Raw genomic sequence first — 56926 nt, forward strand, 5'->3', positions numbered from 1 at the left:
TGGCAAAGCTCGCCGAACCGGTGGCCGATGGCCTGGTTGAGCTGCACGACGATGCGCTGGTCCTCTTACCGCAAGGGCAGCTGATGATGCGCAACGTCGCCATGGCCTTCGACGCCTATCTCGGCGGCGAGCAGCGCGGTCGTTTTTCGCGCACGGTCTGACCTCGCCAACGACGTCACAGCAGGCGGCGTCTAGCCGCCTGCTGTAGCTGGTGAGGCTTCCGCTGATCACCGGGCAATTGCCAAACGCCGCTCAAACTGTATAAATAGCCAGTCTTTGAGCGGGCCGCGCGCGCCCCAGCTGCAGCGGATGTGCAATGCGTCAGGCCCTGGAAAATCCCTTCTACTACCTCGAAAACTTCCGACAGGTTCTGGCCTGGGTGAGCCGTCACCACAGTGACCTGCTGGATGAAACCGAGCTGGCATTTATCGAGCGTTTCGCCCTGTTGCCGCAGCCTTCCCAGGCGCTGCTGGTGCGCATGGTGATGCGCAAGGGCATGCTGTTTCGAGCAAGCAAGCTGCACTATCCGGAGATTGGCTGCTCGCGTCGCGCGGTAGAGCCATTGATCGATCAGGGGTGGGTCGATGCGTCTTCGGCGCTGACGCTCGAGCAGCTGTTCGCTTTGCTGACCAAAGGCGAGCTGCTGCAGGTGTTCGGGTCGTCTGCATCAGCCAGCCTGCGCAAGGCCGAGCTGCTGGATAAGCTGCGCGCCGACCACCAGATGGCCAAGCCGTTTCAGGCGTGGTGCGGCCAGATCGAAGACGCGGTATTTGCGTTATGCATCGACGAGCTCTGTGAGCGCCTGCGTTTGCTGTTCTTCGGCAACATCCATCAGGACTGGTCCGAGTTCGTTCTGGCCGACCTCGGCATCTACCGTTACGAGCAGGTCGTCTTCTCGCCCAGCTCCCGCGCCTTCAACTGCCGCACCGAGCTGGATGCCTATCTGCATCTGCATCGTTGCCGCGAGCGTTTCGATACCGGCGAGCCATTGAGCGACGTGCTGGCCGACGTGCCCGATGAGCCCTATGCCAACGCCTGGCTGGAAAGCCGCCGCGGCAAGCTGCTGCTGAGCATCGGCCAGCAGTTCGAACGCATCGGTGACCTGCCGGAAGCCCTGCGCCTGCATGCCTCCAATAGCTATCCCGGTGCCCGCGAGCGCGCGATTCGCGTGCTCGAACGCTGTGGCCAGCCTGCAGCAGCGCTGGAGCTGCTGGATCAGGCGCAGGCTGCGCCGCAGAGTGAGCACGAACTGCAGCAACTGCAGCGAATCAAGCCGCGCCTGCAGCGCAGCCTGGGTATCCCTACGCTGCGCTCACTCAACCGCAAGCCGGAGCAGCTCGACCTGATCCTGCCCCGGGCCGGCTGTAGCGTCGAGCATGCGGTGCGCGAGCACCTGTCGATACCAGACGCGCCGGTCTACTACGTCGAGAATGCCCTGGTCGGCTCGTTGTTCGGCTTGCTTTGCTGGGACGCGATCTTCGCACCGTTGCCCGGTGCGTTCTTCCACCCTTTCCACTGGGCGCCGGCCGATCTGAATCGTGCGGATTTTCATCAACGGCGTGCCGACCTGTTTGCCGCATGCCTGGCCTGTCTCGACAGTGACGACTACCGCGACTGCATCTGGCGCACCTTCCAGGCAAAGCTCGGCATTCATAACGCGTTCGTTGCCTGGGGGCTGCTCGACGAGGAGCTGTTGACCCATGCCCTGACGTGCATTCCCGCCGCGCATCTGAAGCTGATGTTCCAGCGCATCCTCGCCGATGTTTGCGGCAATCGCACTGGCCTACCGGACCTCATCCAGCTGTGGCCCGAAGAACGCCGCTACCGGATGATCGAGGTGAAAGGCCCGGGCGACCGCCTGCAGGACAACCAGAAGCGCTGGATCGATTACGCCCATCAGCACGGTCTGCCGATTGCGGTCTGCCATGTGCAATGGGCTGAGGTCATGGCGTGAGCTATCGGGTCGCGGTGCGCGCGCTCTGCGAATTCACCGCCAAGGTCGGCGATCTGGACCTGCGCTTCACACCATCGCCCACCGCGCTGGAAGGCATCGCCGGCCACGCCCAGGTCAGCGCCAGGCGCGGCGAGGGCTACGAACGTGAAGTGGCTCTGGAGGGCCAATACGGAAAACTCATGGTGCGCGGCCGCGCCGATGGCTACGACCCGGCGCGGAACCGCCTGGAAGAAATCAAAACCTTCCGCGGGGATCTGGAACGTCAGCCGGCCAACCATCAGCAATTGCACTGGGCGCAGGCGAAGATCTACGGCTGGCTGATGTGTCAGACGCGCCAGCTCGACGAGGTCGAGCTGGCACTGGTCTATTTCGACGTCGCCAGCCACAAGGAAACCCTCTTCGTCGAACGCCACGGAGCACGGAGCCTGCGCCTTTTTTTCGAAACCCAGTGTCAGGCGTTTCTCGACTGGGCCGAACAGGAACTGGCCCATCGCGACGCGCGCAATCAGGCGCTCACCGCGCTGGGTTTTCCTCATGCCGATTTCCGCACCGGCCAGCGGCAACTCGCCGAGGCGGTGTACAAGGCAGCCTGTACCGGCACCACGCTCATGGCGCAAGCGCCGACCGGTATCGGCAAGACCCTGGGCACGCTGTTTCCGCAGCTCAAGGCGTTTCCCGGCCAGCAGCTCGACAAGCTGTTCTTTCTCGCTGCCAAGACCTCCGGCCGCCGCCTGGCGCTGGATGCACTGCAAACGCTACAGCGCAACGGCGCGGGTGAATTGCGTGTGCTCGAGTTGATCGCACGTGACAAGGCCTGCGAGCACCCGGACAAGGCCTGTCACGGCGAATCCTGCCCGTTGGCGAAGGGTTTCTATGATCGTTTGCCCGCGGCCCGAGCAGCGGCATTGCAGCACAGCATGCTCGACCAAGCGGCCCTGCGAGAGGTCGCCCTCGCCCATCAGGTCTGCCCCTATTACCTCAGCCAGGAGCTGGCGCGCTGGGCGGACGCCGTGGTCGGCGACTACAACTACTATTTCGACATCAGCGCCCAGCTCTACGGCCTGACGCTCAACAATGACTGGCGTATCAGCGTGCTGGTGGACGAAGCGCACAACCTGCTCGAACGCGCGCGCGGCATGTACAGCGCCGAGCTCGATCAGCGGGTCTTTGCCGGTCTCGGCGGCAAGGCGCCGGCGCCCTTGAAACGCCCGCTGGGTCGGGTACAGCGCTGCTGGAACGACCTGCATCGCGAGCAGCTGGCGAATTATCAGGTGCAGCCCGAGCTGCCGCTCAAGCTGCTCGGCGCGCTGCAACAGGCCGTCAGCGCCGTCACCGATTACCTTGGCGAACAGCCCGGCGGGCTGGATGCAGAGCTGCAACGGGCCTATTTCGATGCCATGCATTTCTGCCGGATCGCCGAACTGTTCGGCGAGCATTCGTTGTTCGATATCAGCCTGTTACCCGCAACTGGCCGCGGCAAGACCAAGCGTTCGATGCTGTGCCTGCGCAATGTGGTTCCAGCGCCCTTCCTCGCGCCACGGTTAGAACAGGCTCGTTCGACGGTGCTGTTCTCGGCCACGCTGAACCCGCGCCGGTTCCATGCCGATATGTTGGGCCTGCCCACGGGTAGCGCCTGGATCGAGGTCGAATCGCCATTCCAGGCCGATCAGCTGCGGGTATGCCTGGCCGAGCATGTCTCGACCCGCTATCAGCACCGCCAGGCCTCGCTGGGTGCCGTGGTTGCGCTCATCGCCCAGCAATATCGCGAGCGCGCCGGCAACTACCTGGCGTTCTTCAGCAGCTTTGATTACCTGCAACAGGTGACCGCCCTGCTGCGCGAGCAGTATCCGGACGTGCCCTTCTGGGAGCAGACTCGCGGCATGCAGGAAGCGGCCCGCAGTGCATTTCTCGACCGATTCACCGAACACAGCAAGGGCGTCGGTTTTGCGGTGCTCGGCGGCGCATTCGCCGAAGGCATCGACCTGCCAGGCAACCGCTTGATTGGCGCTTTTATCGCCACCCTCGGCCTGCCACAGGTCAATCCGGTCAACGAGCAGTTCAAGGCACGCCTTGAGCAGCTATTCGGCCGCGGCCTGGGTTACGACTACACCTACCTCTACCCCGGGCTGCAGAAAGTCGTGCAGGCTGCGGGGCGGGTTATCCGCACACAGAGCGATGAAGGCGTCGTGCACCTGATCGACGACCGTTTCGGCCGGTCGCAGATACGCCGCCTGCTGCCGAGCTGGTGGCAGCTTTCGCCAGTTTCCAGCGACTGAGGCCACGCAACGGCGCCGTTCGGGTTGCGTGGTGTCCGGAGGCTCGCTATAGTCCTGCGCCGCCGACTCCCCATCGGCGCACTGCTACGCAGCCTCCGCCCGGATGGCGAAATTGGTATACGCAAGGGACTTAAAATCCCTCATCCGAAAGGGTATGCGGGTTCGACCCCCGCTCCGGGCACCAGTCTTTACGCGGCTTTCAGCCTTCCAGCTTCGCAGTGTCATTTGCGCATTGCTGATCTTTTGCAATTGACGCGAGCACTCCCGTCACCACCGTAACGCTTGGCAAACTCCTTACCCACCGAACGCAATGACCAGCCTGGTTGTTGGCTGAGTTCATATCGAACTTGCCGGCACTCGCACTGTTGCCGTTATCAGTATCCAGAAAGATAGCGTGTGCATAATTGTGTCTACAGACACATAAGATGCTATGCTGAGTCCATGGAATTAACCGAGCAATTGCCATGACTGCGACTCTTCAGGCACCCGCGTTTACCAAAGACCAGTGCGCCGCCGGCCTTCGAACTGCGGTGAACGTTCTCGAAAAATGGCAGGCGTCTACCGAACAGGCCTGTCGGATACTGCGTATCTCCCGCAGTACTCACGCACGGGCCAAACTCCGCAATGCAGATTGGTCGGTCAGTCTGGACCCCGACCAGATGCAGCGCGTCAGTTTCATTCTCAACATCCACGCAGCACTTCGGCTGATCTTCGATAACCCGGAAAACACTTACGGCTTTCCGGCAATGCCCAATCACAACGAATTCTTCAACGGGCGATCGCCACTGGAGGTAATGGCTCAGGGGGACATGATTTCCCTGTACGAGTCGTTCCGTCGTATCGACAGCCTGCGAGGCGCGCAGTGGTAGTGCCAAAAGGGCTTCCCGTGCGGGCCGATGCCCGTTGTCAGGCCTATCGGCTGGTGAACTCCAAGTATCCCCCCATCGATTTGTTCGATGACGTAGCCGACGCCGAGGAATTTGAAATCCTCTATCAGTTGCAGGCGCTGACAAACCCGAGATTGCACAACGAAACTGGCCGCCTCGAGCTGATTCCTCGGTCAGAAATACCATTCGGCATTCCGGGCTGCTCCTACGCTACGGCGCCGTTCACCCACGTGAATCCAGCCGGCTCTCGTTTCAGCGATGGCAGCTACGGCGTGTTGTATCTGGCCGACAGCATGGAAACGGCACTGGCCGAGGTGCGGTATCACCAGGAGCACTACTGGTCGAATGTCGTAGGCTTGAACTTCGAGCGGTTCGTTTTCCGCGGGTTGTCATGTCAATTCAACGAGGCCGGGCTGCTGGATGCCACGAGCGTGTCGATGTCGGATCCGATCTACGACGCGGATGATTACTTCCAGTCCCGCCAGTTCGGTCGCCTCGCCAGGCAAGAGGGATTCCCCGGGTTGCGGTATCACTCGGTACGTAGCCCAGGCCGGCACTGCTGGGCACTCATGACGCCGCGGCGCGTACTGTCCATCGTTCAGACCGCACACTACGAGATGATCTGGAACGCTGGCATCACCAGCGTCAGCGCGATCACCGAAGTCTGATGCTGGCGCGTTAGCCGTCTTCTCCTCCCTGCACCGGCCATCCGATTGCGCCGTGCTGCCAAACCGCTGTAACAATCATCGCGCATCGTCTGCTCATGGACTCCCCATGGCGCAAGGACGCTCCACCGAACTCACGACGTGAGGACGCGAACATGAGCAAGCGATCACTCGAAGAACTGGTTACCCGATCGGATATCAGTGCACTCCAGCCCATGGTGCATTGGCGCCGCGGGCGTCGTAACGGTCATGACAAGGCCGGGCCGAACGCTGCCGCACTGATTCAGCGCGCCGCACATGATATCGGCATGCTGAGAACCGCCGTACACAGCTAGCTAAGCTCGACTCCTGTCAGGCCTCGCGAACGGGTCGCAAGGCCTGTTCCAGAGCTTTTCTGTGGCCTTGACGGCTGTCAATGGCAAAAATAGTAAGCAGCCTATCTTTCGCTCCGATGTCAACCAAGGAGCGACACATGAAGAACCTGCATCCCCATCATCTGACCCCCTACCTGCTGAGCGCTGGCCTGTTATGCAGTCCGGCGGTTTTCGCTCAGGAAACCTTCAGCAGCTTGTTCACCGACGCGAAACCGATTCTGGATGTGCGCTATCGCTACGAGCACGTCGATCAGGACAACGCACTTGAGCACGCCAACGCCCAGACGCTGCGCACCCGCGTCGGCTTTCAGACCGGCAAGTGGTACGGCCTGTCGGCTCTGGTCGAGGCAGACAACGTAAGCCGCCTGGGTGATGCCGCCTACAACAGCACACGCAACGGCCAGACCGATTACTCCGTGGTAGCCGACCCCGACGGCAGCGAGATCAACCAGGCGCTGTTGCGCTACGACCACGCGTTCGGCAACGCCATTGCCGGCCGTCAGCGCATCAATCTGGACAACCAGCGCTTCGTCGGTGGCGTCGATTGGCGGCAGAGCGAACAAACCTACGACGGTGTGCTGGGCCAGCTGCAACCGCTCGACAAGCTGACCCTGACTTACGCCTACATCAACAACATCAACACGACCTTCGGCCCGGGCGACAACCGTTTCGACAATCGCGCCAACCCGGCCAATATCGAAGGCCACAGCCATCTGTTCAACGCCCGCTACGCTCACTCACCGGCGCTGACGGCCACCGCCTACAGCTATCTGCTGGGACTGGACAACATCGCCACTGCACCCGCCGCTGCGCTCGGCACCCTGTCCAGCAAGACCACAGGTCTGCGTCTGAACGGTGCCCTCCACGGCATCAGCTATGCGCTTGAATATGCACGCCAGCAGGACTACGCCGACAATCCACAGGAGCTGAGCAGCGAGTACTACCTGGCCGAACTTGGCTACGCCCTCAAGGGTGCGACTCTTAAAGCGGGCGTGGAAGTACTGGGCGGCGACTCGGGGCCGGGCAATCGCGCCTTCCAGACGCCGTTGGCCACCAAGCACGCCTTTCAGGGCTGGGCCGACACCTTCCTGCTGACGCCCGCGGACGGTGTGCAGGACGTTTACCTGGGGGGCACACTACCGCTCTTGGGCGGCACGCTGCAGGCCTGGTACCACGACTTCCGCGCCGAGCGTGGTAGCGAGCAGTACGGGGAAGAGATCAACATCGCTTACAGCCGCGCCATCCCGCTGGTCAAAGGGCTGGTCGCAACGGTCAAGTACGCCGGCTACGACGCGGACGACTATTCGGTGGATACCGAGAAACTTTGGGCACAGCTGCAGTACAGCTACTAAGCGATACGGGTCGGGCGTTCGCGCCCGACCTTCCCTACTCAGCTATCGCGTGTGACGAGGCAGGCGCAGGGAGATAATCGCGGCGAGCAGCACGAAAAGTGACGATACCCACAGGCAAGCCTGCAACCCATAGGCCTGGAACACCCAACCGGAGAGCAGGGTTCCGATCAACCGACCCATGGCGTTGGACATGTAATAGAACCCCACGTCCAGCGAAACGCCGTCTTCCTTGGCGTAGCTGACGATCAGATAGCTGTGCAGCGAGGAATTCACTGCGAACAGCGCACCGAACAGCAGCAGCCCGCCGATCAGCACCCATTGCGGCGATGCATCAGTTGTCAGGCCCACAGCGATTGCCGCCGGTAGCGCCGCCAGCAGCGCGGCCCAGATGAAGGCCGCACGTCCATCCGGTACCTTGCCGCTGCGCTTGCCGGTAATGGCCGGCGCTATCGACTGGACGATGCCATAGCCGATGATCCAGCAGGCCAGAAAGCCGCCGACCATCCAGAAATTCCAGCCGAAGACGGTGCTCAGGTACACCGGTAGCGCGATGACGAACCAGACATCGCGAGCCCCGAAGAGAAACAGCCGCGCGGCCGACAGTACGTTGATTGCCTGGCTTTTGGAGAGGATGTCCTTGAACTTCGGTTTGGCCTTCGCCTTGCCAAGATCCTTTTTCAACAGCACCAGGCTGCCGATCCAGATCACGGCTAGCACCGCAGCCATCGCCAGGACCGCGCCGCCGAATCCCAGCAGCGTCAGCAGTGCGCCACCAAGGAAAAATCCCACGCCCTTGAGGGCATTCTTCGAGCCGGTGAGGATGGCCACCCACTTGTACAGCGTGCCCTGCTGGCTGTCGGGTACCAGGAGCTTGATCGAGCTCTTGGCCGACATCTTGTTCAGATCCTTGGCGATACCGGACAACGCCTGCGCACCCATCACCCAAGGCACCGTCAGCCACGCCGCTGGCACGGTGAGCATCAGCAGCGCCACCACCTGCATCGCCAGGCCAAGGTTCATCGTCCGGTTCAGGCCGAGTCGAGCGCCGAGATAGCCGCCAACCAGATTGGTGACAACACCAAACACCTCGTAGAACAGGAACAGCGCCGCGATCTGCAGTGGCGTGTAGCCCAACGAATGGAAATGCAGCACCACCAGCATGCGCAGCGCGCCGTCGGTGAGCGTGAACGCCCAGTAGTTACCGGTGACGATCAGGTACTGGCGCACCTCGGGGGACAGTCTGGCAAAGGCTTGCATGGTCGGTTCCGGATTGATTGAGCAGGTGTACTGCGCAGCTAGATTGGCGATGGCGTGGCATGCCGAGAAACAAGGTCGGGGATTCGAGTCACGGATTTGCCGTAGGGTGGGCTCCAGCCCACCCTACCTGCCCTTCTTCCATAGCCCGCACCGCTCTCAGCGAACGCCTCTCAGCGGCATCTCACCCTGCCAGCCCCACCATGCGCGCCAGTTCCACGGTGCGGTTGGCGTAGCCCCATTCGTTGTCGTACCAGGCGTAGATCTTCACCTGAGTGCCGTTGACCACCATGGTCGACAGCGCATCGATGATCGACGAGCGCGGGTCGGTGCGGTAGTCGATGGAAACCAGCGGCCGCTCCTCATACCCGAGGATGCCCTTCAGCTCGCCCTCTGCCGCGGCTTTGAGCAGCTGGTTCACCTCAGCGGCATCGGTAGCGCGCTCCACTTCGAACACGCAATCGGTCAGCGAGGCATTGGCCAGCGGCACGCGCACGGCATGGCCGTTCAGCTTGCCGCGCAGCTCCGGGAAGATTTCAGCGATCGCCGTGGCCGAGCCGGTAGTCGTGGGAATCAGGCTCATGCCCGAGGCCCGAGCGCGGCGCAGGTCCTTGTGCGGCTGATCGAGAATGCTCTGGGTATTGGTCAGGTCATGGATGGTGGTGATCGAACCGTGGCGGATGTCGAGCTGCTCATGGATCACCTTGACCACCGGCGCCAGGCAGTTGGTGGTGCAGGATGCCGCGGTGACGATGCGATGCTGCGCCGGATCGAACAGACTATCGTTGACGCCCATGACGATGTTCAGTGCACCCGGCTCCTTCACCGGCGCGCTGACCACGACGCGTTTGACGCCCTGCTCCAGATATTGCTGCAGCACGGCAACGGTCTTCATCTTGCCGCTGGCCTCGATGACCAGATCGCAGCCCGACCAGTCGGTTTCGCTGATCGCCTTGTTGGCGCTGACCTTTACCCGCTGACCGTCGATCACCAGACAGTCGCCATCGGATCCCGCTTCGTGTTGCCAGCGACCGTGAATGGAGTCGAAGTTCAGCAGGTGCGCATGGGTGGCCGCGTCCCCTGCCGGATCGTTGATCTGCACGAAGTCCAGCTCCGGCCAATCCCATGCCGCGCGCAGTGCCAGACGTCCGCTGCGGCCGAAGCCGTTGATGCCAACTTTGATGCTCATGGATGACTCGCTTTTAAAAGGTGAATCAGGAAGTTCGTGGCGCAAACATGATGATCGCCATGCCCAGCATCGCCACGGCGCAGCCAAGCAGGTCCCACCAGGTCGGGCGAACGCCATCGACCAGCCACAGCCAGACCAGCGCCACGCCGACATACACGCCGCCGTACGCCGCATACACGCGCCCGGCGGCGGTGGGATGCAGCGACAGCAGCCAGGCGAACAGCGCGAGGGAAAGCGCAGCTGGCAGCAGCAACCAGATACTCTTGCCCTGTTTCAGCCAGAGGTATGGCAGATAGCAGCCGACGATCTCCGCTATCGCGGTAATGACGAACAGGCCAAGGGTTTTCAGCATGCGAAGCCCGTCATGCGCCGAAGCGTTCGATCCAGCCGACATGGGCCGGATGCTGGATAGCCTTGGGGCGCAACGCCTGGACGCTGGCGACGGCAGTCGCGCGCGGCACGTCGCGGTCTATCAGGATGCGCGCTGCGATCAGGCCCGTACGACCGGAGCCGCCCTTGCAGTGAATGGCGATGCGCTTGCCGGCATCCAGCAGCTCATTGATCCGATCCGCCGACTGTTCCCAAGCCTGGTCGAAGTCCGCCAGCGGCACCTGTTCGTCAGCCACCGGCAGGTGAAACCACTCGAGGCCGCGCTCGACGCAGAGCTGCGCCAGCTGCGTCGCTTCGTTGCGCGCCAGCTCTTCAGCAGGCATCAGGGTGATCAGCGCGTCAGCGCCGGCCGCTTGCAGGGTAGCCAGCGCCTCGTCGACGCTGGTGCCCTTGCTGCCGGGGCACGGTGTGAAGATCAGCTGACCGGCGCTGCCGGGTACATCGAGGATGTCGTAGGGATGGGACACGCGGGCGATTCCTGAAAGTCAGATGGAGCGTTGATTGACGCGACGGGACAGCGCTTCGGCCGACTCCTTGCGTTCCGAATAGCGATCGACCAGGTAGTCGGCCCGACCGCGCACCAGCAGGGTGAACTTGATCAGCTCCTCCATCACATCCACCACGCGGTCGTAGTAGGCCGAGGGCTTCATCCGGCCGGCGTCGTCGAATTCGAGAAAGGCCTTGGCCACCGAGGACTGGTTCGGGATGGTGATCATGCGCATCCAGCGGCCCAGCACGCGCATCTGGTTCAGCGCGTTGAACGACTGAGAGCCTCCACTGACCTGCATGATCGCCAGCGTCTTGCCCTGGGTCGGCCGCACCGCGCCCATGGCCAGCGGCACCCAGTCGATCTGCGCCTTGAACACCGCGCTCATCGAGCCGTGACGCTCCGGCGAACACCACACCTGACCTTCCGACCACTGCATCAGCTCGCGCAGCTCCTGCACCTTCGGATGGCTGTCCGGTGCATCGTCCGGCAGCGGCAATCCGGACGGATTGAAGATGCGCGTCTCGGCACCGAAACGCTCGAGCAGGCGCGCAGCTTCCTGTACCAGCAGACGACTGTAGGAACGCTCCCGGTTAGAGCCATAGAGCAGCAGGACGCGTGGCCTGTGTTCTGGACCTGCCGGCAGAGCAAGCTTGTCAAGGTCAGGCATATCCAGCAGATCTGGGTCGATATTGGGCAGATCGTCGTTCATTAGGCATGTCCTGCTAAGTTCAAAGTGTGCCGATGCGCGCCAGCTCGGTTCTCAGCGTAGCGGCATCCAGTTGAGCGAGCGGTAGCGCGAGAAACGCGGTGAAACGTAGCTTGAGCCTGACCAGCGTGGCATCGAACGCCGCTTTTATTTCCTCGGGGCTACCGACGCTCTCGGAAGGATCGACAAGCCCCCAGTGCGCTTTGGTGGCCGGCCCGAAATACACCGGACACGCTTCGCCAGCGGCCTTGTCGCAGACGGTAATGACGAAGTCGGGATTCAGCGCCTGATGCGCGTCGCTGCTCTTGCTATACAAGCCATCAGCCGCAATGCCGGCCCGCGCCAGCGCCTCAAGCGTCAGTGGATTGATCTCGCCTCTTGGCTCGCTGCCGGCGCTGAACGCGCGCATGCCGGCCGGCGCGAGATGGTTAAACAGCGCCTCGGCCAGAATGCTGCGGCAGCTGTTGGCGGTGCAGAGAAAGAGAATCTTCATGGTCGTTCTTGATTCAGGCGCATGAGCTGGCGCGCTCTGGGCGGTTGCGCATACTTTCGAGGCGCTGCACGTTATCGCCCAGCCAATTCTTGTTAGCGGCCAGGATCGGCTGCAGCATGTCGGTCACCCAGTCAGGCAGGTGCGGGTGGAGTCGGTAGTAGACCCATTGGCCCTGACGGCGGTCTTCCAGAATTCCGCATCCGCGCAGCAGCGCCAGATGCCGCGAGATCTTTGGCTGGCTCTCATCCAGCGCACAGGTCAGCTCGCAGACACACAATTCGCCTTCGCGGGCGACGAGCAACGCGATCCGCACGCGAGTCTCGTCTGCCAGGCATTTGAATACAGTGGTAGGTGTCAGGTGCTCGACCATTGATATCTTCTCAGCGCTTGTTCTTGACCAACACGAACATCTTGATCCGCTCATGTATCTCGTGAAGCGTGTGCCGGTAGGCATCCGGTTGGTCGCTGGTGGCAGGGTCTTCGAAGTTCCAGGCGATGTACTCGCCCGCACCAGGCAGTGCAAGGCATTCCAACGATGACTTATCACACAGCGTGATCACGAAATCGAACGGTTGCCCTTCCACTTCCTCCAGCGATTTGCTGTGCAAACCCACTGTCGCAACGCCAAGCTGCTCGAGCGCTGCCAACGCTCGTAGATCGACCTGGGTGGGAGCGGTGCCTGCACTGAACGCCTCGAAGTGCTCCGAATCGGTATGCCGCAGCAACGCCTCGGCGAGCTGGGAGCGTGCCGAGTTGGCGACGCAGACGAACAGGACACGCGATTTGTAGGCCATGAAGCCGTTCCCCATAAGATATGCTTGGGCGAATATATTGCTTAGCGCATAAGCAAGTAAAGCGCTCTCTCGAGCTAGGCTGGCTATTTACTGGGCGCTGTCGAAGGCGAGTTTGTTGCGCCGGAACAAGAGGCGTATATTCCGCATCGCATATATTTATTCGAACGAATATCCGCCTTCACGGGAGCCGCTTGATGACAGCACCCAATGTTCTCGATGTCATCATCATTGGCGCAGGACAGTCCGCCCTGACGACTGCGTACTTTCTGCGCCGCGCGTCGCTGTCCTATCTGCTGTTGGATGAACAGCCCAGTCCCGGCGGCGCATGGCTGCACGCCTGGGAGTCGCTGAGACTGTTCTCACCCGCCGCCTGGAGCTCGATTGCCGGCTGGCCGATGCCTGCTCCGGTCGAGCCGGGCAATCCCACGCGCAGCGATGTTATCGATTATTTGCGACGCTACGAAGATCGCTACCGGTTTCCCATTCAGCGATCGGTTCGAGTCGATACGATCAGCCGCCTCGACGATCTCTGGCGTGTGCAAGCAGGCGATCAGCATTGGCTGGCTCGCGCAGTCATCAGTGCGACGGGCACCTGGAGCAAGCCTTTCGTTCCGCCTTATGAAGGGCGCGAGCTTTTTCAGGGTGCGCAGATTCACTCAGCTCACTACCGTGACCCTGGTCCCTTCGCAGGTAAACGGGTGATGGTGGTAGGTGGTGGCAACTCCGGCGCGCAGGTCCTCGCCGAGTTATCCAGAGTCAGCGAGACACGCTGGGTCACTCAGGAGCCACCTGCGTTTCTGCCCGACGATGTCGACGGCCGCGTGCTGTTCGAGCGCGCCACCGCGCGCTGGAAGGCGCAGCAGGATGGACGCAGCATCGACGAGCCGGCCGGCGGCTTCGGTGACATCGTCATGGTGCCGCCGGTGCGCGAAGCTCGCGAGCGCGGCGTTCTGGTGGCCGAGCGCCCCTTCGCGCGCTTCACCGAAACGGGAGTCGAGTGGGCGGATGGGCGTCGTGAGGACCTGGACGCGGTGATCTGGTGCACAGGTTTCCGCCCGGCACTGGATCATCTTCGTGAACTCGGCATCATCGAGGCCGATGGCAAAGTACAGGTAGAAGGAACCCGTGTCGTGAAGCAACCCAATCTCTGGCTGGTGGGCTACGGCGACTGGACCGGCATGGCATCTGCCACGCTGATCGGCGTCACTCGCACGGCGCGAAGTACCGTCGATGAGGTCGTTCAGGCACTTGCCGCAACGTCCCCGCAGCGCCCCTAGCAACCACCGATGCAATCCCGATCATCATGCGAAAAGGTGTAATTAGCGATGTCCAGTCAATGTGAAGTGGCCGGGAAGAAAGCGGCCGGCGTCCCGCTCGGATTCTTCGAGCGTTATCTGACGCTCTGGGTCTTTCTCTGCATCGTTGCCGGCACCCTCCTCGGTCTGGGACTGCCCGCTGCCGCACAAGCGGTCGGCGCGCTGGAAATCGCCCATGTGAACATTCCGGTCGGCCTGCTGATCTGGGTGATGATCATCCCGATGCTAATGAAAATCGATTTCTCGGCGCTGCGGGAGGTTTATGCACAACGGGCGAGCATGGGCATCACGCTGTTCGTCAACTGGGCGGTCAAGCCATTCACCATGGCCCTGCTCGGCTGGGTATTCATAAAACATGTCTTCGCGCCGTGGCTCCCGGCTTCCGAGCTCGATAGCTACATGGCTGGCCTGATCCTCCTGGGCGCCGCACCCTGCACGGCGATGGTTTTCGTCTGGAGCAATCTCTGCAACGGCAACGCCAATTTCACCCTGACCCAGGTGGCGCTGAACGACGTGGTAATGGTGTTTGCCTTTGCGCCAATCGTCGCCCTGCTGCTCGGCGTGTCGTCGATTCCAGTGCCCTGGGATACCCTGTTGCTCTCGGTAGTGATGTACATCGTCATTCCGCTGGCCATCGCCCAGTTCATTCGCGGCCGGCTGATGAAGCGCGGTGAGCCGGCCTTTCAGGCGGCACTGGCGAAGGTGCAGCCATTTTCCATCGTGGCGTTGCTGGCGACCCTCGTCCTGCTGTTCTCCTTCCAGGGCGAAGCGATCGTGGCCCAGCCGTTGATCATCGCCATGCTCGCGGTACCGATCCTGCTGCAAACACTATTCATCGCCGGGCTCGGCTACTGGCTCAACCGTCGCTTCCTGGTTCGCCATGATGTTGCCGGCCCATCTGCAATGATCGGTGCTTCGAATTTCTTCGAACTAGCGGTTGCCGTTGCAATCGTGCTCTATGGTTTCAATTCCGGTGCGGCCCTTGCGACTGTTGTGGGCGTGTTGATCGAGGTGCCGGTTATGCTCTGGCTGGTGCGCAGCATCAACCGCAGCCGTGACTGGTACAACCGGGCGTTGCCGGCTGATTGAGCTGGAACCACTCACCTTCGCTTGACCCTGATCAGCAGGGCGGCGCGCAGGCTGACTACCATCGATGCAGACGCCTGAGAGGACCACAGACATGGACAGCCCCGCACAAGAGCAGCCTGCCTCGACCAGTGACACACCAATTTCGCTGAGAGCGCACTTGGGTAATTTCTGGCGGCGCCATCCCACCGAAGCCAAAGTGCTGCTCGGAATGTGCGCGGCGTTCCTGCTGATCTTCTTCCTGCCGATGGGCCAGCCCCGTTTCGAAAACGCAGTACTGGAAGGCCTGCGCCTGACGCAGTGGTACGCCCGTGAACATGTGATCCTCTGCCTGCTGCCAGCCTTCGTCATCGCGGGCGCAATGGCCGTCTACATCAGCCAGGGCGCAGTGATGAAGCACCTGGGCCCGGCTTCGCCGAAGCCCGTGGCGTTCGGTGTGGCATCCATCGCCGGCACGCTGCTGGCGGTGTGCTCCTGCACCGTATTGCCGCTGTTTGGCGGCATCTACAGGCGCGGTGCCGGCTTGGGTGCAGCAATCGCCTTTCTCTATTCGGGGCCGGCGATCAACGTCATGGCCATCGTGGTCACCGCCAAGGTGCTTGGCGCCGAGCTCGGGATCGCTCGAGCCGTTGGTGCCATCGTGTTCGCCTTGGTAATCGGCGCCATCATGCACCTGCTCTACCGCCGCGAGGAGGCTGCACGTGCGGCCAAAAGTGCCCGCGGTTTCGCCGGTGACGACGACGGGCACCCGCTCGGCGACATCGTCGCCTTGTTCAGCTTGATGATCGGCATTCTGGTATTCGCCAACTGGGCCAGCGCGGAGAACTCGGCCTGGATGGCCGTGCATGCCTGGAAGTGGCCGATCACCGCAACCCTCGCCATCTTGCTGGCGTCATTGCTGGTGCGTCGCTGGAACTGGTCGGTACGACCGTTGTTCATGATTGGCGCGCTGGTCGCTGCGAGCGCTCTGCTTGCGCCTCAATGGCCAGAGCTTGCCATGGTCATAGGCATCGCGGGGTTGATGCTACAGGCCAGTCGCCAGAACGCAGCAAGCCAGGAATGGGTCGGTCAGAGCTGGGACTTCACCAAACAGATCATGCCGTTACTGCTTGGCGGGGTGCTGATCGCCGGCATGCTGCTCGGCCGCCCCGGCCACGAAGGGCTGATTCCCAGCGAGTGGGTCGTCTGGGCTGTGGGCGACAACAGCTTCACGTCCACCCTCCTCGCCTCGGTCCTCGGCGCCTTCATGTATTTTTCTACCCTGACCGAAGTACCCATCGTGGAAGGTCTGTTGGGCGCAGGAATGGGCAAGGGCCCGGCACTGGCAATCCTTCTGGCGGGGCCTGCGTTGTCGCTACCGAACATGCTGGTGATTCGTACCGTGCTCGGCACGCAGAAAACGATCGTGTACTGCTCGCTGGTAGTGGTCATGGCCACGCTCAGCGGCTATCTCTATGGCCAACTGATGTGAGGACGACAATGAAACTGACTGTTTATGGGTCTGGCTGCGCCAAGTGCCAACAGCTTTCCGCCAACGCCGAAGCTGCCGCGCGGCGACTCGGCCTGGAGTTCGAGGTCGAGAAAGTCACCGACGTAAACGCCATCATCGACGCGGGCGTCATGCGCACCCCTGCGCTCGCAGTTGATGAGGATATTGTCGTGGAGGGCAAGGTGCCAAGCAGCGATGAGCTTGAGCAGCTGCTGGGCTGAGTGATCTCGTCGCAATGCTGCAATGCGGCACGACTGTCGATCGGAACCGTTCTGTGCAGTTCACGGCCTGATAGTTGAACTGTCAGGAGGAGCGAGAAGTGTCCGATTCGATGACGTACCTGGCCATAGCGGTCGCGGTAGCGCTGATAGCCGCGAATCTGCTTGCGATCATCAGCGTCTTCAAAAGTGAGCGAACCGTAGGCGCAAAGGCGCTTTGGGCAATCGGTATTGCCGTCTTCCCGATACTGGGACTGCTGTTCTGGCTGTTGGTCGGCTTGCGCCGGGCGCGCTGATCAGGGCTTCAGCCCCAACAGATACAGCGCTTTGCCCAGCACCCTTACCGAATCGGCATGTTTGCCAGCCTGATGCAGCTGCTCGCCCTCAGCACGCAACTCACGAACTTGCTGCAGCGTAGCGGCATCCTTGGGCGGATTGGTTTCGAGCTGCTCATCAATCTTGGCCATGTCCATGGGACAGTGCATCGCCAGCAGCGGCGTGCTGAACAGGACGGCAAGGGTAAAAGCTGTGAGGCGTCGCATGGCTGTTCTCCTCGCGCGAAAGGCGCTCTCGAAGTATAGATAGCCTTTACGGAGTCGCTCGTTGCCAAACTAATTGGCGTATCAAGATGCTTGGCTTTTAGCCGCGCAAAAGAAAAAGCCCCAAGCAACTAGTTGCTTGGGGCTTTTCAATATGGAGGCCGATGTCGGAATCGAACCGGCGTACACGGATTTGCAATCCGCTGCATAACCACTCTGCCAACCGGCCTCAAAACGAAGGCGCCGCATTATTACTGCGGCGCGATCTTAAAAACTGGAGCGGGAAACGAGACTCGAACTCGCGACCCCGACCTTGGCAAGGTCGTGCTCTACCAACTGAGCTATTCCCGCGTTGTCTTGGTGACGGGCGCCATTCTATACGATCGAATGCTGCCGTCAACCCCTTGATTAAAAAAGTTTTTATTTCTTTTCTGAGGTGCTCAGGTGCGGCCAGGCAGCCATCAGGTAATTGATCATCGACCAAAGCGTCAGCCCCGCCGCCACGATCAACAGCGCATAACCCAGCCCGACCCAGATTGTTGGCTGCGGCGGATTGGCCAGCAGGATCACCAGCGCGACCATCTGCGCAGCGGTCTTCCACTTGCCCAGGTTCGACACCGCCACCTGCGCGCGAGCGCCCAGCTCGGCCATCCATTCGCGCAATGCCGAGACGACGATCTCCCGACCGATGATGATTGCTGCCGGCAATGTCAGCCAGAGGTTCGAATGCTCTTCGACCAGTAACACCAGCGCTACAGCGACCATCAGCTTGTCGGCCACCGGATCGAGAAAGGCACCGAACGGCGTGCTTTGCTCGAGACGGCGCGCCAGGTAGCCATCGAGCCAGTCGGTCAGCGCGGCCACGGTGAATACTGCACTCGCGGCCATATAGCTCCAGTAGAACGGGAGGTAGAACAGCAGAATGAAGATGGGTATCAGCAGTACGCGTAGAACGGTGAGCAGGTTCGGGATATTCATCGGTACCACTGATCGGCGGAATTCAGGGACAGTTTACTCACTGTGCAGGGCGGCATAAATCGACTCGGCAAGCTTTTTACTGATGCCGGGTGCCTTGGCGATCTCGTCGAGGCTGGCTCTGCACAGTTCCTGAAGACCGCCGAAATGCGTAAGCAGTTCGCGACGGCGCTTCGGTCCGATGCCAGGGACACCTTCGAGCGTCGATGTTCGCCGCGCTTTTCCGCGTCTGGCACGGTGGCCGGTAATGGCGAAACGGTGCGCCTCGTCGCGCACCTGCTGGATCAGGTGCAGCGCCGCCGAGTCTGCGGGAAGCGTGAACTCGTGAGCCGCATCGTTGAGGTAAAGGGTTTCCAGCCCCGGCTTGCGCGTCACACCCTTGGCCACGCCGAGCAGGATCAGATCCGGCACGGCCAGTTCTTCGAGCACTTCACGCGCCATGTTCAGCTGGCCCTTGCCGCCATCGACCAGCAGGATGTCCGGTAGCTTGCCCTCGCCCTCCGCTGCCTTGCGGAAACGCCGGGACAGCGCCTGGTGCATCGCCGCATAGTCATCGCCCGCGGTAACACCCTCGATGTTGTAGCGTCGATAGTCCGACTTCAGCGGTCCCTCCGGCCCGAAGACCACGCAGGACGCCACCGTCGCCTCGCCGCTGGAATGGCTGATGTCGAAGCATTCCAGGCGCATCGGCGGTTCGTCGAGTTCCAGCGCTTCGGCCAGCGCGTCGAACCGTGCGGACAGATGCTGACGATTGGCCAGGCGTGCAGCCATCGCCTGTTCCGCGTTGGTCAGCGCCAGCTGCTGCCAGCGCGCACGCGTGCCACGTACGCGATGGGTAATGGTCAGATCGAAGCTGCGCAGCTCGGCGATGGCACTGATCAGCGTCGGAAAGTCCTCGTGCACGGCGTTGACGATCAGCTCTCCCGGCAGATCGCGTTCGGCGGCGCCCAGGTAGTACTGCTCGAGAAACGCCTGCAGCACCTCGGCGACACTTTCCTCGATAGCCACCTGCGGGAAGAAATTCTTGCTCCCCAGCACCCGGCCGCCACGCACGGTGATCAGGTGAACGCAGGCGCCGCCCGGGCTGACCACCGCGGCGACAATATCCACGTCGCCAGTGCCGCCCTCCATGCTCTGCTGATCCTGCACGCGACGCAGGATGCCGATCTGATCGCGAATCTCGGCGGCACGCTCGAAATCGAGGTTCATCGCCGCCTTTTCCATATTGCGTGACAGCTCTTCGGCCAGCGCATTGCTACGGCCTTCGAGGAACATGACCGAATGTCGTACGTCCTCGGCGTATTCCTCCGGCTCGACCAGATTTACGCACGGCGCCTTGCAGCGCTTGATCTGGTACTGCAGGCAGGGACGTGTGCGGTTGCGGTAGTAGCTGTCTTCGCATTGGCGTACGAAGAAGGCCTTCTGCAGCAGGCTAAGGCTTTCGCGGATCGCGCCAGCGCTCGGATAGGGGCCGAAGTAGCGTCCCGGCTCCTTCTTCGCACCCCGGTGAATACTCAGTCGTGGAAACTCACCGGCCGAGAGGAACACATAGGGATAGGACTTATCGTCCCGCAGCAGGATGTTGTAAGGCGGTCGCCATTGTTTGATCAGGGTCTGCTCGAGCAGCAGCGCCTCGGTCTCGTTGGCGGTGATGGTGGTTTCGACCTGCGCGATCTTGGCCACCAGGGCGGCGGTCTTCGGCGCCTGGCCCGTCTTGCGGAAATAGCTGGCCAGACGCTTCTTGAGATTCTTGGCCTTGCCGACGTAGAGCAGTTTGGCCTGCGCGTCGAACATGCGGTAGACGCCCGGCCGGCCGCTGCAGGCGGCCAGGAACGCCGATGGGTCGAAGGTTTCGCTCATCAGTTGACGGTGTCGACCATCCCGTGGCGAACCGCCAGCAGGGCAAGCTCGACATCACTGGTAATCGACAGCTTTTCGAAGATGCGATAACGGTAGGTGTTGACTGTTTTCGGCGAGAGACAGAGCTTGTCGGAGATGCTTTGCACCTTCTGGCAGTTGGCGATCATCAATGCGATCTGGATTTCCCGCTCCGAGAGCAGATCGAATGGCGATTCGCTGAGCTGCGGCTGGAAGGATTTGAGCGCCAGTTGCTGGGCGATCTGCGGGCTGATGTAGCGCTGACCACCGAATACCATGCGAATGGCCTGCACCATTTCTTCCAGCGCCGCACCTTTGGTCAGATAACCCGCCGCGCCAGCCTGCAGGAGGCGCGTCGGGAAAGGGTCTTCTTCACATATGGTCACAGCGATGACCTTCAGATCGGGGTAGCTGCGCAGCAGCTTGCGGGTCGCCTCGAGGCCACCGATGCCCGGCATCTTGACGTCCATCAGCACCACATCAGGCTTCAGTTCCCGCGCCTTGCGGATGGCGTCTTCGCCGGAATCCGCCTGGCCTATCACCTGAAGACCGGAGATGTCCGCCAGCATGCGACTGATGCCCGTGCGAACCAGATCGTGGTCATCGACCACCAGCACCCTAATCAAGCAGACACCTCATTGACCGTACTAAAAGCTGGCTGGCTGCTCGCTTTTTCAGGAGCGAACTCTATCAAAAAAATCATCGGCCTGGCCGATCACGACGCAGGTAACTGATCGAGATCATAAGTCCATCCCCTCTGCCGACGAATTGCATGCTGAACGCCGATGAACGGCCAAAGTCACAAACCAGATGGCCACTTCCCTGGATTTCCCATGCTTACCCTGATCGCCGCACTGGTGCTGACGGCCACTCACATGCTGGCCGGCAGACTGAGCAAACTCCACCAGTTACCGCGTAGCCGCTGGCTATCCGCAGCCGGCGGCGTCGCCGTTGCCTATGTCTTCGTCCACCTGCTCCCCGAGCTGGCCGATGGGCAGAGGGTGATGGAGGATAGCGGGTTCCACCCGCTGCGCTACCTGGAACACCATGCCTATCTGCTGGCACTGGTCGGCCTGGTCTGCTTCTACGGGTTCGAGCGGCTGATCAAGCAGCACCGCGACGAGCGGCCTGAAGGCGCACCTTCCCACGCGGGCGTGTTCTGGCTGCACATAGGTGCGTTTGCCGGTTACAACGCACTGATCGGCCATATCCTCGCCAACCGTGATTCCGGCCAGGCGCTGGAACTGGTCTGGTACACCGTGGCCATGTCGCTGCACTTCATGGTCAACGATGTGGCCCTTCAGCATGATCACCAAGACCTGTTTGCCCGACGCGGCCGCTGGATCCTGGCGGGGTCAACCCTGATCGGCTGGGCGTTCGGCTCGGTCATCGAGCTCTCGGAGCTGGGTGTGTCGGCCGTAACCGCCTTCATCGCCGGCGCGATCATCCTCAACGTCCTGAAGGAGGAGCTGCCGACGGAAAGGAACAGCCGATTCGGTGCATTTCTGCTCGGGTCGCTCGGCTACTCCTTGCTCCTATTGTTGATGTAGCCGAGCCTACCGCGTCTGTGTTCCTCTCCTGGGCCTGCGCATCAAACGATAGGCGGCCGGGATGACGAACAGCGACAGCAGCGGCGCACTCAGCATGCCGCCGACCATCGGTGCCGCGATGCGGCTCATCACTTCGCTGCCGGTGCCCGCTCCCAGCAGGATCGGCAAAAGACCGGCGACAATCACTGCAACGGTCATCGCCTTCGGGCGTACCCGCTGCACCGCACCTTCGCGGATTGCTTCGCACAGCGCGGCCTCGCCGTTCAGCCCGTCGCGCTGCTGATCGGCCCAGGCGTTCTTCAGATATAGCAGCATGATCACGCCGAATTCCGCAGCGACTCCCGCCAGTGCGATGAAGCCGACGCCGGTGGCCACCGACAGGTTGTAATCCATCAGATAGAGGAACCAGACGCCGCCGGTCAGCGCGAACGGCAGGGTCAGCATGATCAGCACGGCCTCATCCAGCCGGCCGAAGGTCAGGTAGAGGAGGAAGAAGATGATCAGCAATGTCGCGGGCACGACCAGCTTGAGGCGCTCGTTGGCGCGCTCGAGAAACTCGAACTGGCCCGAGTAGGCCAGGCTCATGCCGGGCAGCAGGCTGACTTCGCTGCTCACCGCATCGCGCAGATCGGCGACGACCGACGCGATATCCCGGCCGCGCACATCGACGTAAACCCAACCCGCCAGCCGCGCATTCTCGCTGCGCAGCATCGGCGGACCGTCGCTTATGCGCACTCGCGCCACACTGCCCAGGGTGATCTGGCTGCCCTGCGGCGTGAGGATCGGTAGCTGCTCCAGCCGCTGGGGGGTATCGCGCCATTCACGAGGATAGCGAACGCTGATCGGATATCGCGCAAGGCCCTCAATGGTCTCACCGACGGTTTCGCCACCGATGGCGCTGGAAACGATGGACTGGACATCGGCGATGTTCAGCCCATAGCGGGCGGCGTCCTGACGATCGATATCGATATCGACGTAACGCCCGCCGACCAGGCGCTCGGCCAGCGCTGAACTGACACCCGGCACCTTTCTGGCAACGGCCTCGACCTGCTGGCTGACACGGTCGATCTCCTCCAGATTGGCGCCGGCGATCTTCACACCGATCGGGCTCTTGATGCCGGTGGCAAGCATGTCGATGCGATTGCGGATCGGCGGAATCCAGATATTGGTCAGGCCTGGCACCTGCACAGCCCGGTCCAGCTCGTCGATCAGCTTTTCCGGCGTCATGCCGACGCGCCACTGCTCTCGCGGTTTGAAGCGGATGGTGGTCTCGAACATCTCCAGCGGCGCCGGATCGGTCGCCGACTCGGCGCGGCCGGCCTTGCCGAACACGGTTTCGACTTCCGGAACCGTGCGGATCATGCGGTCAGTCTGCTGCAGCAGCTGGGCTGCCTTCTGTGCCGACAGGCCCGGCAGCGCCGAAGGCATGTAAAGCAGATCGCCCTCGTCCATGGGCGGAAGAAACTCACCTCCCAGGCGCGACATCGGCCACAGCGTCGTAGCCAGGACCAGCACGGCTACCGCAATGGTGATCTTCGGGTGTTCGAGAACGGTGTTCAATGCGGGGCGATAGACCCGGATCAGCCCGCGATTGAGTGGATTACGCGCCTCGTCCGGCAACTTGCCGCGAATCCAGTAGCCCATCAATACCGGCACCAGCGTCACCGAAAGCCCGGCCGCGGCCGCCATTGCGTAGGTCTTGGTAAACGCCAGCGGTCCGAACAGACGCCCCTCTTGTGCCTCGAGGGTGAATACCGGGATGAACGACAGCGTGATGATCAACAGACAGAAGAACAGCGCCGGGCCGACCTCCTGCGCTGCGCTGGTCATGACCTGCCAGTGCTCTTCACCCTCCAGCTCCTTGCCCGGATTGGCGTGGCGCCAGGCCTCGGCCTTCTTGTGCGCGTTCTCGATCATCACCACCGCCGCGTCAACCATCGCACCGATGGCGATGGCAATACCGCCCAGCGACATGATGTTGGCGTTGATGCCCTGGTAACGCATCACGGCGAAGGCAATCAGTATGCCGATGGGCAGCGAGACGATCGCCACCAGCGAAGAGCGCAAGTGCCAAAGGAAGATGCCGCACACCAGTGCGACGACGACGAATTCCTCCAGCAGCTTGAAGCTGAGGTTCTCCACCGCGCGGTCGATCAGCTCGCTGCGGTCGTAGGTGGTGACGATTTCGACACCCTCGGGCAGGCTGCTTTTCAGCTCCTTGAGCTTGGCGTGAACAGCGGCCAGGGTTTTCCGCGCGTTCTTGCCGCTGCGCAGGATGACCACCCCGCCGACCGTTTCCCCCTCCCCGTCGAGTTCAGCAATACCTCGACGCATTTCCGGGCCGAGCTGAATATTCGCCACATCGCCCAGCGTGACCGGCACGCCCCGGGCGCTCAACTGCAGTGGAATCTGGCGAAAATCCTCGAGCGTCTGCAGGTAGCCAGAGGCGCGGACCATGTATTCGGTTTCGGCCAGTTCGAGTACGGCGCCGCCGGTCTCCTGATTGGCCTTGCCGATGGCCTCGATGACCTGCGCCTGAGTGACGGCAAGGCTGGCCATCTTCAGTGGGTCGAGGACGATCTGGTACTGCTTGACCATGCCACCGATGGTCGCCACCTCGGCGACGTTCGGCAGCGTGATCAGTTCGTACTTCAGGAACCAGTCCTGCAGGCTGCGCAGTTGCGCGAGGTCGTGCGTGCCGCTGCGGTCGACCAGCGCGTACTGATAGATCCAGCCGACGCCGGTGGCGTCCGGCCCAAGAGATGGCTTGGCGCCTGCGGGCAGCCGGCTCTGCACCTGGCTCAGGTACTCAAGCACCCGTGAGCGCGCCCAGTAGAGATCAGTACCGTCCTCGAACAGCACATAGACGAAGCTGTCGCCGAAGAACGAATAGCCGCGCACCGTCTTTGCCCCAGGCACCGAAAGCATGGTGGTGGTCAGTGGATAGGTCACCTGATTTTCGACGATCTGTGGCGCCTGCCCCGGATAGGGCGTGCGGATGATCACCTGCACGTCGGACAGGTCAGGCAGCGCGTCGATCGGCGTGGTACGCACCGCCCAGATGCCCACGGCAGTCATCAGCAACGTCGCCATCAGCACCAGGAACCGATTGAGGACGGACCAGCGAATCAGCGCGGCAATCATGGCTGCTTCTCCAGCGACTGAATCTGCTCGATCAGCAGGCCTTCATCGGTTTCCCGGATAGCGAAACGCACCCGGTCCTCGACCTCGATGTCCTGCAGCAATGCCGCATCGGCGACCGCGAATGCCATGGTCATGCCGGGCATGCCAAGCGTATGGAACGGACCGTGAGCGATCTTCACGCGCGCCTTGGTGAGTGCCATGACGCGGCCCTCGGATTCATGCAGTGCCGGTGCCGGCTGAGCATGGCCATGATCATGATCGTGCTGCGTATCACTGGCCGCGGGCGGCGCGACGATGCCGCGCAAGCTGGCTTCGGAGTCCAGCAGGAACTGGCCGGACGCGACTACCTGCTGCCCTTCCTCCAGTCCGCGGAGGATGACGGTCTGGCTGCCGCTCTCCCCCCCGGTCTCGACTTCCACCGGGCGATAGCGGCCGCCGGCCTCGGCCAGCATCACCAGGCTGCGTCGCCCGGTGCGAATGACAGCCTCGCCAGGAATCAGCAGGACCGACGCATCGTCGCCACTGGCAAGGCTGGCCTGAGCCGTCAGCCCGGGCCGCAGCAGTCCGTCTGGATTGGGCAGCTGTATCCGCACCCGCAGGGTACGGCTTGCGGCATTGGCTTCCGGCAACACCGCGGTGATCTCACCCTCGATGAGCTGGCCCGGCAGCGCCGGCAGCCGCGCGGTGGCGCGCTGGCCGACGCGGATGCCTTGGCTCTGCGCCTCTGGCACCGCCACTTCCAGCCAGACGCTGTCCAGACCATTGATCCGCGCGAGCGGCGCACCGGCCGCAAGCGTCATCCCTTCGCGAACGTCAAGTTCCTGCAGTACGCCGGCGATCGGGGTGGAAATGGTAATGGACGCGTTGACCTTGCCACTGCGCTCGAGCTGGCTGATGGTCGATTCCGGCATGCCGGCCAGACGCAGGCGCTGCCGTGCGGCCGCCAGCAGCGCCGGTTCGCCGATTCGCCGCAAAGCCAGGTATTCCTCCTGAGCAGCCGTCCACTCGGGAATCAGCAGGTCGGCCAGCGCTGCGCCCTTGTCCAGCACATCGCCTGGCGCATGTCGATAGACGCGCTCGACGAACCCGCCGGCTCGCGCCTGAACCAGCGCGACATCACGCGCGTTGTATTCGAGCAAGCCGACCGCTTCGGTCACATTCACCAGCTGTCCGCGGCGGACGGTTGCCAGGCGAATACCAAGGTTCTGCGTGATGCCGGCATCAATACTGATGGTGGCGACATCGCCCCCCTCATTGGCGTAGCGCGGCACCAGGTCCATATCCATGAACGGTGACTTGCCGGGCTTTTCGAAACGGTGCTGCGGCACCATCGGGTCGTACCAGTACAGCACTTCGGCATCACGCTCGACGGCGGGTGCGAGCGGTTCGGATGCCTGGTCATCAGAGCTGGCCAGCCAGTAGCCGGCACCCGCGCCGATCAGCGCCGTCACCCCGGCCAGGGTGACGCTTGCGAGAACATTCCGGCTCATTTGGCTTCTCCGTAAGCGAAGTGCAGGCGCGCAGCCGCGATGGCTACCAGACCTTGCAGGTCGATGTGTTCAAGGCGGGTCTCGATCAGCTCGTTGCGCGCTGCCAGCACCGTTTCAAGCTCGCTGGTCCCGGCGCGATAGCCGGCCATGGCCAGCCCCACCTTTTCCTCTCCCAGCGGCAGCAGCACGTCGGCGTTACGTTCAAGAGCGCGCTGCAAACGGTCCAGCTCGGCCAGCTCGACATCCAGCTGCTCCACGAATTCGCGCGTCATGGCTTCGCGTTCGGCTTCCAGTTGTTCAAGCTCGGCGTAGCGGGCGGCGATCCGCGGGTTCTGCCGCGAGCGCTGAAACACCGGCAGGTCGAAACTGAACTGCAGGTTGACCATGTCGCCGTACTCGCGACCGCGCTTGAGGTAACTGACCTCCCAGCTCCAGTCGACCTGTTTCTCGGCGGTCGCCTCACGGATGCGTGCCTGCGCCACCTGGGTCATCGGCGCATAGGCGGTCAGTTGCGGGTGCTGGCCGACCCGCTGCGCCAGTTGTTCAGGGGCAATCGCCCAGCGCGGCGGTTCGCCGAACAGCGGTCGATTGCCATCGCTGCCAACCCAGCGCACCAGCGCCGCGCGTGCCTGGCGGCGCTGCTGCTCCAGTTCGTCCTGGCGATCAGCCAATAACGCCGCCTGTTGCTTCGCCGCGACGCTGTCGGTCAGCTGCCCTCGCCCGCCGGCGATACGCGCCCGAATTGCCTCGGCGAGCAGGCGGTTCTCCTCGAACAACTGGTCGAACAGCCGGATCTTGCGTTCCACCGCGTGGGTGGCGATCCACGCCTGGGCAGTCGCCAGGCGCACCCTGAGGGTTTCCACCTCGCGCGAGGCACCTGCGCGCTGGACAGACGCCTGCGCAACATCGCTGCGTGCCTTGCGCTTGTCGCGGTTCGGAACTTCCTGCATGAGGCCAACCATGCGCATGGTCATGCCGTCCTCATCGAGGCTCCAGCGCTCGGCGCCTTCAATCGGCACGTTCTGCAGGCCCAGCAGCAGTTTCGGGTCGGGCAGCTCGCCCGCAGCGATGGCTTCGCTACGCGCGGCTTGCAGCCGCGATGCCTCGGCACGTAGCGACGGCGCCTGCTGTTGCGCGAGGCTCAGGGCATCGTCGAATGTCAGCCCGGTGGCTGCGCCGGGCAGGCCGAACGCGGCGACAACCACCACGCCTGCGAACGGCCGGTATTTCCCTATCAATCGGGAGATCATGGATTGGATTCCTCGGTTTCCTGCATGCCGCAAGGCATGCCTACAGCGCCTCAACGCATGAACGCGGGGCGAGTCAGGTCAGCGATGGAATCAGTAACGCAGAGGGCGCCAGACGTCGGCGTTGGAGCGGGCGGGAAAGAACGCTCGGTAATGAACTGCGAGTTGCGGCAGCGAGGCAGTCAGATGCGGCTGCGCGACGCCGGTCTGCAACATGCTGCCGGTTTTGCACTGGTGGCCGCTTTTACACAGTGGATTGCCATCGTGCGAATGCGTGTCCTCGCCCTGAGCTTCAGCCTGGTGTGCGAGATGCCCGGCAGTGTCCATGTCGCTTTGCATCTGGCAAGGCTCTGCCTTCAGCTCGAGCGCAGCCATGCTACTCACGGGGAGCGCGAGGCTAAGCAACAGGACGAGTAGCAGACGCAGATGGGCTTTCATGGCGAGGAGTCTAGCCGAGCCGACACCCGCTAAAACTTGATCCAGATCGTGTCAGCCCGAATTCTGCCCGCCATTGCCATTGCCATTGCCATTGCCATTGCCGGCGAGAAGATGACTGAGCACCGAACGCATCTTGCCGGGTTTGACCGGCTTGTTCAGCACAGGCACGCCGCAGCCCTGCAGTTGCTGGCGGCATTGGTCGCTGCGATCGGCGGTGATCATCACCACCGGCAGCGCCTGGTTGAAGCGTCCTCGCACCGCGAGCACGACATCCCAGCCGGTCAGCCCGTGATCCAGATGGTAATCGGCGAGGATCGCGTCCGGTGCGACTCCATCCAGCGCCGTCATTGCGCTTTGCTCGTCGGTGGCCGTCAGCACCGTGCAGCCCCATTGTTCGAGCAAGGCAGCCATGCTCAGCAGGATGCTTTCCTCATTGTCGATCACCAGCAGCCGGCGCCCTGGCAGCGGGTCGCCCAGCTGCGGCACGATCGCCGGGGCCGCAACCCGTTCGCGGGGCATCGCTTCGGCCAGCGGCACGTCGATACTGAACACCGAGCCACGCCCCGGCATCGAGCGCACCAGCACCTGATAGCCGAGCATGCTGGCGATACGGTCGACGATGGCCAATCCCAGCCCTACGCCACTGCGTTTCGCGGATCGACCGATCCCGAGCTGATTGAATTCGAGAAAAATCGCCTGCAGCTCCTCCTCCGGAATGCCCCGTCCGGTATCCCAGACCTCGATACGCAGCGCCCCGGCGCGCATGCGCGCGCCAACCAGTACCGCGCCCTGATCGGTATAGCGGCAGGCATTGCTGAGGAAATTCCGCAGGATCCGCGTCAGCAGGCGGAAATCTGTCTTGATGGCGACCCGCGGGATGTAGTGTTTCAACTGCAAGCCCGCCGCCGCAGCGACCGACTGGAATTCCGACACCAGCGGCAGCAGCACCTCGTCCAGCGAGTAGATATCGATGTCCGGTTTGATCGCGGCCTGATCGAGTTTGGAAATATCGAGCAAATCGGTCAGCAGGTCCTCGGCGCCTTCCAGGGCCTGATGGGCGCGCTCGACCAGATGCAGCTCGTTCTGCGGCAGTTGGCGTTCACGCAGGGTCGAGATCAGCAGCCGTGCGGCGTTGAGCGGCTGTAGCAGGTCGTGGCTGGCTGCGGCGAGGTACTTGTCCTTGCTTAGATTGGCGGCTTCCGCTGCATCGCGGGCCTCACGCAATTCGCAGGTGCGCTCGGCGACGCGCTGCTCGAGCTCTTCGTTGAGCTGCAGCAGCCGCAATTGCGCCAGCTTGCGCTCGGTCACGTCGGCGACGAAGCCTTCCACCAGACCGTCTTCATCCGGCTTGAGCAGCAGGTTCATGATCACGTAGATGGCGCTGCCGTCCTTGCGGCGCAGGCGCGTCTCGTAGCCAAACAGGCCATGTTGCTGGCTCAGGGTATGGCGGATCTGCCGCAGCTCCTCCTCACCACCGATGAACAGGTGATGGGATAGATCGGTCAGCGCCCACAGCGCCTCTTCCGGGGTTTCGTAATTGAGCATGCGCGCCAAGGCGGGGTTGGCGGCACGAATACCTTCGTGGATGCTGGCCTGGAAGATGCCGTGCACGGCGTGCTCGAACAGCCATTTGTAGCGATTGCGCTCCCCTTCCAGCTCTTCCAGGCGCGCCACCAGTTCAGGGTAATGACTCTTGCGTGCGGAATGGCTGCCGAAGCCGAGCAGTTGCGCCAGGGCCTGATGCTGGTCATCAGAGGGCTTCGGCATAGACGACCTCGACGTCCCGCTGCGTCGACGAGCGTGGATTGGTCAGGATGCAGGGGTCCTGCATCGCATGTTGCGACAGGAACGGAATATCGGAAAGGTTCACCCCGTGCAGGCTGAGCGTTTCGCGGAAGCCGATCTGCTGCTTGAGATCAATCAGATGCTGCACCAAGCGCTCGCGAACCTGACGGTGATTCAGCCCGCGCGAATCGATGCCCAACGTTTCAGCGACCTTGCGGTAGCGGTCCGGCGAGGCGTCGTAATTGAATGCGACGACATGTTCGACCAGCACGGCGTTGCAAACGCCATGGGGCAGATCGAGATAGCCGCCGAGGCTGTGGGACATGGCATGCACCGCACCGAGGATCGCGTTGGAGAAGGCCAGCCCTGCCTGCATGCTGCCGAGCATGATCTGCTCGCGCAGCGCGATATCCGCCGGATTGGCGATCATCTGCGCAAGATTGCCGTCGATCAGTCGCATGGCTTCCAGCGCGTGCGGGTCGGTCAGCGGCCCATGGCCAGTCGACACGAATGCTTCGATCGCGTGCACCAGCGCATCAATACCGGTACAGGCCGAAAGAAATGGGTCCATGCTCAGCGTGGTTTCCGGATCGATCAACGAGACGTCCGGCACCGCCGCCTTGCTGACGATGGAGAACTTCATCCGCTCTTCCTGGTTGGAAATGATCACGAACTGCGAAACATCCGCTGAGGTACCGGCAGTCGTTGGAATCAGGATCAGCGGTGGGCTGGGCACGCGCAGCGTATCCACCCCTTCGAATTCATAGATATGGCGCCCATGCGCCGCGACGATGCCGATCCCCTTCGCGCAGTCCATTGGGCTGCCACCGCCTACCGCGACGATCACGTTGCAGCCTTCGCTGCGATACAGCTCGGCGCCGAGCATCACCTCTTCGCAACGGGGATTGGGCGAAACGCCGGTGAACAAGCAATGTTCGATGTTCTGCCGGTCGAGACTGGCCTGCACGTCAGCCACCCAGCCTGCCTTCACGACGCCGGGGTCGGATACCACCAGCACCTTTCGCGCGCCGAAGTTGGCCGCACAGGTGCCGACACTGTGGCGACAGCCGGCACCGAAGATGATTTCTGGAGAGACGAACTTGCGCTGGAGGCTGATATTCGGGCTCATGACTACGGCCTTTTTTATTTTTTGTAACTAACGGGCGCAAGCCTACTGCATTGATCAGGTAAAGCAATGCGTCAAATGGCTGGCCGCGCCACCCGTCCGGCGAAACGCGTCAGAGCAGCTGTTGGTAGAAGCGCAATTCCCCTTGCAGCGCGTCCGCAAGGTTAGCTGCCTGTCGAAACCCGTGGCGCTCATCGGGGTACAGGCGGTACTCCACCTCGATGCCACGATCACGCAACGCCGCGACCATCGATTCAGTCTGCTCAGGTAGCACCACCGCATCCTGCCCGCCCTGCAGGAAGATGACCGGCGCACCGATTCGGTCGGCATTGTGCAGAGGGGCGCGCTCCCGAAAGCGCTCCGGCACCTGCTGCGGATCGCCGATCAGCCAGTCGAGGTAATCGCCTTCGAACTTGTGCGTTACCCGCCGCAGCGCCAGCGGATCGCTAACGCCGTACAGACTGGCGCCGCCGCGAAACAGTGCTGTCGCAGCCAGCGCACTCAAGGCCGTGAAGCCACCGGCACTCGAGCCACGGATGAACAAGCGCTGCGGATCGACCGCGCCCTGCTCCACCAATGCCCGTGCGGCTTGGCAGGTGTCTTTCACGTCGACAATCCCCCACTGCTCGCGCAATCGTTGTCGATAGGCCCGCCCGAAGCCGCTGCTCCCGCGATAGTTCACGTCGACCACGGCGAAGCCGCGCTGGGTCCAGTACTGAATGCGCGGATCGAATACCGGATAGCTCGCCGAAGTCGGCCCGCCATGGGCGAATACCACCAGCGGTGGCAAGGCCCCCGGCTCGCCGCGGCAGTTCGCATTGGCGGGTGGGTAAAAGAAAGCATGTGCGACCTCGCCATCACCGGTCGGAAAGCACATGGACTGCGGGTGCGACAATTGACTGGCCGACAGCGGCTGCGCTCCGCCGGCGAGAATCTGCACCGCTCCACTGGCCCTTTCGATGGCAAGTACCGCTGGCGCTCGTTCCGGAGCGCCAGCGATACAGAATACGTGGGTCTGGCTGGCGGCCAGTTGGCGGCAACGGGTGAAGTCCTCAGCCAGTTGGCGCCGGCTGCCATCGGCAGCGTGCTCGAACAGCCAGCCATAACCATCGACCATATGCGTCAACAACAAGCCGCCACCAGCCAGTGGCAGGTAGCTGGTGGTGCCCAGTTGCCAGGGTGCCGGGGCACAATCGAAGTCCTGCGCCTCGTCCGCCTCGCCGGGCGCCGTCAGCGAATGCCGATGCAGCTGGCCGTCTGCCTCATAGCAAGGCTGCCAGAAACCCAGACGGTCGCTGAGGCAGAACAGCCGGCCGTCGGAGGCGAAGCGTGGCTGTTGCAAGGACTCGCCTCCATCCGTGCCTGCCAGGCATTGCCTGTTGCCCCAACGCTCGTTAGGCAGGCGTTCAGCTGCGCACAGGCGCGACGAGGTCCAGGGCTGCTCGGGACGATTCCATTCGATCCAAGCCAGCCGTGCACCGTCCGGACTGAGCATCGCAGCGGCATAGAAGTCGGCGCCCTCCACAACAACGCGACGCGCACCATCGACCATGGAGATACTCACCAGACGATGCACGACGCCAACGGTCTCACGGGATTCCTCCAGCGCCAGAATCGCATCACTGACGGGATCATGTTGCAGATCGCCATAACGGCGTTCAGGCGCCGCGGTCAGCGCGATTGGCGGCGCGGTCTCGGCGTCATCGGTCAGCTGCAAGTAGATCTGCTGATCTGCCTCGTTGACGAAGGCGATGCCCTGACCGGTCAGACAGAACGCGCCGCCGCCGTATTCATAGACGCGACTGCGTACCGAGAAGCCGTCCGGGGTCAGGCAGCGTGCGCTGCCGGCCTGCCAGAACCACAGCGTGCAGCGCCCTTGAACGGGGTCGTACTCGACCCAGAACAGCCCCCCGTGACCGGCCCGCAGCTCGGCATAGTCCTGGCTGGCGGCCGCGGCGGCCTCGGCGCTCCAGGTGCTGGGCCAGAAACCGTAGGGCAGCACCTCGGCGGATGGGTGAAGCATGGACGAATCGTTGCGGGGCGATTTCATACCTTGAGGATGAGCTTGGAAGCCTTCTCGTTACGATGCTGCAGCTGATCGAGCCCCAGCGCGCCGTGGTCTGCCTGCTCGCGGGCCGCAAGTATCTTGCCATGGTGCGCCGATTTGCTGCACACGGGATCGGCATTGGCGGCATCGCCGGTGAGCATGAAGGCCTGGCAACGGCAGCCTCCGAAGTCGCGCTCCTTCTCGTCGCAACTGCGACAGGGTTCGGGCATCCAGTCGTAGCCGCGGAACTTGTTGAAGCCGAAGGAGTGTCGCCAGATGTGCTCGATGCTGTGCTCACGTACGTTGGGGAACTCAACAGGCAGTTGGCGCGCACTGTGACAAGGCAACGCCGTACCGTCCGGCGTGATATCGAGAAACAGGTTGCCCCAGCCGTTCATGCAGGCCTTCGGGCGTTCTTCGTAGTAATCGGGCGTCACGAAGATCAGCTTGCACGGATGGTTTTCGGCGGCGAGCTTGTCGCGCCACTCGTTGGTGATGCGCTCGGCACGTACCAACTGTTCCTTGCTCGGCAGCAACCCTGCACGGTTCAGCTCCGCCCAGCCGTAGAACTGGCAGGTGGCAAGTTCGACGAAATCGGCTTCGAGCTCGATGCACAGCCGAATGATCTGGTCGATGTTGTCGATGTTGTGCCGGTGGGTGACGAAGTTGAGCACCATTGGGTAGCCGTGCTTCTTCACCGCTCTGGCCATTTCCAGTTTGTGAGCAAAGGCCTTCTTCGAGCCGGCGAGCAGGTTGTTCACTTCCTCGTCGGCAGCCTGGAAACTGATCTGGATATGGTCCAGGCCGGCCTCGGCGAAGCTGGCGATCTTCTCTTCGGTGAGGCCGATGCCAGAGGTGATCAGGTTCGTGTAGTAGCCGAGTCCCCGTGCCGCCTCGATCAGCTCGGCCAGGTCCTGGCGCACCAATGGTTCGCCGCCGGAAAAACCCAGCTGGGCCGCGCCCATCTCGCGTGCCTGGCGGAACACCTCGATCCACTCGGCGGTGCTCAGTTCTTCATGACTACGGGCGAAGTCCAGCGGATTGGAGCAGTACGGGCACTGCAACGGGCAACGATAGGTCAGCTCCGCCAGCAGCCAGAGCGGCGGGCCGGGCTCGTAGCCGGGTTTAGCGAAGCTCGATCCAGAACCGTTCAACGGCAACCTCCAGGAACGCAACGATATCTTCTTGAATCCCTTCGGCCTCGGGATAGCGAGCCTGCAGATCGGCAACGATCGCACCGACGCTACGCGTCCCGTCCACTTCGGTCAGTACCGCCGCAGCGCTCTCGTTGAGCTTGATCATGCCTTCCGGGTAGAGCAGCACATGGCAGTTCTGCGCGGGCTCCCACTGGAAGCGGAAACCACGGCGCAACGCTGGAATCTGGGTCAGTTGAATATCGCTCATCATCATTGTCTCGCCAGTGGGCAGGTTGCTGCCTGGCCACGTGGTCATGGTCGTCAGGCGGTCCACTCTACAGGGGCCGAATGCCTCATGGGTGGGCAGGATCTGCCCACGGAACGCGTGCCTACAGGCTGATGCCCTTGTGCCAGATACGCTCGCGGGTCACGGTGTGGTACGGCGGGCGATCCAGTTCGTAGGCCATGCTCATGGCGTCGAGCATGCTCCAGAGCACGTCGAGTTTGAACTGCAGGATCTCCAGCATACGCTCCTGCGCCTCGCGGGTGCGGTAGTGCTCCAGGGTGATCCGCAGACCGTGCTCGACATCGCGGCGGGCTTCCTTCAGGCGCTTGCGGAAGTAGTCGTAGCCGGAGGCATCGATCCAAGGATAGTGCTGCGGCCAGCTATCGAGGCGCGACTGGTGGATCGTCGGGGCGAAGAGCTCGGTCAGCGAGCTGCTGGCGGCCTCCTGCCAGCTGGCGCGACGGGCGAAGTTGACGTAGGCATCCACGGCGAACCTCACACCGGGCAGCACCAGTTCCTGCGACAGCACCTGCTCGCGATCCAGACCGACGGATTCGGCGAGTCGCAACCAGGCTTCGATACCTCCCTCTTCCCCCGGCGCGCCGTCGTGATCGATGATGCGCTGGATCCACTCCCGACGGGTATCACGGTCCGGGCAGTTGGCCATGATTGCCGCATCCTTCACCGGAATGCAGACCTGATAGTAGAAACGGTTGGCGACCCAGCCCTGAATCTGCTCGCGTGTCGCCTGCCCGGCGTACATGGCCCGGTGGAACGGGTGATGGATATGGTAGTACTCGCCCTTGGCGCGCAGCGCCTGTTCGAATTCCGCGGGGCTCATGGCTGGCAGGATCATGGCAGTGTCTTTCCTTTTCTTATCGTTCCGATGTTCGTATCGCAGCACCAGGCGGCTGAAGGCCGCGATTCGGGTGCTATAGCTCGATGTTCATGCCATCGAAGGACACTTCGATTCCATGCTCGCCGAGGATTTCGCGTTCGACGGAATCTTCATCGAGGATCGGATTGGTGTTGTTGATGTGGATGAGGATCTTGCGAACCGCGGGCATGCCGTCGAGCACCTCGATCATGCCCCCCGGGCCGCTCTGCTGCAGGTGTCCCATCTCGCTGCCGAGCTTGGTGCCGACCTCGCGCACGAGCATTTCGTCATCACGCCACAGAGTGCCGTCGACCAGCAGGCAATCCGCCTGGCGCATGGTTTCCAGCAGTTCGTCGCTGACCTTGCTCAACCCCGGCGCATAGAACAGCGTGCCACCGGTTTTGCGGTCCTCGATCAGCAGGCCGATGTTGTCACCGGGATGCGGGTCATTGCGGTGCGGCGAATATGGCGGCGCGGAGCTGCGCAACGGAATCGGCGTGATGTGCAGGTTCGGGCAACAGGGAATGGTGAAGCTGCCGGTCAGGGCGATGGGGTTCCATTTCAAGCCGCCGTTCCAGTGTTCGAGCATGTTGAACAGCGGGAACCCGGTGGTCAGATCCTGATGGACCATCTCGGTGCACCAGACCTCATGCGGGCAACCTTCACGCAGGGTCAGCAGGCCGGTGGTGTGATCGATCTGGCTGTCCAGCAGAACGATGGCACCGATGGCGGTATCGCGTGGCGCACGGGCCGGCTGCAGCGTCGGGAACGACTCCAGCTGAGCGCGGATGTCCGGCGAGGCATTACACAGAATCCAGTCGACACCGTTATCACTGATGGCGATCGACGACTGGGTACGCGCCTTCGCATTGAGCGTGCCGGCGCGCAGGCCGGCGCAGTTGGCGCAATTGCAGTTCCACTGCGGAAAACCGCCGCCCGCAGCGGAACCAAGAATACGGATGAACATGGACAGCCCCCAAAAGCGAAGCCCCGGCCGGAGCCGGGGCTGATCGATCAACGATTTGCGAAGTACATGGTGACTTCGAAACCAATACGCATGTCGGTGAAGGCGGGTTTAGTCCACATAGGTCGGTCCTCTTTTTATGGTGCCGGAAGATTCCGACAGCCCCAATTAAGCCCCCTGTTCTGCCTCGAGCAGAATGGTACTTTGGAAGGAGACAGCGCCGTGCCTTGGTAGTGCCCGACAGACGGCTGTCATTGCTGCGTTTCGTTTACCAGCTAACGCCCGGCCTTGGTGCGCTGTCAACTTGAACCCAGCGCCGACCGACCATTGGCATTACGCCAGGCCAGTTCATTGGTGATGGTCGCCATGGGTACGAACATCGTGCCGTCGAATTCGTTGAGCGGCAGTCCCTGCGCGATTCGCTGCGGCCAGTCGTTGTTCGCCAGCGCGGCCTTGCCGGCCGCGACCAGGTCCATGTCTCCCTGAGTCAGCAACTTCTCTGCTTGCTCGCCCGTGACGATGCCGCCGTTGCCGATAACCGGGATCGACACGCTGCCCTTTGCGATCGCAGCGAAGCTCGGCCCGTCGCCAAACGCCGGCGCAGCGGCGTCCGGCTCGGTAACGTGCAGATAATCAAGGCCAGCATCAGCCAGTGCGCGGAAACGCCGCCGGGCTTCGTCCACCCCACCCTCCCATTTCAGCTGGCTGTCGCTCACCATGCTCTGCGACAGGCGCATGCCAACCACGAAGTCATTGCCAACCGCTGCCCGCACCGCCGCGATGACGGCCAGCGGCAAGCGCAGTCGACCGAGGTAATCGCCTCCCCAGTGATCATCGCGCCGGTTGAACTCGGCGCTGATGAACTCGTGCAGCAGATAGCCGTTCGCGCCGTGCAGTTCGACACCGTCGAAGCCGGCCTCACGGGCATGGCGCGCGGCCTGGGCAAACCCGGCGATGGCTTCCTGAATCTCGTCTTCGCTGATCTGCGCGGGCGTCGCATAGGGTCCTTCGCCACCGTAGAAGGTCAGCTGCGACCCGCCGGGCTGCACCGCCGATGGCGCAACGTGACGGGCATGATGGATGTTGCCCTGGGTCTGCGCGCCGCCATGCATGAGCTGGGCAACGAAAGCGGCGCTAGCGTCGTGCACGGCGTCGACTATCAACCGCCAGCTGTCCCGGTGTGCTTCCGTAGCAAGCCCCGGCTGGTTGAAGTAACCCTGGCTGTAGGCCGTATCGGTATAGATGCCTTCGCTGATGACCATGCCGAAGCCACCCTTGGCGAACGAGGCGTAGTAGTCGCGCATCAATTCATTGGCAGCACCCTCGGCTTCGGCGCTGACGCGGGTCATCGGCGCAACGGCCGCGCGATTGCGCAGCTTCAGGTGTTTTAGCGAACAGGGTTCGAGCAGTTGCGACATGGGGTTCTCCTCATCTTCGGCACAGGGCATGTTGATGGGAGGCGTATCGGCGGCGGGGAGTTCGATGCACGCGATGGCTGGTTCGCCACCGGGCAAAAAAAAACGCGGCCGGAGCCGCGTTGCGATAGGAACCTTGCGCTCGGTTCGAGGGGGATTACAGCAGAAGCGGCGCAGGTCCCTGCACATGACGTGCGTAGCAAAATAAACCGGCGCGCTGGAGCTCACACGCCGGGGCCCTCATCAGAAGAATCCGAGTGGATTGATGTCGTAGCTGATCAGCAGGTTCTTGGTCTGCTGGTAGTGGTCGAGCATCATCTTGTGAGTTTCACGGCCGACGCCGGACTTCTTGTAGCCACCGAAGGCGGCGTGCGCCGGGTACAGGTGGTAGCAGTTGGTCCACACGCGACCGGCCTTGATGCCACGACCCATGCGGTAGGCGCGGTTGATGTCGCGCGTCCAGACGCCGGCACCCAGGCCGAACTCGGTGTCGTTGGCGATCGCCAGGGCTTCGGCTTCGTCCTTGAAGGTCGCCACACCGACCACTGGGCCGAAGATTTCTTCCTGGAACACGCGCATCTTGTTGTGACCCTTGATCAGGGTCGGCTGCACGTAGTAACCGGAGGCCAGGCCGCCTTCGAGCTTCTCGGCTGCGCCGCCGGTGAGGATCTGTGCGCCTTCCTGCTGAGCGACTTCCATGTAGGAGAGGATCTTGTCGAACTGCTGCTCGGACGCCTGGGCGCCAACCATGGTGTCGGTATCCAGCGGGTTGCCACGCTTGATCGCCTTGATCTTCTTCATCACCACTTCCATGAAGGGCTCGAAGATCGATTCCTGAATCAGTGCACGCGACGGGCAGGTGCAGACTTCGCCCTGGTTGAAGAACGCCAGTACCAGACCTTCAGCGGCTTTCTCGATGAACGCAGGCTCTGCATTCATGATGTCTTCGAAGAAGATGTTCGGGCTCTTGCCCCCCAGCTCCACGGTGCTCGGAATGATGTTCTCGGCGGCGCAGCGCATGATGTGCGAGCCGACCGGGGTCGAGCCGGTGAAGGCGATTTTGGCGATGCGGGTGCTGGTGGCCAGCGCCTGACCGGCTTCGCGACCGAAGCCCTGGACGATGTTCAGTACGCCCGGCGGCAGGAGGTCACCGACGACTTCGATGAATACCATGATCGACAGCGGGGTCTGCTCGGCCGGCTTGAGCACGATGCAGTTACCGGCAGCCAGCGCCGGAGCCAGTTTCCAGGCGGCCATCAGCAGCGGGAAGTTCCACGGGATGATCTGGCCGACAACACCCAGCGGCTCATGGAAGTGATAGGCCGCGGTGTGCTCGTTGATCTCGGCGGCGCTGCCTTCCTGGGCGCGGATGCAGCCAGCAAAGTAGCGGAAGTGGTCGGCAGCCAGCGGCACGTCGGCGTTCAGGGTTTCACGGACGGCCTTGCCGTTGTCCCAGGTTTCAGCGACAGCGAGCTTTTCCAGGTTGGCTTCAATGCGATCGGCGATCTTCAGCAGAATCAGCGCGCGGTCCTGCACCGAGGTCTTGCCCCAGGCATCGGCAGCAGCGTGGGCGGCGTCCAGCGCTTTCTCGACGTCTTCGGCGCCCGAACGCGGGAACTCGGCAATGACTTCACCATTTACCGGCGAGGTGTTGACGAAGTACTCGCCTTTGACCGGCGGGACGAATTCACCACCGATGTAATTGCCGTAGCGCGGCTTGAAGGATACGACGGCGCCTGCGGTACCGGGCTGGGCGTAGATCATGATGGGCCTCTCTTCTTCTGCTTGTCGGAGCCTGTGCCGGAAGGTGCACAGGACATGGACCGATCTTAGGCAGTGGGGTCTTCGCTCCGGTATGCACCCATGGCAGCGGAGGGCTCCTCATTTGGTAGTAGATGGCAAGGCGCAGAGGCAGCGTTGATGGCGGTTTGAGATTGGTTCGGGCATGCCGAAGCGGGAGAAAAAAGCCGAGCAGAATAGGCCTTGAATAGCACCTTAAAAATGACGCCGAACAAGGACACTGACCCACAGCGCAAATTCTCCCGCAACGCAAGAAAAGCGCGACCAAAAGGCGGCAAAACCAACCCCAAAGTCTTATTAGTCGCCGTGGCAAAGCGCCTCAGCTTCGGGGTGCGACATTGCTTTTCCTGACACCAACCAATGAGGAGATACGCCATGCAGTGGATCAATCCGGACTTCTGCGACCTGCGTCTGGGCTTCGAAGTCACTGCGTACGTCTACGTACGCTGAGCCCCTGACCGGCGTGATCGCACATGGCTTCACGCCGGTCGAGCGAGGATGGACATGATGACAACGACAAAAATTTTGCCCGCCAGCTGTTACGAGATCCGCCCGCCCTTCCTCTTTCGCTGGGAAGACTCACAGCATGCCCACGTACTGCTGTACCCCGAAGGCATCGTCAAGCTGAACGCCACCGGCGGCGAGATTCTGCAGCGCTGCGACGGCAAGACCAGCGTCGCCGAGCTGATCGACCAGCTGGCCCTCAGCTACAACGCATCCGACGTCGACACGATTCGCAACGGCGTCCTGAACTTCCTGGAGGTGTCCCATGGCAAGGGCTGGATCCGAGTTAAGGCTTGACGGCAGCGGCAACCCGGTCTGGCTGCTACTGGAGCTGACCTACCAATGCCCGTTGCAGTGCGTGTTCTGCAGTAATCCACGCAACTTTGCCGATTACCGTCAGGATGAGCTGAGCACCGCCGAGTGGATCGACGTGATGGCCCAGGCCCGCGCCATGGGTGCGATGCAGATCGGCTTTTCCGGCGGCGAGCCCACGCTGCGCAAGGACCTCGAAACGTTGGTCGCCGAGGCTGACCGCATGGGCTACTACACCAACCTGATCACTTCCGGCATTGGACTGACCGAGGCGCGCCTACGCGCCCTGAAGGATGCCGGACTACGCCACATTCAGCTCGGTTTCCAGTCCACCGACCGTGACGTGGCACGTCAGCTGGCCGGCGTCGATGTCTTGGAGCGCAAACTGCGCATGGCGCGGCTGATCAAGTCCATGGACTTTCCCATGGTGCTCAACGTACCGATCACCCGGCAGAATATCGCTCAGGTGCCGGACATCATCGAGTTCGCTGTCGAACTGGGAGTCGAGTACCTCGAGCTGGCGAACGTGCAGTACTACAACTGGGCGCTGCTCAACCGCGACGCGCTGATGCCGACCCATGCCGAACTGCAGAAAGCCGAAGATGAGGTGCGCAAGGCACGCGAGCGGTTCGGTGATCGCCTGACCATCTTCTTCGTCATCCCTGACTATTACGAAGGTCGTCCCAAGGCCTGCATGAACGGCTGGGGCGCCATTCACGTCACCATCGCGCCAAACGGCAACGTGCTGCCCTGCTCCCAGGCCAGCAACTTCAAAGACCTCACCTTCCCCAACGTGCGGCAGCAACGGCTGGAGCAAATCTGGCACGACTCGCCGGTATTCAACCTCTACCGTGGCGACACCTGGATGCCCGAACCCTGCCGCAGCTGTGATGACAAGGAGAAGGATTTCGGCGGCTGCCGTTGTCAGGCGCTGCTGTTGACCGGCAACGGCGCCAACACCGATCCGGCCTGCAGTAAATCCCCACATCACCAGCTGATTCGCCAGGCCGTTGAACTGGCGCAGGATGCCACGCGTCCGCAAGGCACGCTGATCGCCCGACAGGCCAGTCAGGGGGTGGAACTTGAAACTGCCCCATGACTCGTTCGGCGGCACCGTCAGCGCCGGACTCGCGCTGACGCTCGGCTGCTACCTGTTACTGCGTTACTGGCTGGTGACGTGAGCATGCAGTTGCCGATCCTCGATCTGCTGGCCCGCTATGCGCACCTACTGTTCGCACTGGTCTGGGTCGGGCACAACTACGCCAACTTCATCCAGAACCCGCGCTTCGTGCCACTGCAGAACGGCATCGACACCGCTACGCTGAACAGCGATCTGGAAGCGCGGATGAAACGTGAGCACGGCATCTTCCGCTACGCCTCCGTGGTGGTCTGGGTGTCCGGCATGTTCATGCTCTGGCAACGCGGCTGGCTGGTCGAGGCGCTGCTGCTGCAGGGCCCACTGGCAGTGATCGGTCTTGGTGCCTGGATTGGCACGCTGATGCTGCTCAACCTTTGGCTGGTGCTCTGGCCGCATCAGAAGAAGCTGCTCGGCTTCGTCCCAGCGACATTGGAGGAGCGTGTGCGCTGCTCGCGGATCACCTTCCTTTCGTCGCGCAGCAACACCATCCTGTCCTTTCCCCTGCTGTTCCTCATGGCGAGTGGTAGTCATGGCCTGCATCTATTCTGAGCAGTCCGGGCACTACAATTTCGCTGCCGGCCCGGCGATGCTGCCTACCGACGTGCTGGCGCAGATCCGCGAGGAAATGCAGGACTGGCGTGGCAGCGGACTCTCCATACTGGAGCACCCCTTCACCAGCAGCGCCTTCAAACAGCTGATGGCTGAAACCGATGCCGACCTGCGCGCACTACTGGAGATTCCGAGCAACTATCGCGTGCTTTTCATGCAAGGTGGCGCATCGGCGCAGTTCGGCCTGTTGCCGCTCAATCTGCTGCGCCCGGGACAAGGCGCGGACTACCTGGAAAGCGGTCACTGGGCACGCAAGGCAATTGCCGAGGGGCGCCGTCACGCGCCTGTGAACGTCATCGCCAGTGGGGCGGATCAGGACTTCACCGCCCTGCCCTCACCAGCGCACTGGCGGCTCGATCCACTGGCTGGCTACTGCCATATCACCAGCAACGAAACCGCCAATGGACTACAACTGCAGGAGTTTCCCGCGCAGCCGGTGCCCCTGGTTGTGGACATGACCTCGGATTTCCTCACCCGCCCCGTTCCAGTCGAGCGCTTCGGCGTGATCTACGCCAGCACACAGAAGAGCCTGGGTGCAGCCGGGCTGTGCGTCGTCATCGTGCGCGACGATCTTCTGCAAGCACCGCCAGCTGGTCTCCCAGCCGCGTTCAGCTATGCGGTCCAGGCCGAGCAACAGAGCCGTTTCAATACACCACCGACCTTCACCCTGTATGTCGCTGCATTGATGCTGCGCTGGATCAAGCAACGAGGCGGCGCTGAGGCGATGGCAACGGCTGCTCGACAACGGAGCGCGCTGCTGTACCGCTACATCGACGGCAGCGATCTCTACCACTGCCCGCAGAAGGTCCAGGATCGTTCGTCGATCAATGTCTGCTTTCAACTGGCCGACGCAGGGCTGACCGAGATCTTTCTTGACCAGGCCGAGCAATGCGGCCTGACCCATCTGCGCGGGCATGCTGCCTTTGGCGGTGTGCGGGCCAGCCTATACAACGCGATGCCAGTATCGGGTGTGCAACAGCTGGTGGGTTTCATGGCGGACTTCGAGCGACGCCATGGATAAGCCGATGGATTGGCAAGCGCTGCGCAATCGTATCGCTCTCAATCTCACCAGCGTCGCGTGCCGCCTGAGCGCGGTGCCGCGCCACCCGGTCACGGTAATGGGGCTGGAATTCCCGACGCCGTTGGGGATTGCGGCGGGCTTCGACCGCCACGGTGCGCTCGGACGACGTGTCGCTCCGCTGGGATTCGGCTTCAACGAGATCGGCAGCCTGACAGCGGCTGCGCTCGCCCGGCTGCAGCCAATCCCGCCAGGCGATGCACGCCTAGGCGTGAATCTGACCCTGGACGCCAGATGCTCCACCGCCGAGACCTGCGCGTTGCTACGCGGTGCCTGGCGGCATGCTGACTATCTCGTGTTGAACCTGATCGGTCCGTCCAGCGCCCCGCTGCTTCATCAGGGCGCGCGGTTACACAACCTGCTGACCGTGCTTCGTGAAGAACAGCATCAGCTTAATCTGAGAGGTGAGCGTTGGGTTCCGCTGATAGCCAAGCTGCGCTGCCTTCCTGAGCAGGTTCCCTTCTCGCTTGCCGGGCTGCTACTTGAGCTTGGATTCGACGGACTGCTCGCTGCCCATGACCCTGGGCCACCAGCGACGCGCGAGCGCTATCTGGCCTGGCAAGACCCACAACGACAGGCGCAAGCCTGCGACCAGATCGAGCACCTGCGTCGGTTCTGCGGAAATGACATGGCTTTGCTTTCGGTTGGCGGCATCCAGACCGCAAGCCAGCTACAGGCACGCATGCGTGCAGGCGCGGAACTGGTGCAAGTTCACGCGGCAGTGCTACGCCAAGGGCCTTGGCTGGGGCGCAAACTGCTGCGCTGACACTCAACAGCTTCAAACGAAAACGCCCCGAACCAGTCGGGGCGTCCTCTCTGTTTGACAGACGAAACCGAGTGGTTTCGTCTGTCAGTTGGCGGTCAGAATCTTTCGATTTCCGCCTCAGCCTGCAGCTTCTGCCGAAACGCTGCGAAGTCCTGCTGGCCGACGCGAGATGCAAGGAAGCGTCGATAATTCAGCCTCTCTTCATCGGTCAGCGCCCCTTCCGGCTCATTGACGCCGTTCAGGCGTACAACCGCGTAATCACCGTTGCTCAGTGCCACTCCGGAATAGCTCGGCTTATCCTGCTGTTCTGGACGCGGCATGCGGAATACCGCCTGCAACAGGGCTGGCGCAACGCCTTCCTGACTGCGCGTGGCAGCCTCTACGGCCTGCCATTGGGCGTCATCAGGCTGCTGCCCTTTGCGCAGGTCCGCCAACAACTGCTCACCCTTGGCGCGTGCCGCTTCGGCAGCCAGGCTGCGCTGAAGCTGCTGGACGATATCCTCACGCACATCCGCAAGCGGGATAGCCGCAGGCTTAAGGTGTTCCTTCACGCGCAGCGCAATGGAGGTATCGGGATCGAGCTCGATGACGCTGCTGTTGGCGCCATCCACCAGTACTTCGTCGCTGAAAGCAGCCTGGATCACCTGACGATTGGCCGTGATGCCTTCGCCACCGTCACGCCCGAAGGCTTCCGTGGTCTGCACCATCAAGCCGAGCTCCTGAGCGGGCTGGGCCAGGTCGGATGCTTCGAATGCCGAATCTTCCAGCTGCTTGCTGGTCTCGACGAAGCGCTGCTCAACCTGCTGCGCCTTGAGCTCGCGTACCAGCTGGGGCTTCAAGCTCTCGAAGGCAGGAACCTCCGGCGACTGAACACCCAGCAGCTTGATGATGTGCCAGCCGAATTCGGATTTGACCGGTGCCGAGACCTCGCCCTCATTCAAGGCATAGAGTGCATCTTCGAATGCCGGGTCATACACGCCCGGTCCGGCGAATCCAAGATCACCACCCTCGCTCGCAGAACCTGGATCCTGAGAGGCTTCCTTGGCGACTGCAGCGAAGTCGTCACCGTTCTTCACCCGGGTAGCAATTTCATCGATCTTGGCTTTGGCTTCGTCGTCGCTCAGCTCACCGCCGGTCTCGATGAGGATATGCGCAGCGCGACGCTGCTCGGCCAGATTGGCGATCTGCTTCTGATAAAGCTCTTGCAGCTCCTCGTCAGACACTTCGACCTGATCGAAGAATGACTCTTTCTTCAACTCGACATACTCGACGATGACCTGCTCAGGTGTACGGAAACGGTCAGCGTTTGCCTCGTAGTATTCCTTGATCTGTTCGTCACCGACCTCAATTGCCTCCTGCTGAGCAGGCAGGGTGAGAGTGGCGAAGTCGCGGGTCTGCATTTCGAGACGCGCGAAGTTATCAACCTGCTGATCGGTAACGAACCCGGTTCCGGAGATGCCGGCCCGCAGCTGTCCGATGAGCATTTCCTGCTCGAGCAGCTGGCGGAACTGGAGACGGGAATAGCCCATCTGCTGGATGACCTGATCGAAACGTGCAGCGCTGAAAGCGCCGTCAACCTGAAATTCGGGGGTTTGCAGAATCAGCTGGTCGAGTGCTTCGCTGGAGAAGGCGAAATTGGCGCTCTTGGCACTCTGCAACAGCAACATGCGATCAATCAGCGAACCGAGCGCGGAATCACGAAGCAGACGATCATCCAGCAACGAAGCATCGAAATCCTGGCCAAGCTGTTGCGCCAGCTGGCGCCGCTGCATGTTCATTGCCTGGTCAAGGTCGTAACGGGAAATCTCCTCGCCGTTGACCTCCGCGGCATTCTGGTTGTTGCTCGCGGCATTGAAGATAGCCTCGAAGCCAGTCAACGCCAGCAGCATTACGATGATGCCGATGATGGTTTTGGCTATCCAGCCTTGCGAATTGTCCCTGATGTTCTGAAGCATGCGACCCCCAGGAGTCTGCGGCGCGATCGGATGCGCAACGCGGGTGGAAACCGGATAAAAGAAAGGCGCATCCAGGGATGCGCCTTCTCGGAGCTTTTGGAGCGGTTGGGCTTATTCCCCCAAGTCAGATTGCAGCAGGCCAGGCCTGCTCGACAACCGCCCCGTGCCAGTGCAGCGCGAGCTGACTGGCCGGGTAGAAAGACGCTTAGTTGACAGCGTCTTTCAGAGCCTTGCCAGCTTTGAAGCCCGGGATCTTGGCAGCAGCGATGTTGATCGGCTTGCCAGTCTGCGGGTTGCGACCAGTGCGCGCAGCGCGCTCCTTGACAGCGAAAGTACCGAAACCAACCAGTACCACGGAGTCACCAGCCTTCAGGGCACCGGTGACGGATTCGATCACTGCATCCAGCGCGCGGCCAGCAACAGCTTTTGGGATATCAGCAGATGCAGCGATGGCATCGATCAGTTCCGACTTGTTCACTCTAAGTCCCCTTATTTCTGTTGAGTCGTATCTTTAATTTTCGGGTGTAAGCAAAGCGGTGCTAGATGGCTATGACACAAGAGGCCGATTAAACAAGGGCGCCTGAAGTGTGTCAACGTGGCCTTCCAGACTAATGCGTGCTGATTCGCTCCTTGGAATCAGGCTCGCGCTTGTCGTCCTTTGCAACAATCTCGGGAGCCGCATCGGGCAAGGGCTCCGGCGCGTATTGCAGCGCAATTTGCAGGACCTCGTCAATCCACTTCACCGGTTTAATCTGCAGGTCTTGCTTAATATTTTCAGGAATCTCTTTCAGATCACGCTGATTTTCTTCCGGAATGATCACCGTCTTGATCCCACCCCGATGAGCAGCCAGAAGTTTTTCTTTCAATCCGCCAATTGCAAGCACCTGCCCGCGCAATGTTATTTCGCCGGTCATTGCGACATCTGCGCGCACCGGAATTTGAGTCAGCGCGGAAACCAGTGCAGTGCACATGCCGATACCGGCGCTCGGGCCGTCTTTCGGAGTCGCACCTTCGGGCACGTGGATGTGAATGTCCTGCTTCTCGTGGAAATCAGCCGCCATGCCCAGGCTCGCGGCACGGCTGCGAACCACTGTAAGAGCCGCGGTGATCGATTCGCCCATGACCTCGCCCAGCGAGCCGGTCTTGGTCAGGCGGCCCTTTCCGGGCACCACAGCAGCCTCAATGGTCAGCAGTTCGCCGCCAACCTGGGTCCAGGCAAGGCCAGTGACCTGCCCTACCTGATCCTGTTGTTCGGCAAGCCCGTAACGGAACTTGCGAACGCCCAGGAAATGCTCAAGGGATTCGGCGTCCACGACCACGTGGAAACGCTTCTCCGCGGCATGCTCCTTCACGACCTTGCGGCATACCTTGGCCAGCTGGCGCTCCAGGCTGCGCACACCCGCCTCGCGGGTGTAGTAGCGGATGATGTCGCGAATTGCCGCCTCCTGAAACTCCAACTCGGTTTTCTTCAGGCCGTTGGCCTCGATCTGCTTGGGCGCCAGGTAACGAATGGCGATGTTGACCTTCTCGTCCTCGGTGTAGCCCGGCAGTCGGATGACCTCCATACGGTCGAGCAGCGGCGCAGGAATATTCATTGAGTTGGCGGTGCAGAGGAACATCACGTCCGAAAGATCGTAGTCCACCTCGAGGTAGTGATCGTTGAAATTGTGGTTCTGTTCGGGGTCGAGCACTTCCAGCAGAGCCGACGCCGGATCACCTCGCATGTCGCTGCCCATCTTGTCGATCTCGTCGAGCAGGAACAGGGGGTTGCGAACCCCTACCTTGGTCATCTTCTGAATCAAACGACCGGGCATGGAGCCGATGTATGTACGGCGGTGACCTCGAATTTCGGCCTCGTCCCGTACGCCGCCCAGTGCCATGCGTACAAACTTGCGATTGGTCGAGCGTGCAATCGACTCGGCCAGCGAGGTTTTACCCACGCCCGGCGGGCCTACCAAGCACAGCACCGGCCCCTTGAGCTTCTTCACGCGCTTCTGGACGGCAAGATACTCGAGGATACGATCCTTGACCTCTTCTAGGCCGTAATGATCGGCATCCAGCACCTCTTCAGCCTTCGCCAGATCCAGGCGCACCTTGCTGGCAGCCTTCCACGGCACATTTACCAGCCAATCGATATAGGTACGAACCACTGTCGCCTCGGCCGACATCGGCGACATCTGTTTGAGCTTGTTGAGTTCGGCGTTGGCCTTGGTGTAGGCGTCTTTGCTGAGGCCGGCGTTCTCGATGCGCTTCTTCAGCTCGTCGACTTCGTTATGGCCCTCGTCGATATCGCCGAGCTCCTTCTGAATGGCCTTCATCTGCTCATTCAAGTAGTACTCGCGCTGACTGCGTTCCATCTGCTTCTTCACGCGACCGCGAATGCGCTTTTCGACCTGCAGCAGGTCGATCTCGGCATCAAGCAGCGCAAGTACGTGTTCGACGCGCGCCGGGAGGTCGGTGATTTCGAGAATCTGCTGCTTCTGCTCGATCTTCAGCGCCATATGCGCAGCCATGGTATCGACCAGACGCGCGGGCTCATCGATGCTGCTCAGCGAGGAAAGAACCTCGGCGGGAACCTTCTTGCCCAGCTGCACGTACTGTTCGAACTGGCTGAGCAGGCTGCGCGTGAATACTTCGGATTCGCGCGCGTCGACCTCAGCTTCTTCGATCAAGGAAACTTCGGCGCGGCAGTGGTCATCCACCTCGACGAAGCGCTCGATCACACCACGTTGCTCGCCCTCGACCAGTACCTTGACGGTTCCGTCTGGCAGCTTGAGAAGCTGCAGCACGGTCGCCACCGTGCCAACACGGTACAGCGCATCTTCACCTGGATCGTCATCAGCGGGGTTCTTCTGCGCCAGCAAGAGAATCTGCTTATCGCCGGCCATGGCGGATTCGAGTGCTTCGATGGATTTTTCACGGCCAACGAAAAGCGGGATCACCATGTGCGGGTAAACCACCACATCGCGCAGCGGCAAAAGGGGCAATTCGATGGTTGTCTTCATAATTCAGCTCTACGGCGGCCATTCGGCGGTAAACGGATGGGCGATGCCCTTGCAACAAAGATGAGGGCACACACCGTAAAAAACAAGGCGGCGGACCAAATGCAAAGGGGCCCGCAGGCCCCTTTGTTCGATTACGCCTCAGGCGCCGCCTTGGCTGGCGGCTCGGTGTTCTCGTAAATCAGCAACGGCTGAGATGTGCCTTCGATCACGCTTTCATCGATGACAACCTTGCTGACCTCCTTCTGCGAAGGAATCTCGTACATCGTGTCGAGCAACACACCTTCAAGAATCGAACGCAGACCACGTGCGCCGGTCTTGCGCTCAAGAGCGCGCGAAGCGACTGCCTTGAGTGCATCCGGGCGGAACTCCAGATCCACGCCTTCGAGTTCGAAGAGCTTGGCGTACTGCTTGGTCAACGCATTCTTCGGCTCAGTCAGAATCTGGATCAGCGCAGCCTCATCGAGTTCATCGAGCGTCGCGATCACCGGCAGACGGCCAACGAACTCAGGAATCAGGCCGAACTTAACCAGATCATCAGGCTCCACGGCGCGCAACGCCTCGCCGATCTTCTTGCCCGGGTCCTTACTGCGAACCTCGGCATTGAAGCCGATACCACCCTGAGTTGAACGACCCTGGATGACCTTCTCCAAACCGGCAAACGCACCACCGCAGATGAACAGGATGTTGCGCGTATCCACTTGCAGGAATTCCTGCTGCGGATGCTTGCGACCACCCTGTGGCGGGACGGACGCAACGGTGCCCTCGATCAGCTTCAGCAGTGCCTGCTGCACGCCTTCACCGGATACGTCCCGAGTAATCGACGGGTTATCGGATTTGCGGGATATCTTGTCGATCTCGTCGATGTAGACGATGCCCATCTGGGCCTTCTCAACGTCGTAATCGCACTTCTGCAAAAGCTTCTGGATAATGTTCTCGACATCCTCGCCCACATAGCCCGCCTCGGTGAGGGTAGTGGCGTCGGCGATGGTGAAGGGCACATTGAGCAAGCGTGCCAGCGTTTCGGCCAGCAACGTCTTGCCCGAGCCGGTTGGACCGATCAGCAGAATGTTGCTCTTGCCCAACTCGACTTCTTCTTTCTTGTCGCGTTGGTTCAAGCGCTTGTAGTGGTTGTAAACGGCCACCGCCAGGATCTTCTTGGCGCGCTCCTGACCAATGACGTACTGGTCGAGAATGCCGCTGATCTCCTTCGGCGCAGGCAGTTTGTGCGCGTTGCTCTCGGTCTGCGCTTCCTGCACCTCCTCGCGGATGATGTCGTTGCACAGGTCGACGCACTCGTCGCAGATGAAAACGGAGGGCCCGGCGATCAACTTGCGTACTTCATGCTGGCTTTTGCCGCAAAAAGAGCAATAGAGCAGTTTGCCGGAGTCCTCGCCGTTGCGGGTGTCAGTCATTCGATCGATCCAATCGGGAAGGCTTGAAACACAAGATGAAGGCAATCGTGGGCTTTTTCAAGCCCACGGAGCAGCCACATATCGCAGGCTGCAGGGATCAGACCGCCAGTTGGCGCTGGGTCAGAACCTGGTCGATCAAGCCGTACTTGACGGCGTCTTCACCGCTCATGAAGTTATCGCGGTCGGTATCGCGGGCAATCACTTCCATCGGCTGACCGGTATGGTGAGCCAGTACTTTGTTCAGGCGCTCGCGGATGGTCAGGATCTCACGCGCGTGGATCTCGATATCCGAAGCCTGGCCCTGGAAGCCGCCCAGCGGCTGGTGGATCATCATCCGCGAATGCGGCAGGCAGTAACGCTTGCCCGCAGTGCCACCGGTCAACAACAGAGCCCCCATGGAACAGGCCTGACCGATGCAGATGGTCGACACATCCGGCTTGATGAACTGCATGGTGTCGTAAATCGACATGCCTGCAGCCACCGAGCCGCCCGGGGAGTTGATGTACAGGTGAATGTCTTTCTCGGGGTTTTCGGCCTCGAGGAACAGCATCTGCGCGACGATCAGGTTGGCCATGTAGTCTTCGACCTGGCCGACCATGAAGATCACCCGCTCCTTGAGGAGTCGGGAATAAATGTCATAGGCGCGCTCGCCGCGAGCGGACTGCTCGATCACCATCGGGACCAGGCCACCGGCGGCCTGAATGTCCGGAGCTTGCATAAAAGGATTGCGGGACATGTTCCAACGATACTCCCTATGTCATGCCTCAAAAGACATAAGCCAGCACGAGGCTGGCTTATGTTTGTGCACTCGAATATATGAAGAAATCAGGCTGCTTGCGGGGCTTCCGCAGGCTTGACAGCTTCTTCGTAGGAGACCGACTTATCGGTCACTTTAGCCTGCTGCAGGACAGTATCTACAACTTGCTCTTCGAGCACAACCGAGCGAACTTCGTTCAACTGCTCGGCGTTCTTGTAGTACCAGGCGACGACCTGCTCCGGCTCCTGGTAGGCCGAGGCCATTTCCTCGATCAGCTCGCGAACGCGGGCCTCATCAGGCTTGAGCTCCTTCTGCTTGACCACTTCGGCCACGATCAGACCCAGAACAACGCGGCGCTTGGCCTGCTCCTGGAAAAGGTCGGCCGGCAGCTGCTCGGGCTTGATGTTGCCGCCAAACTGCTGAACGGCCTGCACGCGCAGACGGTTCACTTCATTGTCGATCAGCGCCTTGGGCACCTCGATCGGGTTGCCAGCGACCAGCCCTTCCATGACCTGATTCTTCACCTTGGTCTTGATGGCCTGACGCAGCTCGCGCTCCATGTTCTTTTTCACTTCAGCACGGAAGCCTTCGACGCCACCTTCCTGCACGCCGAACTGGGCGAAGAATTCGTCATTCAGCTCGGGCAGTTGCGGAGCGGCGACGGCATTCACGGTGACGGTGAACTCGGCAGTCTTGCCGGCCAGGTCGAGGTTCTGATAGTCCTCGGGGAAGGTCGGGTTGATCACGCGCTCTTCGCCGGCCTTGGCGCCAACGAGCGCGTCTTCGAAACCAGGAATCATGCGACCGGAGCCCAGCACCAGCTGAGTGCCCTTGGCCGAACCGCCAGCGAAGGTCTCACCGTCAATCTTGCCGACGAAATCGATGGTCAGCTGGTCGCCGCTCTCGGCAGCGCGCTCGACGTTCTCGAAACGGGTGTTCTGCTTGCGCAGGATTTCCAGCATGTTGTCGACGTCGGCATCGGCGACTTCGGCCTGCAGACGCTCGATCTCGATGGCCTCGAAACCGGCCACTTCGAACTCGGGGAACACTTCGAAGGTGGCGACGTATTCCAGATCCTTGCCCTTTTCGAACACTTTCGGCTCGACGGACGGCGCGCCGGCCGGGTTCAGCTTTTCGGCAACGACGGCTTCATAGAATGTCGACTGGATCAGATCGCCCAGCGCTTCCTGACGGGCGGCTTCTTCGTAACGCTGACGGATCACGCTCATCGGCACTTTGCCGGGACGGAAACCAGGGATCTTGGCACGGCTGGCGGTCTGTTGCAGACGCTTGTTGACTTCGGTCTCGATGCGCTCGACCGGCACGCCGATGGTCATGCGGCGCTCAAGAGCGGAGGTGCTTTCAACAGAAACTTGCATGGATTTTCCTCGTTGCACAGACATAAGCCGGGCGTTCCGGCCCCAGAATGGGCAAGCATTCTAGTGGCTCGATTGACATAAGTCACCCTGCCCGTCGCGCCAAGCAAAAGCCGAGCCGCGCCCGGCGAATCACTACTTACATCAGCCCAGCCGAAAATCGAGGACATATGCTGGCCAACTATCCCTGCACCAGACGCCTCATCCAGTCGAGTAGAACGGTAGGCAGGAGCTCAGGGCGTGGTAACAGTGCATAACGGGTTGCGCCAAATATACGCGGCAGGTAGGCGCTGGCCTGCCGGTCGATGGTCAGGCAGAACGGCGATATACCTTGCAGCACGGCTTCCAGAACCGCCTGGCGGGTGTCCTCGACTCCGTATCGCCCTTCGTAGTCATCGTTGTCGCTAGGCTTTCCATCGGACAACACCAGCAGCAGTCGACGGGCCGCCGGCTGGCACATGAGATTGGCGCTGGCGTGACGGATCGCCGCGCCGCAGCGGGTGTAATGCTCCGGCTCCAACGACGCTATGCGTAGCGCTACCTCTTGGCCATAAGCCTCCTCGAAGGTTTTGATATCGCGGACCACCACCGATTCCCTGCCCTGCCCTGAGAATGCCTGAATCGCATAGGGTGCACCCAGGCTCTGCAGCGCGATGCTGACCAGCAACAAGGCTTCGCGCTCGACGTCTATCACGCGTCGCCCCTGGGATATCCAGCTGTCCGTCGATCCGCTGACATCGATGAGCAGCAGGATGGCCAGGTTCCGCTCCGCGCAACGCTGTGTGCGATACAGACGATCGGTCAGCCCGCTGCCAGCCCGCAGATTCGCAACCGCATCCACATAGGCATCCAGGTCCAGCTCATCGCCATCGACCTGACCGCGCAACCAGGCCCGATGGGTGCGCAGCAATTCGAAGCGGCGGCGAATCCCCTCGAGCAATCCCTGATGGGACTCGAGCGTTTCCGCTACCCAGGCTGGATTACCCGGCGGGGCCGTGCGTACCTGCACGAGGGCGTGCTGCTCGCGGTAATGCTGCCTGCGGTAGTCCCATTCGGGATAGGCGATGCCTCGCTGCAGGGCCGAAACGCCGGGCGCAGGCGCGATAGCAGAGGCATCCAGAGGATCATCAGCCAGCAACACCTCTTTGGGTCGCCCTGGTGACGCCACCAAACGCGCCTGAGGAAGATCGCCGAGCATTTCACCGAACAGCTCCGCATCCGCATCGTCCCGATCGATGGGCCGCTGCAAGCCCATCGGGTCCTCAGCGTGGGGATGTGGCTCGTCCAGCTGGATCATCAGCGGTCCGCTTTCCTCCGATTCATCCTCATCGGGGCGCGCCTGGCGAATGTCGGGGCGTCGTTCGAGGCGCACGCTCTGCGGCGCTGCCTGAGTGGGGTCGAACTGACTCTGAGCGCCGGCGGAGTTTTGATGGTGCGGCGAAGGTGCCAACAGCATGCCGGTCCACCAATCAGCGAAGAGCGGCTCCTGACCGATGCGTCCTCCAGAGGCAGGTTCCAGCCCCCATTCAGCCAACAATCGCACGGCCAGCTCGCACGACGCTTCAGGCGTAGGTGACTGCGGAACACCATCAGCTTCGCCAACCAGCAATGCACGCACGCGAGCCTCCAGGGGGCGTCGTGCCGAACCAAATGCACTCAGCGGTGGACGACGTGCGTGTGCACAGGCACGCAATGCCCGCACCGATTCAGCAAACCCTGGCATTTCCTCCAGCAGTTCACGCTCGGCCGCTTGGACTTCAAGTAGGTGGTACAGCGCCCCGGCAAGTGGCGGGAGGCTGCGCCAGAGGCTCAGAGCACTACCGCGGCGGATGCGCATTGCCTGCTGCAAGGCCATTACTTTGTAGAGATTCGCCGCCAGTGCTCGATCAGGGATATCCAGCGAGCGAGGAAGCCAGATGCTTGTGCCATCGGTTGCCGGTACTGCCGCCAATCGCTGCGGCCTGGGGGTGCGGCCGAACCAGTTGCCCAGCAAGGTCGGTCGCGCTGGCGGCTGGGCGATGCGCAGCCGATAGCTGTTGCCGAACACCGCCGACAGCAGCAGTTCCAGACGCTCCGCCACCTCGCTCAGCGATAGACTTGCCGGTGCGTCCGGCGCAGGACTGTAGCGACGCCAGAGGCGCTGGGCGAAGACCGTGGCATGCCGCGCAGCGTCGGTAAGAACCTCCTCGGCTTCGGCCATGGTCTAGATGAAGGTTCCGTCGACCAGATCGCGCATCGCTTCGACCAGGGATTCGTCGTCCGAAAGTGGCGAGACGATTGCCGCCAGGCACGCTTCCCGAACGGGTATGCCATCGACGCAGAGTGCACCCGCGGCGATCAGCAGACGAGTACTCGGCACCTCGGCCAGGCCGCGGTCCCGCAGCGCTCGCAGCCTGCGGGCCAGCATGACCAGGGCACGCGAAGTCGGTGCGTCGACACCACTCTCGCGCTCGACGATCTTCGCCTCCGCATCTTCGCCCGGGAAATCCAGGTCCATGGCCACGAAGCGCTGGCGGGTGCTCGGTTTGAGATCCTTGAGCATGCGCTGGTAGCCCGGGTTGTAGGAGATCACCAACTGGAAGCCCGGCGCAGCCATCAGCAACTCACCGGTCTTGTCGATTGGCAGCAGGCGCCGGTGATCGGTCAAGGCATGCAAGACGACCACGGTGTCCTGGCGCGCCTCGACGACTTCATCCAGATAGCAGATGGCCCCCTCACGCACGGCGCGGGTGAGAGGGCCATCCTGCCAGACGGTACCGTCATGGCGAATAAGGAAACGCCCGATCAGGTCGCTGGCCGACAGATCATCGTGGCAAGCCACCGTGATCAGTGGCCGGTCCAGTTTCCAGGCCATGTGTTCGACGAAGCGGGTCTTGCCACAGCCGGTCGGCCCTTTGAGCATGACTGCCAAGCCACGCGCATGGCAGCGCTCGAACATCGCGACTTCATTGCCGCACGGTACGTAGAACGGCTCCCCCTCGCTTGCTTTCGCCAGTGGCGGGTATTCGGGCAACGTCACGTCGGGTGTACCTCCCTCTCTGCAAGCACCGACTCCGTATCATCCAGGACGAAGCGTGGCGTGTAGCGGAAGAAGTCGTAGATGAACAGGGCAACGCCCACGGTGAACAGCGACGCGGTGGCAATGAGCATCACGAAATGGATCTGAATCTTCAGCTGTGCATCCAGATAGCCCATGCCCATGATTCGCTCCAGATAGACCTGCGCAATGCCTGCGGTGGCAAACGACAGCGTCATGCCGAACATGCCGGTGATTTGCAGCCAGAATGCCCAGTAGCCCAGCGCCGTGCCCTGCTCCCGTCGTCCGGCAGTCAGCGATGGCAAGGCATAGCTGATCATCGCCATGACGATCATTGCGTAGGCACCGTAGAACGCGGCATGGCCGTGCATCGCGGTGATTAGCGTGCCATGGGTCCATTTGTTGACGCTCGGCCAGGTATGAGCCAAGCCCAGCAGCCCTGCACCGAATAGCGAGAACAGCGCACTGCCGATCGTCCAATGCAACGCCAGCGTATTCGGGTGTGCCAGCCCCGAGCGACGCATGGCGCCGTAGGCATAGGCGGCCATGCCGACGAGTGCGAGCGGCTCCAGCGCGCTGAAGAATCCGCCAATGGGCAGCCAGTAAGTGGGCACGCCGACCCAGTAATAGTGGTGCGCCGTGCCAAGGATGCCGGCGAGAAACACCAGGCCGACGATCACGTACAGCCACTTCTCCATGACTTCCCGATCCGCGCCGGACAAGCGGATCAGCAGGTAGGCCAGGAAGCCGCCCATGATCATCATCCAGACGCCTTCGACCCACAGATGAATCGTCCACCAGCGATAGAAAATGGAAACCGTGTAGTTCTCGTAATGCAGCAACGCCGGCAAGTACAGGAGTGCGGCACTGACAAAGCCGATCATCAACACTGCTTCGGTCGTGGTGAAACGCCCCGCTTTGCGGATCGTCATGCCGATGTTGTAGAGGAAGATCAGCATGCAGATGACGATGACGATCTTGTGCGGCAACGGCTGCTCGAGCAGCTTGTTGCCGGTGCCGTAGCGGAACAGGTAGCCGATGATCGCCGTGACGCCCATCAGCGTCCAAAGCACCAGCTGTACATAGGCCAGCTTGGTGCTATGCAGCTCGGCGCGCGACTCTTCCGGAATCATCCAGTAGGTCGCCCCCATGAAGCCGGTCAGTACCCAGACGATCAGCAGGTTGGTGTGAATCACCTTGGTCACGTCGAAAGGCAGGATATACAACAGCGGGTCCGGCCCGATGTACTTGGTTGCCGAGAGCAGGCCGAACACCAGCTGCAGGCCGAACAACACCATCGCGACCGCGAAGTACCAGTAGGCGACCGATTGGGACTGATAGCGCATC

At 61.8% G+C, this 56926-nt stretch carries 53 protein-coding genes, 3 tRNA genes and 1 pseudogene; 21 read left to right on the forward strand and 36 right to left on the reverse strand.

What is annotated here, in order from left to right; all coding sequences use genetic code 11:
• From RT582_RS17050 to RT582_RS17085, 8 genes and pseudogenes are all read left to right on the forward strand, one after another.
• Positions 1-161 (forward strand): annotated as a pseudogene (locus tag RT582_RS17050) (oxygen-independent coproporphyrinogen III oxidase); the annotation flags it as partial.
• Between the two features lie 155 nt (positions 162-316).
• Positions 317-1954, forward strand: a complete 1638-nt coding sequence (locus tag RT582_RS17055) for a VRR-NUC domain-containing protein (RefSeq protein WP_313478732.1) — start codon at positions 317-319, stop codon at positions 1952-1954.
• Positions 1951-4230 (forward strand): ATP-dependent DNA helicase, encoded by a 2280-nt coding sequence (locus RT582_RS17060; protein WP_313478734.1) that lies wholly within the window; start codon positions 1951-1953, stop codon positions 4228-4230. Before RT582_RS17055 ends, RT582_RS17060 begins: the two co-directional genes overlap by 4 nt.
• A 97-nt stretch (positions 4231-4327) precedes the next feature.
• Positions 4328-4414 (forward strand) — tRNA-Leu (locus RT582_RS17065).
• Between the two features lie 280 nt (positions 4415-4694).
• Positions 4695-5099, forward strand: coding sequence for a hypothetical protein (locus tag RT582_RS17070; RefSeq protein WP_044314453.1), 405 nt, complete (start codon positions 4695-4697; stop codon positions 5097-5099).
• Positions 5099-5785 carry an RES family NAD+ phosphorylase gene (locus RT582_RS17075; protein WP_023446601.1) on the forward strand — a complete coding sequence of 229 codons (687 nt, stop codon included), beginning with the start codon at positions 5099-5101 and terminating at the stop codon, positions 5783-5785. The genes RT582_RS17070 and RT582_RS17075 overlap by 1 nt, the downstream gene beginning before the upstream one ends.
• A 152-nt stretch (positions 5786-5937) precedes the next feature.
• Positions 5938-6117: a hypothetical protein gene (locus tag RT582_RS17080; RefSeq protein WP_014820245.1), complete on the forward strand. Its 180-nt coding sequence runs from the start codon at positions 5938-5940 to the stop codon at positions 6115-6117.
• A 137-nt stretch (positions 6118-6254) separates the two neighbouring features.
• Entirely contained in the window at positions 6255-7508 is a 1254-nt protein-coding gene (locus RT582_RS17085; protein ID WP_046621724.1) for an alginate export family protein, read from the forward strand.
• A 42-nt stretch (positions 7509-7550) separates the two neighbouring features.
• Here the strand turns inward: RT582_RS17085 and arsJ are convergent, their stop codons facing one another.
• The 8 genes from arsJ to RT582_RS17125 all read right to left on the reverse strand — a co-directional run bounded on the left by arsJ (position 7551) and on the right by RT582_RS17125 (position 12824).
• Positions 7551-8765 carry an organoarsenical effux MFS transporter ArsJ gene (arsJ, locus tag RT582_RS17090; protein ID WP_101275729.1) on the reverse strand — a complete coding sequence of 405 codons (1215 nt, stop codon included), beginning with the start codon at positions 8763-8765 and terminating at the stop codon, positions 7551-7553.
• A gap of 181 nt (positions 8766-8946) precedes the next feature.
• On the reverse strand, positions 8947-9951 hold the full coding sequence (locus tag RT582_RS17095; RefSeq protein WP_313478740.1) for an ArsJ-associated glyceraldehyde-3-phosphate dehydrogenase: 1005 nt from the start codon (positions 9949-9951) through the stop codon (positions 8947-8949).
• Positions 9952-9976: 25 nt separating this feature from the next.
• Positions 9977-10303 (reverse strand): YnfA family protein, encoded by a 327-nt coding sequence (locus RT582_RS17100; protein ID WP_313478743.1) that lies wholly within the window; start codon positions 10301-10303, stop codon positions 9977-9979.
• Between the two features lie 10 nt (positions 10304-10313).
• A complete protein-coding gene (locus tag RT582_RS17105; RefSeq protein ID WP_230357283.1) occupies positions 10314-10808 on the reverse strand; it encodes a cyclin-dependent kinase inhibitor 3 family protein in 495 nt (164 codons plus the stop codon).
• A gap of 18 nt (positions 10809-10826) precedes the next feature.
• A complete protein-coding gene (gene arsH / locus RT582_RS17110) occupies positions 10827-11540 on the reverse strand; it encodes an arsenical resistance protein ArsH (protein ID WP_313226195.1) in 714 nt (237 codons plus the stop codon).
• Positions 11541-11559: 19 nt separating this feature from the next.
• Positions 11560-12030 (reverse strand): arsenate reductase ArsC, encoded by a 471-nt coding sequence (locus tag RT582_RS17115; protein WP_313408886.1) that lies wholly within the window; start codon positions 12028-12030, stop codon positions 11560-11562.
• 13 nt (positions 12031-12043) lie between these two features.
• Positions 12044-12400 (reverse strand): metalloregulator ArsR/SmtB family transcription factor, encoded by a 357-nt coding sequence (locus RT582_RS17120; RefSeq protein WP_014820252.1) that lies wholly within the window; start codon positions 12398-12400, stop codon positions 12044-12046.
• Positions 12401-12410: 10 nt separating this feature from the next.
• A complete protein-coding gene (locus tag RT582_RS17125) occupies positions 12411-12824 on the reverse strand; it encodes an arsenate reductase ArsC (RefSeq protein ID WP_014820253.1) in 414 nt (137 codons plus the stop codon).
• Between the two features lie 194 nt (positions 12825-13018).
• Here RT582_RS17125 and RT582_RS17130 point away from each other — a divergent pair, with 194 nt between their 5' ends.
• From RT582_RS17130 to RT582_RS17150, 5 genes are all read left to right on the forward strand, one after another.
• A complete protein-coding gene (locus RT582_RS17130) occupies positions 13019-14101 on the forward strand; it encodes an ArsO family NAD(P)H-dependent flavin-containing monooxygenase (RefSeq protein ID WP_313478746.1) in 1083 nt (360 codons plus the stop codon).
• A 48-nt stretch (positions 14102-14149) separates the two neighbouring features.
• Positions 14150-15229 carry an ACR3 family arsenite efflux transporter gene (gene arsB, locus RT582_RS17135; protein ID WP_014820255.1) on the forward strand — a complete coding sequence of 360 codons (1080 nt, stop codon included), beginning with the start codon at positions 14150-14152 and terminating at the stop codon, positions 15227-15229.
• A 157-nt stretch (positions 15230-15386) separates the two neighbouring features.
• Positions 15387-16697: a permease gene (locus tag RT582_RS17140; RefSeq protein ID WP_023446609.1), complete on the forward strand. Its 1311-nt coding sequence runs from the start codon at positions 15387-15389 to the stop codon at positions 16695-16697.
• Between the two features lie 8 nt (positions 16698-16705).
• Positions 16706-16936 carry a thioredoxin family protein gene (locus RT582_RS17145; RefSeq protein ID WP_090520184.1) on the forward strand — a complete coding sequence of 77 codons (231 nt, stop codon included), beginning with the start codon at positions 16706-16708 and terminating at the stop codon, positions 16934-16936.
• 110 nt (positions 16937-17046) lie between these two features.
• Positions 17047-17229, forward strand: a complete 183-nt coding sequence (locus RT582_RS17150) for a PLD nuclease N-terminal domain-containing protein (protein ID WP_226686719.1) — start codon at positions 17047-17049, stop codon at positions 17227-17229.
• Here the strand turns inward: RT582_RS17150 and RT582_RS17155 are convergent, their stop codons facing one another.
• The 6 genes from RT582_RS17155 to gacA all read right to left on the reverse strand — a co-directional run bounded on the left by RT582_RS17155 (position 17230) and on the right by gacA (position 20951).
• Positions 17230-17475 (reverse strand): hypothetical protein, encoded by a 246-nt coding sequence (locus tag RT582_RS17155; RefSeq protein WP_014820259.1) that lies wholly within the window; start codon positions 17473-17475, stop codon positions 17230-17232. It lies immediately after the preceding gene.
• Between the two features lie 152 nt (positions 17476-17627).
• Positions 17628-17701: transfer RNA gene (locus RT582_RS17160), tRNA-Cys, on the reverse strand.
• 46 nt (positions 17702-17747) lie between these two features.
• Positions 17748-17823, reverse strand: a tRNA-Gly gene (locus RT582_RS17165).
• 69 nt (positions 17824-17892) lie between these two features.
• Positions 17893-18450 carry a CDP-diacylglycerol--glycerol-3-phosphate 3-phosphatidyltransferase gene (gene pgsA / locus RT582_RS17170; RefSeq protein WP_014820260.1) on the reverse strand — a complete coding sequence of 186 codons (558 nt, stop codon included), beginning with the start codon at positions 18448-18450 and terminating at the stop codon, positions 17893-17895.
• Positions 18451-18483: 33 nt separating this feature from the next.
• On the reverse strand, positions 18484-20307 hold the full coding sequence (uvrC, locus tag RT582_RS17175) for an excinuclease ABC subunit UvrC (RefSeq protein ID WP_313478751.1): 1824 nt from the start codon (positions 20305-20307) through the stop codon (positions 18484-18486).
• A complete protein-coding gene (gene gacA / locus RT582_RS17180; RefSeq protein ID WP_003284948.1) occupies positions 20307-20951 on the reverse strand; it encodes a response regulator transcription factor GacA in 645 nt (214 codons plus the stop codon). Before gacA ends, uvrC begins: the two co-directional genes overlap by 1 nt.
• A 207-nt stretch (positions 20952-21158) precedes the next feature.
• Here gacA and RT582_RS17185 point away from each other — a divergent pair, with 207 nt between their 5' ends.
• The gene (locus RT582_RS17185) at positions 21159-21875 is read left to right on the forward strand and encodes a hypothetical protein (RefSeq protein WP_313478754.1); all 717 of its coding nucleotides are present in this window, start codon (positions 21159-21161) and stop codon (positions 21873-21875) included.
• A gap of 6 nt (positions 21876-21881) precedes the next feature.
• Here RT582_RS17185 and RT582_RS17190 read toward each other — a convergent pair whose 3' ends face one another.
• From RT582_RS17190 to RT582_RS17200, 3 genes are read right to left on the reverse strand one after another with little or no spacing between them, the layout of a single operon-like run.
• The gene (locus RT582_RS17190) at positions 21882-25019 is read right to left on the reverse strand and encodes an efflux RND transporter permease subunit (RefSeq protein WP_313478756.1); all 3138 of its coding nucleotides are present in this window, start codon (positions 25017-25019) and stop codon (positions 21882-21884) included.
• Positions 25016-26509: an efflux RND transporter periplasmic adaptor subunit gene (locus tag RT582_RS17195; protein ID WP_313478758.1), complete on the reverse strand. Its 1494-nt coding sequence runs from the start codon at positions 26507-26509 to the stop codon at positions 25016-25018. Before RT582_RS17195 ends, RT582_RS17190 begins: the two co-directional genes overlap by 4 nt.
• Positions 26506-27759, reverse strand: coding sequence for a TolC family protein (locus tag RT582_RS17200; protein WP_313478761.1), 1254 nt, complete (start codon positions 27757-27759; stop codon positions 26506-26508). Before RT582_RS17200 ends, RT582_RS17195 begins: the two co-directional genes overlap by 4 nt.
• 183 nt (positions 27760-27942) lie before the next feature.
• On the opposite strand from RT582_RS17200, the gene RT582_RS17205 reads away from it, so the two are divergent.
• Positions 27943-28173 (forward strand): hypothetical protein, encoded by a 231-nt coding sequence (locus RT582_RS17205; protein WP_219725464.1) that lies wholly within the window; start codon positions 27943-27945, stop codon positions 28171-28173.
• Positions 28174-28245: 72 nt separating this feature from the next.
• Here the strand turns inward: RT582_RS17205 and RT582_RS17210 are convergent, their stop codons facing one another.
• From RT582_RS17210 to exaC, 10 genes are all read right to left on the reverse strand, one after another.
• Positions 28246-29961: a PAS domain-containing hybrid sensor histidine kinase/response regulator gene (locus RT582_RS17210; protein ID WP_313478765.1), complete on the reverse strand. Its 1716-nt coding sequence runs from the start codon at positions 29959-29961 to the stop codon at positions 28246-28248.
• Positions 29945-31108 (reverse strand): alcohol dehydrogenase-like regulatory protein ErcA, encoded by a 1164-nt coding sequence (ercA, locus tag RT582_RS17215; protein WP_313478769.1) that lies wholly within the window; start codon positions 31106-31108, stop codon positions 29945-29947. The genes RT582_RS17210 and ercA overlap by 17 nt, the downstream gene beginning before the upstream one ends.
• Positions 31109-31217: 109 nt before the next feature.
• Positions 31218-33155, reverse strand: coding sequence for an alpha/beta hydrolase family protein (locus RT582_RS17220; RefSeq protein WP_313478772.1), 1938 nt, complete (start codon positions 33153-33155; stop codon positions 31218-31220).
• A complete protein-coding gene (gene pqqE, locus RT582_RS17225) occupies positions 33152-34306 on the reverse strand; it encodes a pyrroloquinoline quinone biosynthesis protein PqqE (RefSeq protein ID WP_014820270.1) in 1155 nt (384 codons plus the stop codon). Before pqqE (RT582_RS17225) ends, RT582_RS17220 begins: the two co-directional genes overlap by 4 nt.
• A complete protein-coding gene (gene pqqD / locus RT582_RS17230; protein ID WP_031298274.1) occupies positions 34278-34556 on the reverse strand; it encodes a pyrroloquinoline quinone biosynthesis peptide chaperone PqqD in 279 nt (92 codons plus the stop codon). The genes pqqE (RT582_RS17225) and pqqD (RT582_RS17230) overlap by 29 nt, the downstream gene beginning before the upstream one ends.
• Before the next feature lie 121 nt (positions 34557-34677).
• Positions 34678-35430, reverse strand: coding sequence for a pyrroloquinoline-quinone synthase PqqC (gene pqqC / locus RT582_RS17235; protein ID WP_014820272.1), 753 nt, complete (start codon positions 35428-35430; stop codon positions 34678-34680).
• A 76-nt stretch (positions 35431-35506) separates the two neighbouring features.
• Complete coding sequence (gene pqqB, locus RT582_RS17240) at positions 35507-36418, reverse strand: pyrroloquinoline quinone biosynthesis protein PqqB (protein ID WP_313478776.1); 912 nt, start codon at positions 36416-36418, stop codon at positions 35507-35509.
• Between the two features lie 47 nt (positions 36419-36465).
• Positions 36466-36537: a pyrroloquinoline quinone precursor peptide PqqA gene (gene pqqA, locus RT582_RS17245; RefSeq protein ID WP_003284930.1), complete on the reverse strand. Its 72-nt coding sequence runs from the start codon at positions 36535-36537 to the stop codon at positions 36466-36468.
• Positions 36538-36714: 177 nt separating this feature from the next.
• A complete protein-coding gene (locus RT582_RS17250) occupies positions 36715-37833 on the reverse strand; it encodes an NADH:flavin oxidoreductase (RefSeq protein WP_313478778.1) in 1119 nt (372 codons plus the stop codon).
• A gap of 240 nt (positions 37834-38073) precedes the next feature.
• Positions 38074-39594: an acetaldehyde dehydrogenase ExaC gene (exaC, locus tag RT582_RS17255; RefSeq protein ID WP_014820275.1), complete on the reverse strand. Its 1521-nt coding sequence runs from the start codon at positions 39592-39594 to the stop codon at positions 38074-38076.
• 396 nt (positions 39595-39990) lie between these two features.
• Here exaC and pqqA (RT582_RS17260) point away from each other — a divergent pair, with 396 nt between their 5' ends.
• The 6 genes from pqqA (RT582_RS17260) to RT582_RS17285 all read left to right on the forward strand — a co-directional run bounded on the left by pqqA (RT582_RS17260) (position 39991) and on the right by RT582_RS17285 (position 44037).
• Positions 39991-40080, forward strand: coding sequence for a pyrroloquinoline quinone precursor peptide PqqA (gene pqqA / locus RT582_RS17260; RefSeq protein ID WP_194291615.1), 90 nt, complete (start codon positions 39991-39993; stop codon positions 40078-40080).
• Positions 40081-40137: 57 nt separating this feature from the next.
• Positions 40138-40431, forward strand: a complete 294-nt coding sequence (gene pqqD, locus RT582_RS17265; RefSeq protein ID WP_014820276.1) for a pyrroloquinoline quinone biosynthesis peptide chaperone PqqD — start codon at positions 40138-40140, stop codon at positions 40429-40431.
• On the forward strand, positions 40400-41545 hold the full coding sequence (pqqE, locus tag RT582_RS17270) for a pyrroloquinoline quinone biosynthesis protein PqqE (RefSeq protein WP_313285798.1): 1146 nt from the start codon (positions 40400-40402) through the stop codon (positions 41543-41545). Before pqqD (RT582_RS17265) ends, pqqE (RT582_RS17270) begins: the two co-directional genes overlap by 32 nt.
• Positions 41546-41629: 84 nt before the next feature.
• On the forward strand, positions 41630-42133 hold the full coding sequence (locus RT582_RS17275) for a urate hydroxylase PuuD (RefSeq protein ID WP_102831735.1): 504 nt from the start codon (positions 41630-41632) through the stop codon (positions 42131-42133).
• The gene (gene serC, locus RT582_RS17280) at positions 42114-43214 is read left to right on the forward strand and encodes a 3-phosphoserine/phosphohydroxythreonine transaminase (protein WP_313478780.1); all 1101 of its coding nucleotides are present in this window, start codon (positions 42114-42116) and stop codon (positions 43212-43214) included. The genes RT582_RS17275 and serC overlap by 20 nt, the downstream gene beginning before the upstream one ends.
• 4 nt (positions 43215-43218) lie before the next feature.
• Positions 43219-44037 carry a phosphoserine aminotransferase gene (locus RT582_RS17285; protein WP_278378980.1) on the forward strand — a complete coding sequence of 273 codons (819 nt, stop codon included), beginning with the start codon at positions 43219-43221 and terminating at the stop codon, positions 44035-44037.
• Positions 44038-44132: 95 nt separating this feature from the next.
• Here RT582_RS17285 and RT582_RS17290 read toward each other — a convergent pair whose 3' ends face one another.
• From RT582_RS17290 to RT582_RS17330, 9 genes are all read right to left on the reverse strand, one after another.
• Positions 44133-45992, reverse strand: coding sequence for a SurA N-terminal domain-containing protein (locus RT582_RS17290; protein WP_313478783.1), 1860 nt, complete (start codon positions 45990-45992; stop codon positions 44133-44135).
• 205 nt (positions 45993-46197) lie between these two features.
• Positions 46198-46470 carry a nucleoid-associated protein HU-beta gene (gene hupB / locus RT582_RS17295; protein WP_003282502.1) on the reverse strand — a complete coding sequence of 91 codons (273 nt, stop codon included), beginning with the start codon at positions 46468-46470 and terminating at the stop codon, positions 46198-46200.
• A gap of 130 nt (positions 46471-46600) precedes the next feature.
• Complete coding sequence (gene lon, locus RT582_RS17300; RefSeq protein WP_014820282.1) at positions 46601-48997, reverse strand: endopeptidase La; 2397 nt, start codon at positions 48995-48997, stop codon at positions 46601-46603.
• 131 nt (positions 48998-49128) lie between these two features.
• Positions 49129-50409, reverse strand: a complete 1281-nt coding sequence (gene clpX / locus RT582_RS17305; RefSeq protein ID WP_014820283.1) for an ATP-dependent Clp protease ATP-binding subunit ClpX — start codon at positions 50407-50409, stop codon at positions 49129-49131.
• Positions 50410-50506: 97 nt separating this feature from the next.
• Positions 50507-51145: an ATP-dependent Clp endopeptidase proteolytic subunit ClpP gene (gene clpP, locus RT582_RS17310; protein ID WP_313478784.1), complete on the reverse strand. Its 639-nt coding sequence runs from the start codon at positions 51143-51145 to the stop codon at positions 50507-50509.
• Positions 51146-51234: 89 nt separating this feature from the next.
• Positions 51235-52545, reverse strand: coding sequence for a trigger factor (gene tig / locus RT582_RS17315; protein ID WP_014820285.1), 1311 nt, complete (start codon positions 52543-52545; stop codon positions 51235-51237).
• A 178-nt stretch (positions 52546-52723) separates the two neighbouring features.
• A complete protein-coding gene (locus tag RT582_RS17320; protein ID WP_313478787.1) occupies positions 52724-54742 on the reverse strand; it encodes a nitric oxide reductase activation protein NorD in 2019 nt (672 codons plus the stop codon).
• A 3-nt stretch (positions 54743-54745) separates the two neighbouring features.
• Positions 54746-55561: a CbbQ/NirQ/NorQ/GpvN family protein gene (locus tag RT582_RS17325; protein WP_313478792.1), complete on the reverse strand. Its 816-nt coding sequence runs from the start codon at positions 55559-55561 to the stop codon at positions 54746-54748.
• Positions 55558-56925 carry a cbb3-type cytochrome c oxidase subunit I gene (locus tag RT582_RS17330; RefSeq protein ID WP_213574371.1) on the reverse strand — a complete coding sequence of 456 codons (1368 nt, stop codon included), beginning with the start codon at positions 56923-56925 and terminating at the stop codon, positions 55558-55560. Before RT582_RS17330 ends, RT582_RS17325 begins: the two co-directional genes overlap by 4 nt.
• Between the last annotated feature and the right edge of the window lies 1 nt (position 56926).

Source organism: Stutzerimonas kunmingensis (genome assembly GCF_032106285.1).
In the GTDB taxonomy this organism is placed as follows: Bacteria; Pseudomonadota; Gammaproteobacteria; order Pseudomonadales; family Pseudomonadaceae; genus Stutzerimonas; species Stutzerimonas kunmingensis_B.

Excerpts from the sequence above, each read along its gene's own strand:
- RT582_RS17285 (WP_278378980.1), top strand. The coding sequence starts at position 43,219 with ATGGATTGGCAAGCGCTGCGCAATCGTATCGCTCTCAATCTCACCAGC.
- RT582_RS17130 (WP_313478746.1), top strand. The coding sequence starts at position 13,019 with ATGACAGCACCCAATGTTCTCGATGTCATCATCATTGGCGCAGGACAG.
- pqqD (WP_031298274.1), bottom strand. The coding sequence starts at position 34,556 with ATGAGCGATATTCAACTGACCCAGATTCCAGCGTTGCGCCGTGGTTTC.
- RT582_RS17085 (WP_046621724.1), top strand. The coding sequence starts at position 6,255 with ATGAAGAACCTGCATCCCCATCATCTGACCCCCTACCTGCTGAGCGCT.
- pgsA (WP_014820260.1), bottom strand. The coding sequence starts at position 18,450 with ATGAATATCCCGAACCTGCTCACCGTTCTACGCGTACTGCTGATACCC.
- RT582_RS17100 (WP_313478743.1), bottom strand. The coding sequence starts at position 10,303 with ATGCTGAAAACCCTTGGCCTGTTCGTCATTACCGCGATAGCGGAGATC.
- RT582_RS17155 (WP_014820259.1), bottom strand. The coding sequence starts at position 17,475 with ATGCGACGCCTCACAGCTTTTACCCTTGCCGTCCTGTTCAGCACGCCG.
- pqqA (WP_194291615.1), top strand. The coding sequence starts at position 39,991 with ATGAGGAGATACGCCATGCAGTGGATCAATCCGGACTTCTGCGACCTG.
- RT582_RS17210 (WP_313478765.1), bottom strand. The coding sequence starts at position 29,961 with ATGCCGAAGCCCTCTGATGACCAGCATCAGGCCCTGGCGCAACTGCTC.
- RT582_RS17330 (WP_213574371.1), bottom strand. The coding sequence starts at position 56,925 with ATGCGCTATCAGTCCCAATCGGTCGCCTACTGGTACTTCGCGGTCGCG.
- RT582_RS17120 (WP_014820252.1), bottom strand. The coding sequence starts at position 12,400 with ATGGTCGAGCACCTGACACCTACCACTGTATTCAAATGCCTGGCAGAC.
- RT582_RS17095 (WP_313478740.1), bottom strand. The coding sequence starts at position 9,951 with ATGAGCATCAAAGTTGGCATCAACGGCTTCGGCCGCAGCGGACGTCTG.
- lon (WP_014820282.1), bottom strand. The coding sequence starts at position 48,997 with ATGAAGACAACCATCGAATTGCCCCTTTTGCCGCTGCGCGATGTGGTG.
- pqqC (WP_014820272.1), bottom strand. The coding sequence starts at position 35,430 with ATGATCCTGCCAGCCATGAGCCCCGCGGAATTCGAACAGGCGCTGCGC.
- arsJ (WP_101275729.1), bottom strand. The coding sequence starts at position 8,765 with ATGCAAGCCTTTGCCAGACTGTCCCCCGAGGTGCGCCAGTACCTGATC.
- clpX (WP_014820283.1), bottom strand. The coding sequence starts at position 50,409 with ATGACTGACACCCGCAACGGCGAGGACTCCGGCAAACTGCTCTATTGC.
- RT582_RS17115 (WP_313408886.1), bottom strand. The coding sequence starts at position 12,030 with ATGAAGATTCTCTTTCTCTGCACCGCCAACAGCTGCCGCAGCATTCTG.
- uvrC (WP_313478751.1), bottom strand. The coding sequence starts at position 20,307 with ATGAGCGAAACCTTCGACCCATCGGCGTTCCTGGCCGCCTGCAGCGGC.
- exaC (WP_014820275.1), bottom strand. The coding sequence starts at position 39,594 with ATGATCTACGCCCAGCCCGGTACCGCAGGCGCCGTCGTATCCTTCAAG.
- RT582_RS17080 (WP_014820245.1), top strand. The coding sequence starts at position 5,938 with ATGAGCAAGCGATCACTCGAAGAACTGGTTACCCGATCGGATATCAGT.
- pqqD (WP_014820276.1), top strand. The coding sequence starts at position 40,138 with ATGACAACGACAAAAATTTTGCCCGCCAGCTGTTACGAGATCCGCCCG.
- arsH (WP_313226195.1), bottom strand. The coding sequence starts at position 11,540 with ATGAACGACGATCTGCCCAATATCGACCCAGATCTGCTGGATATGCCT.
- RT582_RS17055 (WP_313478732.1), top strand. The coding sequence starts at position 317 with ATGCGTCAGGCCCTGGAAAATCCCTTCTACTACCTCGAAAACTTCCGA.
- RT582_RS17190 (WP_313478756.1), bottom strand. The coding sequence starts at position 25,019 with ATGATTGCCGCGCTGATTCGCTGGTCCGTCCTCAATCGGTTCCTGGTG.
- RT582_RS17195 (WP_313478758.1), bottom strand. The coding sequence starts at position 26,509 with ATGAGCCGGAATGTTCTCGCAAGCGTCACCCTGGCCGGGGTGACGGCG.
- RT582_RS17185 (WP_313478754.1), top strand. The coding sequence starts at position 21,159 with ATGCTTACCCTGATCGCCGCACTGGTGCTGACGGCCACTCACATGCTG.
- RT582_RS17125 (WP_014820253.1), bottom strand. The coding sequence starts at position 12,824 with ATGGCCTACAAATCGCGTGTCCTGTTCGTCTGCGTCGCCAACTCGGCA.
- RT582_RS17250 (WP_313478778.1), bottom strand. The coding sequence starts at position 37,833 with ATGTCGCAACTGCTCGAACCCTGTTCGCTAAAACACCTGAAGCTGCGC.
- RT582_RS17320 (WP_313478787.1), bottom strand. The coding sequence starts at position 54,742 with ATGGCCGAAGCCGAGGAGGTTCTTACCGACGCTGCGCGGCATGCCACG.
- RT582_RS17275 (WP_102831735.1), top strand. The coding sequence starts at position 41,630 with ATGCAGTTGCCGATCCTCGATCTGCTGGCCCGCTATGCGCACCTACTG.
- arsB (WP_014820255.1), top strand. The coding sequence starts at position 14,150 with ATGTCCAGTCAATGTGAAGTGGCCGGGAAGAAAGCGGCCGGCGTCCCG.
- RT582_RS17200 (WP_313478761.1), bottom strand. The coding sequence starts at position 27,759 with ATGATCTCCCGATTGATAGGGAAATACCGGCCGTTCGCAGGCGTGGTG.
- RT582_RS17145 (WP_090520184.1), top strand. The coding sequence starts at position 16,706 with ATGAAACTGACTGTTTATGGGTCTGGCTGCGCCAAGTGCCAACAGCTT.
- pqqE (WP_313285798.1), top strand. The coding sequence starts at position 40,400 with ATGGCAAGGGCTGGATCCGAGTTAAGGCTTGACGGCAGCGGCAACCCG.
- pqqB (WP_313478776.1), bottom strand. The coding sequence starts at position 36,418 with ATGTTCATCCGTATTCTTGGTTCCGCTGCGGGCGGCGGTTTTCCGCAG.
- tig (WP_014820285.1), bottom strand. The coding sequence starts at position 52,545 with ATGCAAGTTTCTGTTGAAAGCACCTCCGCTCTTGAGCGCCGCATGACC.
- RT582_RS17150 (WP_226686719.1), top strand. The coding sequence starts at position 17,047 with ATGACGTACCTGGCCATAGCGGTCGCGGTAGCGCTGATAGCCGCGAAT.
- serC (WP_313478780.1), top strand. The coding sequence starts at position 42,114 with ATGGCCTGCATCTATTCTGAGCAGTCCGGGCACTACAATTTCGCTGCC.
- clpP (WP_313478784.1), bottom strand. The coding sequence starts at position 51,145 with ATGTCCCGCAATCCTTTTATGCAAGCTCCGGACATTCAGGCCGCCGGT.
- RT582_RS17070 (WP_044314453.1), top strand. The coding sequence starts at position 4,695 with ATGACTGCGACTCTTCAGGCACCCGCGTTTACCAAAGACCAGTGCGCC.
- RT582_RS17205 (WP_219725464.1), top strand. The coding sequence starts at position 27,943 with ATGCGGCTGCGCGACGCCGGTCTGCAACATGCTGCCGGTTTTGCACTG.
- ercA (WP_313478769.1), bottom strand. The coding sequence starts at position 31,108 with ATGAGCCCGAATATCAGCCTCCAGCGCAAGTTCGTCTCTCCAGAAATC.
- RT582_RS17290 (WP_313478783.1), bottom strand. The coding sequence starts at position 45,992 with ATGCTTCAGAACATCAGGGACAATTCGCAAGGCTGGATAGCCAAAACC.
- RT582_RS17220 (WP_313478772.1), bottom strand. The coding sequence starts at position 33,155 with ATGAAATCGCCCCGCAACGATTCGTCCATGCTTCACCCATCCGCCGAG.